The 48,412-nt window shown below is 45.3% G+C and carries 40 protein-coding genes and 1 pseudogene; 12 read left to right on the top strand and 29 right to left on the bottom strand.

Translation table 11 applies throughout. The features are described from left to right. Window positions 1-202: 202 nt before the first annotated feature. The 20 genes from KNP85_RS14670 to KNP85_RS14765 all read right to left on the bottom strand — a co-directional run bounded on the left by KNP85_RS14670 (window position 203) and on the right by KNP85_RS14765 (window position 20,610). The gene (locus tag KNP85_RS14670) at window positions 203-847 is read right to left on the bottom strand and encodes a thioredoxin domain-containing protein (RefSeq protein ID WP_214803781.1); all 645 of its coding nucleotides are present in this window, start codon (window positions 845-847) and stop codon (window positions 203-205) included. A 153-nt stretch (window positions 848-1,000) separates the two neighbouring features. Continuing rightward, entirely contained in the window at window positions 1,001-1,609 is a 609-nt protein-coding gene (locus KNP85_RS14675) for a sugar transferase (protein WP_214803783.1), read from the bottom strand. Window positions 1,610-1,620: 11 nt separating this feature from the next. Next, window positions 1,621-2,679: a dTDP-glucose 4,6-dehydratase gene (gene rfbB / locus KNP85_RS14680; protein WP_214803785.1), complete on the bottom strand. Its 1,059-nt coding sequence runs from the start codon at window positions 2,677-2,679 to the stop codon at window positions 1,621-1,623. Beyond that, window positions 2,585-3,556 (bottom strand): glucose-1-phosphate thymidylyltransferase RfbA, encoded by a 972-nt coding sequence (gene rfbA, locus KNP85_RS14685; protein ID WP_021066351.1) that lies wholly within the window; start codon window positions 3,554-3,556, stop codon window positions 2,585-2,587. The genes rfbB and rfbA overlap by 95 nt, the downstream gene beginning before the upstream one ends. Next, the gene (locus KNP85_RS14690; protein WP_214803787.1) at window positions 3,556-4,731 is read right to left on the bottom strand and encodes a DegT/DnrJ/EryC1/StrS family aminotransferase; all 1,176 of its coding nucleotides are present in this window, start codon (window positions 4,729-4,731) and stop codon (window positions 3,556-3,558) included. The genes rfbA and KNP85_RS14690 overlap by 1 nt, the downstream gene beginning before the upstream one ends. 10 nt (window positions 4,732-4,741) lie before the next feature. Next, window positions 4,742-5,458 carry a WbqC family protein gene (locus KNP85_RS14695; RefSeq protein ID WP_214803788.1) on the bottom strand — a complete coding sequence of 239 codons (717 nt, stop codon included), beginning with the start codon at window positions 5,456-5,458 and terminating at the stop codon, window positions 4,742-4,744. A 12-nt stretch (window positions 5,459-5,470) separates the two neighbouring features. Further along, complete coding sequence (locus KNP85_RS14700; RefSeq protein ID WP_214803791.1) at window positions 5,471-6,601, bottom strand: glycosyltransferase family 4 protein; 1,131 nt, start codon at window positions 6,599-6,601, stop codon at window positions 5,471-5,473. Further along, a complete protein-coding gene (wecB, locus tag KNP85_RS14705) occupies window positions 6,598-7,755 on the bottom strand; it encodes a non-hydrolyzing UDP-N-acetylglucosamine 2-epimerase (protein ID WP_214803793.1) in 1,158 nt (385 codons plus the stop codon). The genes KNP85_RS14700 and wecB overlap by 4 nt, the downstream gene beginning before the upstream one ends. Beyond that, a complete protein-coding gene (locus KNP85_RS14710) occupies window positions 7,682-8,866 on the bottom strand; it encodes a polysaccharide biosynthesis C-terminal domain-containing protein (protein WP_214803795.1) in 1,185 nt (394 codons plus the stop codon). The genes wecB and KNP85_RS14710 overlap by 74 nt, the downstream gene beginning before the upstream one ends. Then, complete coding sequence (locus tag KNP85_RS14715; RefSeq protein ID WP_214803797.1) at window positions 8,863-9,888, bottom strand: polysaccharide biosynthesis protein; 1,026 nt, start codon at window positions 9,886-9,888, stop codon at window positions 8,863-8,865. Before KNP85_RS14715 ends, KNP85_RS14710 begins: the two co-directional genes overlap by 4 nt. 192 nt (window positions 9,889-10,080) lie before the next feature. Beyond that, window positions 10,081-11,622, bottom strand: a complete 1,542-nt coding sequence (locus KNP85_RS14720) for an oligosaccharide flippase family protein (RefSeq protein WP_214803799.1) — start codon at window positions 11,620-11,622, stop codon at window positions 10,081-10,083. Window positions 11,623-11,637: 15 nt separating this feature from the next. Continuing rightward, a complete protein-coding gene (locus tag KNP85_RS14725; protein WP_021066343.1) occupies window positions 11,638-12,702 on the bottom strand; it encodes an EpsG family protein in 1,065 nt (354 codons plus the stop codon). A 20-nt stretch (window positions 12,703-12,722) separates the two neighbouring features. After that, window positions 12,723-13,658, bottom strand: a complete 936-nt coding sequence (locus KNP85_RS14730) for a glycosyltransferase family 2 protein (RefSeq protein WP_214803801.1) — start codon at window positions 13,656-13,658, stop codon at window positions 12,723-12,725. Next, window positions 13,601-14,872: a glycosyltransferase gene (locus KNP85_RS14735; RefSeq protein WP_214803803.1), complete on the bottom strand. Its 1,272-nt coding sequence runs from the start codon at window positions 14,870-14,872 to the stop codon at window positions 13,601-13,603. The genes KNP85_RS14730 and KNP85_RS14735 overlap by 58 nt, the downstream gene beginning before the upstream one ends. Window positions 14,873-14,888: 16 nt before the next feature. Next, window positions 14,889-15,593: a CpsD/CapB family tyrosine-protein kinase gene (locus KNP85_RS14740; protein WP_021066340.1), complete on the bottom strand. Its 705-nt coding sequence runs from the start codon at window positions 15,591-15,593 to the stop codon at window positions 14,889-14,891. Continuing rightward, window positions 15,556-16,332 carry a YveK family protein gene (locus tag KNP85_RS14745; protein WP_214803805.1) on the bottom strand — a complete coding sequence of 259 codons (777 nt, stop codon included), beginning with the start codon at window positions 16,330-16,332 and terminating at the stop codon, window positions 15,556-15,558. Before KNP85_RS14745 ends, KNP85_RS14740 begins: the two co-directional genes overlap by 38 nt. 134 nt (window positions 16,333-16,466) lie before the next feature. Next, window positions 16,467-17,624: a glycosyltransferase family 4 protein gene (locus KNP85_RS14750; RefSeq protein ID WP_214803807.1), complete on the bottom strand. Its 1,158-nt coding sequence runs from the start codon at window positions 17,622-17,624 to the stop codon at window positions 16,467-16,469. A gap of 13 nt (window positions 17,625-17,637) precedes the next feature. Next, window positions 17,638-18,690, bottom strand: coding sequence for a glycosyltransferase family 2 protein (locus KNP85_RS14755; RefSeq protein ID WP_214803809.1), 1,053 nt, complete (start codon window positions 18,688-18,690; stop codon window positions 17,638-17,640). Between the two features lie 172 nt (window positions 18,691-18,862). Further along, window positions 18,863-19,768: an NAD(P)-dependent oxidoreductase gene (locus KNP85_RS14760; protein WP_214803811.1), complete on the bottom strand. Its 906-nt coding sequence runs from the start codon at window positions 19,766-19,768 to the stop codon at window positions 18,863-18,865. Then, window positions 19,765-20,610: an aldolase/citrate lyase family protein gene (locus KNP85_RS14765; RefSeq protein ID WP_214803813.1), complete on the bottom strand. Its 846-nt coding sequence runs from the start codon at window positions 20,608-20,610 to the stop codon at window positions 19,765-19,767. Before KNP85_RS14765 ends, KNP85_RS14760 begins: the two co-directional genes overlap by 4 nt. 283 nt (window positions 20,611-20,893) lie before the next feature. Between KNP85_RS14765 and KNP85_RS14770 the strand changes: the two genes are divergently transcribed. After that, window positions 20,894-21,541, top strand: coding sequence for an acetyltransferase (locus KNP85_RS14770; protein ID WP_214803814.1), 648 nt, complete (start codon window positions 20,894-20,896; stop codon window positions 21,539-21,541). Between the two features lie 38 nt (window positions 21,542-21,579). Here KNP85_RS14770 and KNP85_RS14775 read toward each other — a convergent pair whose 3' ends face one another. After that, the gene (locus tag KNP85_RS14775; RefSeq protein ID WP_214803816.1) at window positions 21,580-22,035 is read right to left on the bottom strand and encodes a hypothetical protein; all 456 of its coding nucleotides are present in this window, start codon (window positions 22,033-22,035) and stop codon (window positions 21,580-21,582) included. 229 nt (window positions 22,036-22,264) lie between these two features. Here KNP85_RS14775 and KNP85_RS14780 point away from each other — a divergent pair, with 229 nt between their 5' ends. The 11 genes and pseudogenes from KNP85_RS14780 to KNP85_RS14830 all read left to right on the top strand — a co-directional run. Further along, a complete protein-coding gene (locus KNP85_RS14780; RefSeq protein ID WP_214803818.1) occupies window positions 22,265-24,403 on the top strand; it encodes an NAD-dependent epimerase/dehydratase family protein in 2,139 nt (712 codons plus the stop codon). Beyond that, complete coding sequence (locus tag KNP85_RS14785; protein ID WP_214710838.1) at window positions 24,393-25,262, top strand: bacterial transcriptional activator domain-containing protein; 870 nt, start codon at window positions 24,393-24,395, stop codon at window positions 25,260-25,262. Before KNP85_RS14780 ends, KNP85_RS14785 begins: the two co-directional genes overlap by 11 nt. Window positions 25,263-25,349: 87 nt before the next feature. Next, window positions 25,350-26,933: a DUF2194 domain-containing protein gene (locus KNP85_RS14790; RefSeq protein ID WP_214803820.1), complete on the top strand. Its 1,584-nt coding sequence runs from the start codon at window positions 25,350-25,352 to the stop codon at window positions 26,931-26,933. Further along, window positions 26,930-28,369 (top strand): GT4 family glycosyltransferase PelF, encoded by a 1,440-nt coding sequence (gene pelF, locus KNP85_RS14795; protein ID WP_214803823.1) that lies wholly within the window; start codon window positions 26,930-26,932, stop codon window positions 28,367-28,369. The genes KNP85_RS14790 and pelF overlap by 4 nt, the downstream gene beginning before the upstream one ends. Continuing rightward, entirely contained in the window at window positions 28,332-29,768 is a 1,437-nt protein-coding gene (pelG, locus tag KNP85_RS14800) for an exopolysaccharide Pel transporter PelG (protein ID WP_214803832.1), read from the top strand. Before pelF ends, pelG begins: the two co-directional genes overlap by 38 nt. 16 nt (window positions 29,769-29,784) lie before the next feature. Beyond that, window positions 29,785-31,515 carry a CotH kinase family protein gene (locus KNP85_RS14805; RefSeq protein ID WP_214803833.1) on the top strand — a complete coding sequence of 577 codons (1,731 nt, stop codon included), beginning with the start codon at window positions 29,785-29,787 and terminating at the stop codon, window positions 31,513-31,515. Next, on the top strand, window positions 31,512-32,210 hold the full coding sequence (locus KNP85_RS14810) for a polyphosphate polymerase domain-containing protein (RefSeq protein ID WP_021066326.1): 699 nt from the start codon (window positions 31,512-31,514) through the stop codon (window positions 32,208-32,210). Before KNP85_RS14805 ends, KNP85_RS14810 begins: the two co-directional genes overlap by 4 nt. Window positions 32,211-32,223: 13 nt before the next feature. Continuing rightward, a complete protein-coding gene (locus KNP85_RS14815; protein WP_128123200.1) occupies window positions 32,224-32,904 on the top strand; it encodes a DUF4956 domain-containing protein in 681 nt (226 codons plus the stop codon). A 278-nt stretch (window positions 32,905-33,182) separates the two neighbouring features. After that, on the top strand, window positions 33,183-35,090 hold the full coding sequence (locus tag KNP85_RS14820; protein WP_214803835.1) for a beta-glucoside-specific PTS transporter subunit IIABC: 1,908 nt from the start codon (window positions 33,183-33,185) through the stop codon (window positions 35,088-35,090). 37 nt (window positions 35,091-35,127) lie between these two features. Then, the gene (locus KNP85_RS14825) at window positions 35,128-36,579 is read left to right on the top strand and encodes a 6-phospho-beta-glucosidase (RefSeq protein ID WP_214803837.1); all 1,452 of its coding nucleotides are present in this window, start codon (window positions 35,128-35,130) and stop codon (window positions 36,577-36,579) included. Between the two features lie 105 nt (window positions 36,580-36,684). Then, window positions 36,685-37,005: pseudogene (locus KNP85_RS14830) on the top strand (beta/alpha barrel domain-containing protein); the annotation flags it as partial. Window positions 37,006-37,377: 372 nt separating this feature from the next. Here the strand turns inward: KNP85_RS14830 and KNP85_RS14835 are convergent. The 8 genes from KNP85_RS14835 to KNP85_RS14870 all read right to left on the bottom strand — a co-directional run bounded on the left by KNP85_RS14835 (window position 37,378) and on the right by KNP85_RS14870 (window position 48,138). After that, window positions 37,378-37,896, bottom strand: a complete 519-nt coding sequence (locus KNP85_RS14835) for a hypothetical protein (protein WP_214803840.1) — start codon at window positions 37,894-37,896, stop codon at window positions 37,378-37,380. Between the two features lie 96 nt (window positions 37,897-37,992). Next, window positions 37,993-39,447, bottom strand: a complete 1,455-nt coding sequence (locus KNP85_RS14840) for a class 1 isoprenoid biosynthesis enzyme (protein ID WP_214803841.1) — start codon at window positions 39,445-39,447, stop codon at window positions 37,993-37,995. Window positions 39,448-39,566: 119 nt separating this feature from the next. Beyond that, on the bottom strand, window positions 39,567-41,144 hold the full coding sequence (locus KNP85_RS14845) for a phospholipase D-like domain-containing protein (RefSeq protein ID WP_214803843.1): 1,578 nt from the start codon (window positions 41,142-41,144) through the stop codon (window positions 39,567-39,569). Next, complete coding sequence (locus KNP85_RS14850; protein ID WP_214803845.1) at window positions 41,135-44,617, bottom strand: AAA domain-containing protein; 3,483 nt, start codon at window positions 44,615-44,617, stop codon at window positions 41,135-41,137. The genes KNP85_RS14845 and KNP85_RS14850 overlap by 10 nt, the downstream gene beginning before the upstream one ends. 23 nt (window positions 44,618-44,640) lie before the next feature. Continuing rightward, complete coding sequence (locus KNP85_RS14855; protein ID WP_214803847.1) at window positions 44,641-46,320, bottom strand: Hsp70 family protein; 1,680 nt, start codon at window positions 46,318-46,320, stop codon at window positions 44,641-44,643. Then, entirely contained in the window at window positions 46,313-47,122 is an 810-nt protein-coding gene (locus tag KNP85_RS14860; RefSeq protein ID WP_214803849.1) for a hypothetical protein, read from the bottom strand. The genes KNP85_RS14855 and KNP85_RS14860 overlap by 8 nt, the downstream gene beginning before the upstream one ends. Window positions 47,123-47,194: 72 nt before the next feature. Further along, the gene (locus KNP85_RS14865) at window positions 47,195-47,707 is read right to left on the bottom strand and encodes a hypothetical protein (RefSeq protein WP_214803851.1); all 513 of its coding nucleotides are present in this window, start codon (window positions 47,705-47,707) and stop codon (window positions 47,195-47,197) included. A gap of 11 nt (window positions 47,708-47,718) precedes the next feature. Continuing rightward, window positions 47,719-48,138 (bottom strand): CFI-box-CTERM domain-containing protein, encoded by a 420-nt coding sequence (locus tag KNP85_RS14870; protein ID WP_214803853.1) that lies wholly within the window; start codon window positions 48,136-48,138, stop codon window positions 47,719-47,721. Window positions 48,139-48,412: the final 274 nt, after the last annotated feature.

Here is a 48,412-nt window from a genome sequence, read left to right on the forward strand (position 1 = left end):
TTCACCCGCTTCTCCGTCAGGGGAAAACAGCGCGTGAGACGCGAGCTCGGCTTCGCGCTCATGGCGGTGAACCTGCGGAAGTTCATCGCCACCGTTGTCGCCCGAAGTACAAAGAAGGGGTCCGGTCACCGAAAATCGGTGACCGGACCCCTCTTTTTGATTGAAATACTTTAGAACTGGCTAGTTATGTCCCAGCCTCATTTTAGTCTTCTGGCAATTCGACTTCGTCGCCCGCTTCGATGGTGCCGTTCATGACGTGTTCCATTTCCTCCAAACTGAACGCGTCCACGAGCTGGATACCGTCGACGTACACCGTCGGCACGTACTTGACGCCGAAGTCGCGCGTGAACAGCCGTGAGTTTTGGATGCCGATATCGACGTGGTTCTCAAGCAGTTCGTCCACATTCAGGTTGAACTCAGAGGCGATTTTTTGGACATGGGTTTCCGTCCCGAAGCCGTCCGACCCCGAGTCGTGTCCGATGGCGCGCTGCACTTCATAGTAGCGGTCCGGGATGAGCCGTTCCACGTTATAATCCACGTTCGCGAGCAGTTGCGACTGTTCGTTCAACAGGACGAGCGGCTGTCCTTTGAACGTCGCCTCGCCCGCGTCAAGCCAGCGCTCCTCGATTTCCGGCAGTACCTCTTCCATCCACTTCTTACACCACGGACAGCTGTAGTCGAAGAGGAACACGATCTCATGCTCGCCTTCCCCGAGCACGACTTTTTCTTCGAGTGGGAGCTCGTAGGCCGTATATGTATGGATTTTCGTCGAGTCGACCGCCTCGCTTTGGCTGCAGGCCGTGAGAATCAAGATGAGTCCAACGAATAAGAACAGAAACCGTTTCATGTATAAACCTCCATTTGTTCGATTATTCACAAATTTAGTTATAGCACGTCTGCTCAACAGACTCGAGTGACGTTCTAGTGAATTTCGTCAAAAGAAATGACACACAAGAAAACGAGCGGACGCATGCCCGCTCGCTTCATTTGACGACACACTTCATCTTTCATTCCCCATAAACGCCTCCATCGTCGCCGCCGTATCCGACGAGATTCCCTCCTTCTTCACGACTTTCCAGACCGTCTGCAGGATGATCTTCCAGTCGTTGAGGAACGTGACGTTGTCAACGTACTTCACGTCGAGCGCGAAGCGGTCGGGCCAGGACAACCGGTTCCGTCCGTTCACTTGGGCGAGTCCCGTCAGTCCGGGACGGACATCGTGACGTCGGCGTTGCTCCTCGTTATAACGCGGTAAATATTCGACGAGCAACGGGCGCGGTCCGACAATCGCAATGTCGCCTTTGACGATATTGAGCAGGCTCGGCAGTTCATCGAGACTGAGTGACCGGAGCGTCTCGCCGAACGGGGTCAAACGTACCTCGTCAGGTAACAACTTTCCATGCTCATCCCGCTTGTCTGTCATCGTTCGAAACTTGAGCATCTCGAAGATAACGCCGTCCTTTCCGGGACGTTTCTGTTTGAACAACACTGGTCCCCCGAGTTTCCACTTGATGAGACCCGCAATCGTCAGAAGAACAGGGCTTAAAACGAGTAACGAAACCGTCGCAAGGATTGCATCTTGTGGGCGTTTCACCAAACGTTCGTACATGATGACCCCTCCTATCTGAACGAAGAATACATCGAGTCGTAATAGGTTTGATACGCACCAGACACGATTCGCTCAATCCATTCAGGATGCCCCACATACCACTGAATCGTTTCCGCGATTCCGTCTTCAAATCGATATCGTGGGGTCCATCCCAATTCATTGGCCATCTTGGTCGCGTCGATCGCATAGCGGCGATCGTGCCCTGGACGATCTTTGACGAATTGAATCAGTTCTTCTGACTGGCCGAAAGCTTTGATGATGATTTGCACGAGCTCCAAGTTCGTCTTTTCATTATGACCGCCGATATTGTAAACTTCTCCGAAGCGTCCATGTTCTCGAACGACATCGATGGCTTCACAATGATCGCTCACATGGAGCCAGTCCCGAATCTGCTGGCCGTCTCCGTAGACCGGCAATGGCAGATTCGTCATACAGTTATGAATCATGAGCGGGATGAGTTTCTCTGGGAACTGATACGGCCCATAGTTGTTGCTGCATCGCGTCGTCTTGACCGGCAACCCATACGTCTCGTAATAGGCTCGAACGAGCAGGTCAGAACTTGCTTTCGAGGCGGAATATGGACTGTTCGGGGCAATGGGAGAGTCTTCAGTGAAATAACCGATCGCTCCGAGTGAACCGTATACTTCGTCGGTCGACACATGGACGAAACAGACGCCCGCTTTATAATCGCGACTATATTTATTGTCAGGTTCACGTTTCCAATGTCGCATCGCCGTGTCGAGCAACACTTGCGTCCCGAGAATGTTTGTCGTCAAAAACAACTCGGGCTCGGTGATACTCCGATCGACATGTGATTCTGCAGCGAAGTGAACGACTTCATCCACGTCATATGCTTGAAACAACTGTTCAATTGCTTGACGGTCACGAATATCAACCTTTTCGAAATGATAAAGCGGATCTGCTTCGAACTCGCGCAAGTTCTCCAAGTTCCCTGCATAGGTGAGCACATCGACGTTAAGAATGCGGTACGTCGGATGTTTTACCCGTAAGTGTTTTATGAAATTTGAACCGATGAACCCGGCTCCGCCAGTCACTAGAATCGTTCGCATCCGTTCTCTCCCCTTCCTCGACGAGTGATAAGAGATATTGTCCATAATCCGTCATCTTGAGCGTCAAACCGATATCTTTCAACTCATCTCTTGTGATGAACCCGCGACGCCAAGCGATTTCCTCGAGACAGGCGATGTAATAGCCTTGCCGTTCTTGTACCGTTTGAACGAACACAGCTGCTTTGATCATGCCTTCTGGTGTGCCGGTATCGAGCCAGGCCATTCCGCGGCCGAACAAAACGACGTTCAACTCGCCGCGTTCCAGATACATATTATTGATTGACGTGATTTCGAGTTCTCCTCGTGCAGAAGGCTCAACACGTTTGGCGAACTCCACGACTTGATTGTCGTAAAAGTAAAGTCCTGGGACCGCATAGTTCGATTTTGGTTCAGCCGGTTTTTCTTCAATCGAGACAACTCGATTTTGTGAATCAAATTCAACGACTCCAAACGCCCGTGGATCTTTTACCGGATAGCCAAAGACGGTCGCTCCTTGTTTTTTCGATTGTGCGTGTTTCAAGAATCGAGTTAAATCCGGTCCGTAGAAAACGTTATCCCCCAAGATGAGACAGACCGAGTCGTCACCGATGAAGTCAGCTCCTAAAATAAACGCATCTGCTAGTCCGACCGGCTTGGTCTGCACTTTATACGAGATGTCGATACCGAGTTGATGCCCGTCCCCGAACAATCGCTCATATCCACCAATGTCTTGCGGAGTCGAAATGAGCAGAATCTCCCGAATACCTGCGAGCATCAACACGGACATTGGATAATAAATCAACGGCTTGTCGTAGATTGGTAACAGTTGTTTCGAGACGGCCTTCGTCATCGGATAGAGGCGCGTTCCATTCCCACCCGCTAATATAATCCCTTTCATCACTTCATCACCCTTTCTTGAATCGTGGCACAAATCCGGGTTACATCTTCTGTAGTAAGGTCTGGGTAAAGTGGAAGTGTCAGTACACGTTCGGCAATCGTGCGGGCAACGGGTGTGCGACGGCTCGCGAAACGATTATGATTCCACGCATAATCCGTTACGAGCGGATAGAAGTACTTTCGAGTGAAGATTCCTTCTTTCGCCAGGGCGTCATGCAGTTCATCCCGTCGATTTTCTTCTGCTGTGAAAATGATGGGATAGTACGAATGGTTCGTCTCGACACCTTCTTGAGGTGTCAGAATCCGAATTCCTGGAATGTTCTTGAGTAATTCGTCATATAGCTCGCGCACTTGCTTCCGCCGCGCGATCGTCTCATCAATACGACGCAAGTTGCATAGCCCCATCGCTGCTTGGAACTCGTTCATCTTGGCGTTCCCGCCCGTCACTTCCACCGTTTCTGGTCCGGTGATGCCAAAGTTTTTCAATTGGTCGAAACGATGTTTCAGTGCCGGATCATTGTATGTCAGAGCCCCGCCTTCGATGGTATGGAATACTTTCGTGGCGTGGAAACTGAACATCGAGACGTCTCCGAACGTTCCGATTCCTCGTCCGTTCACTTTGACGCCGAACGTATGGGCCGCGTCATAAATCACTTTCAAGTTGTGTCGTTTGGCAATCGCTTCGATGGCCTCAACATCACATACATTTCCGTATACATGGACAGGAAGGATGGCTGAAGTTTTGGGTGTAATCAGATGTTCTAGTTTTGTAGCATCGAGCGTAAAGTCATCTGATCGGATATCTCCATAAACGGGTGTTAGCCCTTTACGAATCAGTGCATGACTTGTCGAAGCAAAAGTAAAAGGCGTCGTAATGACCTCACCTGTCAATCCGAGTGCTTCAATCGCCGTCTCGAGCGCCAAGTGCCCGTTCGTGAACAGTGACACGTGTTCTACATCCAAATACTCAATCAGCTCCTGTTCAAGTTGCTGATGTTTGGTGCCGTTGTTCGTCAACCATCCTGACTCCCATATGTCACGAATCTCATCCGTATATTCTTCAAAGGAGGGAAGTACGGATTTGGTGATCGGAATAGCTGTCGGTTTGCGGTCAGGCTTGTTCACTACTGGACGAACCGGGAATGCGGCGGATTGGATATCGATGATGTGTAGCATAAGGCACCTCCTAGGTCACTTGGCGATTCGAGACGAGTGCGTAACGTTCAAGGATGAGCTGGATTTCCTGTTTGGGACAATGCATCATCACGTCGATGATGGACAGATTCGCTTGAAACGGACATGATCCTTGATGGTAAATGATTGGCTCGGTCTCGATGAATGATAAATCGATTCCCGCCTGTTCGAACACCTCGGTATCGTACAAGTCCATTCCGTTGATGGCATTCACGTAATGCGTCGCCCTCAAATGCTCACATATATTGAGGATTCTCGCTTGGCCCTTCAATCCAACCCCAGCGTTCAATTCTGACGAGAGAATGAATGTCGTTGAAATGCCGAGGTACCGAGCGACTTCCTCGATGCTGTATGCCAAATATTTCCCGACGTTTCGCTCGGGATGACGAATCACGCGTTCGAGTAACGGGAAGACGTGTTCAAATTGAGGGGCTTTGTGATAGGCGTGTCGCAACAACTTCAACTGTTGTTCAACGATTTCGTCTGGTTGCGAACGCTCATGGTCGCAAATCAAACGATTCTGGCTCATCTTCTGAATGGGTAAGGTGATCGGATGAGGATTTCCGTCAATCAGAATCCGATTGCGATGAATCCAACCCTTTTTGATGAAATGAACGTCGTCATACACAACGAACGTATCAACCGCATGAATCAATTGGAAGTACCCGATATATGGGAAGAAGTAAGGCTGCATAATGGCCACGTTCATGACATTTCTCCTTTACGAAATAATCTGTTTCGCACGCAACGTGTCATAGTACCCTTTTGCTGTGACATCGTTACGGTGGAACTTGACGAGTTCCCGCGATAACATACCATGTTCGATGAGACGCTCCGGATGTTCGAGGTATTGTTCAATCCCTCGTTCAATCGATTCGACCGTGACGCCACACATATAGCAATTCTTACCGTCTACGGAATGATGGGAGACGTTGTTGATTTGATCGCTGATGACGACCCCCATGCCCGAGGCTCTCGCTTCGATGATAGTCCCATTCCCGTTCGAATACGTTGCCGGCAGTACCAAAATGTCCGCTTGTTCATACACTTTCGGCATCTCATCCCACGCCCGAATCTCATCTAAGAAGTGGACGTTCTTCAAATCGTGTTCTGCGATGTAGGCTTTACACGCCTCGAGCTGTTGCCCCGAATTGTTCAAATAGAGTTCGAGGGAATAGCGTTTTGATAAGTTCCGATACGCTTCTAGCACGAGTAGTGGTTGATAGCGTTCGACGAGTCGATTCGCAAACAATAGTTTGAATGTATCGCCCTGCTGTTTCCGTCTCAATCCATGATCGAAGTACGCATCAATGTCTTGGGCATACGTCGCATGTACGACTTTATTAGGGTCAAACCCGAGTTGGTGTTTGAATTGCTCCACTGCTACCGTCCCCATCCCGAAGTAGAGGTCAGCGTCCTTGAACATCCAGTGCAACAGCTTCGTTTTGTATGGATTATCCTGCGGATTCGTCAGCCGGTCAGACGGATCGTCGTCATTTTGTAGCGGTCGAAGCGGCTCACTCATAATGACGGTTTTGATGCCGAACAGTTTCGCGATTCTCACGATGGCAGCATGTCCCGCCATGAACCCGCCGAGTAGGATGACGTCTGGTTTGAAACGAATCAACTCTGGGATCAAGCCGAGTGAGAGATAGCCAATCTTCGGAAACCACTTCGAACATTTCAACACCTGACATTTATCACCGAGTGGGATTTTCCACCAGTCTGGCCGATTTTGATCTAGATATTCGTAAAACCAAAATTCAGAGTCAAAGTACTCTTCCAAGGCGTAGCACAGCTTCACCTGATAAGGAGAAGCGATGTTTCCGATAAAAACGAGTTTTTGTTTCATCGTTCACCCTCCTTTACAGTTTGGCGTGGATCCGTTGTACCTTTCCATACTTCGCGTCGGACGTAGTCCGTATACGAAATCAAAATCCGCACCACTTTGTCAGAGACGTTTGGCATGCTGTAATCACTGACGATGCGAGGCCGCTCTTGTTGCATGACGACTGATAACCCTTGTAAGATTCGCTCTGTTTCGAGACCAACCATCAGCACGGCCCCTTCTTCCATCGCTTCCGGCCGTTCGTGTGTCTCACGGATATTCAACCCTCGCAACCCAAGAATCGAAGACTCCTCGCTAATCGTCCCACTGTCACTGAGCACCGCCTTGGCGTGCAGTTGAAGGTGATTGTAATCGACAAACCCCAACGGCTTGAGAAGTCGAACCAACGGATGGAACGAGACGTTCAGTTCATGGATTCGCTTCATCGTCCGAGGATGAGTGCTGACGATGACAGGCAGTCCATATTGCGCTGCAATGGCATTTAAACTGTCGACGAGTGCGAGAAAGTGTTGATCAGAGTTAACATTTTCTTCGCGATGCGCCGAAACGATGAAGTAGTTGTCAGGGCTCAATTCGAGTCGATCGAGTACATCGGAGTTTTCAATCGCCTTTCGTTTAGACATCAATACCTCGAACATCGGGCTCCCCGTCTTGATGATTCGTTCTGCCGGAAGCCCTTCGCGGAGAAGATATTCACGAGCGATATCGCTGTACGTTAAATTCACGTCCGCCGTATGATCGACAATCTTCCGATTGATTTCTTCCGGGACGCGTTGATCGAAGCAACGGTTCCCTGCCTCCATATGGAAAATCGGGATTTTCCGTCGTTTGGCTGCGATTGCCGCGAGACAAGAGTTCGTATCTCCGAGAATCAACACCGCGTCCGGACGTTCAAGCTCGAGGACTGGATCGACTTGGATGAGAATGTTGCCGATCGTCTCGATTGGACTGCCCGTTGCCGAATTGAGGAAGTAATCTGGTTTTCGCAAGGAGAAATCTTGGAAAAACACTTCATTCAATTCATAATCATAATTCTGTCCCGTATGCACAAGGACATGCTCGATGGCCTCAGAGTGTTCCAGTTTATGAATAACGGCCGACAGGCGTATGATTTCGGGACGCGTCCCGACGATGGTCATCACTTTGAGTCGTTTCATCTTGCACCTCCATAAAGTATGTGTCCGGGTTGTTCGAATCATAGGCCTCATTCACCCACATGACGGTCACCAAGTCGGTCGTTCCGATGTTTTCAATGTTGTGCGTATAGCCGGTCGGGATATCGAGCACACGCATCATCTCTCCCGTGACGTGATACGTATGGACCTCGCTCTCTCCGACCTTGCGGAAACGAATCAACGCCTCGCCGCTGACCACGAGGAACTTCTCATTTTTCGTGTGGTGCCAGTGGTTCCCTTTCGTGATTCCGGGCTTGGCCACGTTAATGGACACTTGCCCTCGGTCGGGCGTCCGTATGAATTCAGTGAACGATCCGCGTGCATCTTCATTCAATTTCAAGTCATAAGCGAAGCGGTCGACAGGTAAGTAACTGAGGTACGTACTGTACAGCTGCTTGGTAAACGCATCATCGAGTTGCGGGACGGTCAAGCTCCGTCGACTCTCTTTGAACACCTGTAACAGGTCGGCAATCCGGCCGAGCTCGATTGGCGGATGGACCGCAACGTCTTCCTCAAACACAGCATGCGTTTTTACATTGGCATCTAGTAAGTGGACTAACGCATCGAGCACGTCATCGATGTACGCCAGTTGCACGGTCCGTGTCGGGTCATGGATTTCTAACGGTAAGTCGCGAGCGGCCCGATAACAGAACGTCGCGACGACACTGTTATAGTTCGGTCGTCCCCACTTGCCGAATAAATTTGGGAAACGGAACAGATAGATAGTGCGTCCCGTTTTCTCATGTTCCTGTTTTAAGATGTTCTCTGCAGCGAGTTTACTGCGACCGTATGGATTATCTTGCGTCGCTTGAATCGAGGAAGCGAACATGATTGATGCATCATTCTCATAAGACGCCAACGATGCAATCAATCGTTCCGTGAACCCGGTGTTCCCTTCCTCAAAGTCGGTTTCCACTTCAGATCGGTTCACTCCGGCCAAGTGATAGACGAACTCGGCATGTTGGCAATATCGTTGAAATTCGGCTTCTGACGTATTGCGCGTGGATGAGAATACCTCGTAACCTCGTGCGGTTAGCTCAGCGACTAGATTTTTACCGATGAATCCAGTTGCTCCGGTGACAAGAATCTTCATGATACTTTCACCCAGCTCGCGAGTTCTTGTTGAATGTAGGTTAGCGTCAATAACAGCTGTTTCACTTGCTCGACGTTCAACTGTTCCGTGTTGGCCGAGTTGTATTCGCCCTCGACCGTCAAACGCTTGCTACCTTCGTTGAAATATTTATCGTAGTTTAAGTCGCGCGTATCAGCTGGAACGCGGTAGAAACCGCCCATGTCTTCTGCGACGACATTCTCTTCTCGTGTCAACAGCGTCTCGTATGACTTCTCACCGTGCCGTGTGCCGATGACTTTAATTGGATTGTTCGCATGGAACAGTTCAAGTAGCGCCTGGGCCAACACTCCAATTGTAGACGCAGGTGATTTTTGGACCATGATGTCTCCCGCATGTGCATGCTTGAAGGCGAAGACGACGAGTTCGACCGCGTCTTCGAGACTCATTAAGAAACGTGTCATGAACGGGTCTGTCACGGTCAACGGCTCTCCCCGTTTGATTTGATCCACGAATAGCGGGATGACAGAACCCCTTGATGCCATGACGTTTCCGTAGCGCGTACCGCAAATCAATGTCTGGTCCGGTCCAACAGCTTTCGCTTTGGCGACGAACACCTTTTCCATCATCGCTTTGGAAATACCCATCGCATTGATTGGATAGGCCGCCTTATCGGTCGACAGGCAGATGACTTTTTGAACTTGTTGCTCGATGGCTGCGTTCAAGACGTTGTCTGTTCCAAGCACGTTAGTTTTCACTGCCTCTAGAGGGAAAAACTCACAGGAAGGAACTTGTTTCAACGCCGCCGCGTGGAACACATAATCGACACCGTACATCGCGTTGCGCACACTATTCACATCGCGCACATCACCGATATAAAACTTGAGTTTGTCGTCATGATATAGTTTGCGCATGTCGTCCTGTTTCTTCTCATCTCGTGAAAAGATACGGATCTCTTTAATATCAGTTTTCAGGAAACGCTGCATGACGGCGTTTCCGAATGAACCTGTTCCTCCAGTGATCAATAACGTCTTGTCTTTAAACATTGCAAATCCTCTCCTTTGTCATGATGTCGGTTGCTTCTAAAGGTGATGGGAAAGTTGAGTTGGAAACCATTGCAATGATGTTGATACTAACGTGTTACCCGACTCTTTGTGAGAATAGGAAAGAAATGTTTATCATTTTTTTGAAAGATGACATGTCTAATGTTTGTATCTCATGAAAAAAGACACCCTTGCTCAGGATGCCTTCGTTGCATGGCGGACAAATCCACGCAATAATTCTTTTTCGTCATCCCGAAACGTGAAGACCCACAGAAAGATAAAGTAGACGAGACCGAGCACAACAGCTTTAAAGAGGAAGTACATGAGCGAATCGACAGGTAGATATCGTTGGAGCAAGAAGCCGGAAATCCCTAGAAAAATCAAGGCCGGCGCAAGCTTCACATGACATTCGTAGAAGAATCTCCACATGCTCAATTTTAATATGCGAATATACACCATGTTCATGAAAATCACAGTGCCGACCAAGTTACCGACTAAAATGGCGCTTGCAGCACCGATTGCACCATACTGCGGTGACAAGATCAGCGATAGGATCACACTGACCGTCGCGACAATGAGCGACGCGAACGCCCGGTACTTGATTTGATTGAGCGCAATCAATGTCGTATAGGCAATTTCTTGCGTCAACGTAATGATGCCAGGAAGAATGAGTAATAATGCCACTACATAAGAGGGAAAGAAGTCTGGCCCGACCCAAAGTCCGATGAACTCCCGGCCCATCGTCGCAAAGCTGATGATAATCAAGCCGACGATGTATAATTGAATCCGCCCTACGCGGATTAATAGATTATCGAGTTCGGCCTGACGATTAAACGTAGTCATACGCGTGACTTTCGGCAGGAACAGTGACCCGATCGCCGAGGAAATGGTCCAGACATAACCTTCAATCACCATCCCAATCGAGAACAAGGCGATGGAGGCACTGCTCGCCAAAGCTCCGAGGATGGTCGGTGTGATATTTAAAATGAAGCGCTGCGCGATGGCAATCACGGTCGTCCACGAGGAGAACGTGAAGATGTCTCGGTACATCGAACGGCTGTTATGCAAAAAATCAATCGCCGTCTCTGTTTTACGCATGAGATAGATTCCTTTGCCGATAATAATTGACAGACCGACAAGCGCATTAACGAAGACAAGCGCATACAAGCCAAATCCGAATAGGAGCGCACCGACCATCAAGACGACCGTCGATACTTTCTCAATCAAGTTGAACCAGTTGAGGACAACGAATCGTTCATTCGCGATAAAAATCCCGTTGAACGGTTTGGTCGGAAACAAGACGACGATGTAAAAGCCAACCATGATATATAGCACTTGAAGCGTCTCAATCTCACCAGGAGATAAACTCGCATAAATCGTGTCGATCATCATATACACACCAATGAGTACGATCCCAATCAACAGCGCGATGCCTATGAAAAGTTTGAACGCGACCCCGAGAAAGCGAGACGCCCCTTCCGTATCCCCGAGGGCGTGGTATTTTGACAGGAACCGCGACACCGCCGCCTCTAACCCGAAATCCATCGCAAAGATGCTGACGAGCGACAGCGACAACATGTAGAGCCCGTAGTTCGCCTTCCCAATCTCCGCAATCATCCACGGGGTGTAAAACAGACCCGCCAGGATATTGAATCCGATGGCGACGTAAGACATAAGCACGCCAATCTTGATTTGCCGAGAGCTTTTTTGTTCATCAAATTCCACTTTCGTCGTCACCAGATTCCCCTCCTCTTATTTTTGTTGCCAAAAGAACATATAAAGCGGTTCATTGCGGACAAATAAGAGCAGCAGCATCGTGATGGCAACGTAATAGACGAGCAAACGTTCTCGCCGCTCGAATGAACGGAGAAGTTCAGGAATCAGTAGCATGACGAAGATTGAAAAGTACTGGACAATTCGCATCATCGAAGGGTTGATGAACGTTAATGGTAGGAAGCAAAGCGCCAACAGTAACGCATTTAAGTAGTGAGTTACGTTCGGATTGACCGCAATCATTTGTTCACGACGCCAAAGCGAGACAATCGTGATTAAAATCAAAATCATGGAGAAATTGAACGTACCTGCGCCCGTATAGTAGTCATACTCGTCATAACCGCTAATGGTACGGAAGAATTCGAAGAGTGGAACCCTAAAAACGAACAGGAATGGAATCAGCGCACCCATGAACAACAGATAGCGTGATGTAATCGTCTTCGTAGCCAAGAAATAAAACGGAAGGAAGACGAGTGCGGATTGATGAATCGTCGCTGCCAGCAACACGACACCGAGAAATGGCCAAAATCGTCTCGTTTGAATAAAGTAATAGCCGATCAACACGGCAATCGCCGTCGCAATTGTTTGGCGGATACCAGTAATGGCAAAGAACGCGTAAAACAGTGTTGAAAAAATTAGAAAACTGAGTAACGGTTCGCTAGAGTTTCGATAAATCCAAATCCCAAACGGAATCAAGAACAAGAGCGCAACCGTTAACAGGTACCACTGATAATTTTCTGTCGCCAGTTGAATTGTTTTTTGCAATAAGTAATAACCTGGATCTCTTCCGTCAGCGGCGCCAAAGAGAATGCTGACAAAATTGTCACCTAGACGTTCCCACGATATGCCTTTCGTCTCATCAAACATCCATTTGTATTGCATCGTATCGGCACCTACACTGAAATGTCGAAATCCTGATAAAAGTATCCACTGGCACGTCGCAATCGTCACAAACAGCAACTTTCCGTGCTTGATGCCATCATCACGCAGGAGGAGCGCCGCCCATGCAATCAGAAGCAACATATTAATCAAATAGATCCACATATGACCTCCTCCTTTTCCGCTTAACGATAACGAAGGTTCATCATTCCTCGATAGAGCATCAACACGCGATGATAGATGAACGAAGACGTCTGCAATTTCTTTTGTTCGAATTCACTTAAATGACGGTTCCCAGCGAAACGTTTTAATAAATCCTCTCTTACTTCAGGTTCAGTCGAGCGATACACCGCCTTAAATACCGTTTTAATCTGAGGCGTGGTAACACTATTTTGGGCATCAAGTCGTACTAACAGCTGTTCGAAAAAGCGAGCCGTCTCGATTGGCGCGAGGTCAGCTATTTTTTTAGTCTGTTGTTTTTCATGAATGCGTGTCTTCGAGTGTGGAGTCGTTGTCAATTTGAATTGATATCCTGCCAAAGCCATATCAACCCAGCACACCCAGTCCTGAATATATCGATACGTTGTTGGGAATCCTCCCACTTGTTCGAATGCTTGTTTGGGAATAAGTAACGCGCAGCCGCTCAAACAAGCTTTGAGTAAAAGGTAATCAAACATGGCCTCATCCTTGTACAACCCTTTCAACTGTCTTCTTGGACGATGGATGGGAGCCCCTGCTTCATTAATCAGTTTCGTACCACAAGACAATATATAGTTCTGAGCTTGATCACCAAGCTTCTGTAGTTCTTGGACTTGATTGTTCACCTTGTCCGGTTCATAAAGATCATCATGACTTAACCAAGAGAACCATTCACCGCGCATGTTCTCGATACCAAGATTTAGTGCGGTCGATACTCCGCCATTTGATTTTTCATAATATCGAATTTGGTTTCCAAAGCTACGGGCAATAGCCGCTGTCGCCCCGCTGTCTGTCGATCCGTCGTTGACTACAATCACTTCCACACGCTCATACGTTTGAGCGAGGGCACTTTCAATCGTTTCCTTCAAATAGTCCGCTCCATTGTAGACGGGGATGACAATCGAGACGAGTGGGCGTTCCATTGTGGATTCCTCCTTTTTTCGTCGACCAAGCTTTCATACACTCCCAGATAATCCGTCACTCGCTCTTCCATTGAAAAGGAGGTGCGTGCGTGCTCGACACAGGAATCCGTGTAGTGTTCCTTTCCGAGTCTTTTCATTTTTTCGATGGCAGCTATAACGGCCTCTAACCGTTGGGGCTGTATGACTTCACCACATGTAGGTGGAACTAGCTCTGGGTTAGCTGTCGCATCGAGCACAACGACCGGCGTTCCTGAGGCCATCGCTTCCGCGGTCACTTTCCCGAATGATTCTTCGACCGATAAGTTGAGGAACACATCTGCGAGCGCATAGTAGTCAGCCAACTCCTCGATACGATTCGTTGAAGGAATATGAATCACATTCACTGGTAACGTGATGTCGGGAAGGTCTCCGACGAGCAACAATTGTGTTTCCGGCAACGCCTGTGCCACCTGCAAAAAGTCAGACAGTCCTTTCGAGTCGTCCCATGAGCTAGCGACGCCCAGTAGAACGAAACGGTTCTCTAACCCTAGCACCTCACGTAACCCTGATGTGTCCCTGGGGTAGAAAATATCGAGGTCGACCCAGTTGTAAATCCGCCGAATCATCTTTGCATTACCGAGAAATGAAAATCGTGCTTCAATCGTGATCCAATCCGAGACGCCGATGACGGCTAATCGCGAGATGTTTTCGAACCATCGTTTTTTGTCCTGCCACATTTCAGCAGTCCGATCAAGACCCCAACTTGGATTATCAAGCGCAAGTCTAGGGCAGCTCCCGCATCCATCTCGCCAACGCTCACAACCGGTTCGCGTATAATGCGTGCACTTCCCGGTGTAAAACCAACAATCATGTAGCGTCAGTACCGTCGGTGTGTCAGTATGCCTGAGCCAATTAAACAATGTCTCGAGATGGATATAATTGCCGTGGAGGTTGTGCAAATGCACGACGTCAGGCTTGTACGATTCGATATAATCGATGAGTTCTACCGTCGCCCCTTTTGAGAAATAGCCTTGTTTCCCACTCAAGCGAGACAAGAGCGCATGTCGCTTTTGATCGAAGGATGAACCGATGCGGAACCCACTTCCCGTATCTGGACCTGTCGCATAAGCGACGACACTCTCATGCCCATGGGCTACCGCTACAGACGAAATCTCTTTACAAATCCGTCCCGTGCTTTTGTCTTCATGAATGGCATTGATGTGTAAAATCCGCATGATTCTCCCTCCCTTCTTATTCGTACGTATAGGCGTAGTAGGCGTCCTTACCGCCCCGTTCCCGCTTGTTCATAACGATTCCAAGCATGTGAGCACCGGACAAGACAAGCTGTTCTTTCGCCTTTAAGACGAGATCGCGGTTTGAATTGTCACAACCTACGACGAGAATGGTTCCATCGGTCTCACTTGCCAACAGTCGACTGTCCGCAACGTGCATGAGTGGAGGAGCGTCCAAGATAACCAAGTCGTACTTTTCCTTCACCTCATCCAATAGTTGCTTCATCATTGGAGAAGCCAATAACTCAGATGGGTTCGGCGGGATTGGTCCTGCTGCCAGTAAATGAAGTTTTGGCACTTTCGTCATTTGAACCGCACGCTCAAACGATGTCCGTTTAGCGAGGACGGTAGACATACCGGTTTGCCCCGCTAGTTGGAATGTGAAATGCACCGTCGGCTTCCGCATATCACAGTCCATGAGCAACACCCGTTTTCCGAGCTGCGCATAGACGATGGCCAAGTTCGAAGCCGTCGTTGATTTCCCTTCGCCTGGCGACGCCGACGTGACAACAATCGTCTGTAACGTCGCACCAAGTGCCGTGAACTGTAGGTTGGTCCGAATCGTTCGATACTGTTCGGCAATCGGGGATTTAGGATTTGCCAATGTGATGAGGCTACGCCCAGAATCACGATGTTTGTCTTGTCTCTTTGACAGGTGGAACATGTGGGTCATCTCCTTTCGGTTCTTTGGCAACTTCAGCTTTTGCCTTCACCGCTTTGGGATTCATATCCCGTTTTTCAATGACCGGAATTGAACCAATCACCGGCAGAGACAAAATCAGTTCTGCCTCACGCTCATCGTGAATCCGTTTGTCAAACGTATGGCGGATGAGAGCGAGCGCTCCTCCGACCATGAAACCTGCAAGTAGACCAATCGCGGTGTTCATAACGAGGTTAGGAGCAATTGGATCACCGGGTACGACAGCCTCTGATAAAATGCGAACATTGTCGATGTTCATTAAATCAGGAATCTCACTCGCGAATACACGCGTGATGACATTTGCAATTTCAGTCGCCACGACTGGATCCACGTATTGAACGACGATGTTGATGACTTGCGAGTCCTCTTCACTTTCTACCAAAAGAATCTCACTGATGTCTGTCGGTGCTTCAGGCACTCTTTCTTGTACCTCGTTCAAGATAGCTGGACTGCGCATGATGACGCGGTACGTGTTCACGAGCGATAGTGAAGAAGATACTTGGGCACTGTCAATCACGTTCGTACCGGCTTCTTCTTTAGGTACAATCAATACTTGTGTCGAAGCCTCATAAGTCGGTGCAATCACATACTGACTTAAATAATAGGCCGCCCCTCCTCCAATGAGCATCATCAACACGAGAAGTAAAAAGTTTTTCTTTAGAACTCCAAATATTTCTGAGAGTAACATCGTTTGACTTTTCACACGTAAGCCCTCCTTCAGACAAAGTTGCCTATACAATAATCCAATCGAGATAATGAGATTGTTCTATGTCTTTACTTCTTACCCGACGTTCTCTGCAAATCGAAAAGAAATGTCTACCATCTTTTCATGAACTATCACGTCGGCTTATCTTGAAGGAATTGGGAATAGATGCGGCGCATCTCCGTCTTCGAGCGGTCGACGTCGAAAGCCTTGACCGACTCACTGTTGTGGAGCCCCATCTGGTGGGACAAATCAAAATCGAGTTGCATCGTCCGGATTGCTCGAGCGAACCCTGAAGCGTCTTCCGGCGAACACTTATACCCGGTCACCCCGTCAATCGAATAGTCATTGATGCCGTGGACGTTCGACGTGATGAGCGGGAGTCCAGCAGCCATCGCCTCGAGCGCGGCCATGCCGAGCCCTTCGCGTTTCGATGGGAAGACGAAGCAATCCGACGCCTTCATCACTTCGATGACGTCGTCCCGAAAACCGAGTAAAGTGACTTGCCGCTCGAGCCCTAGCTCCCGGATAAGCCGTTCGAGGTGGTCGTTGTTGTCACCCGTCCCGGCAATCAAATAGCGGAGCGTCGGTTCTTTTAGCGAGGCGATGGCACGGATGATCGTCTCGTGATTCTTGTTCTCGTTCAACTCGCCGACCGATAACAAGACAAAGTCGGTGTCACTGTCGATGCCGAGGCTTTTACGCTTCAACGTTCGGTCGATCGTGATCGCCTCGATCCGTTTCGTGTCGACGCCGATGCCGGGGATACGGAACGTATGTGACGTCTTGAACGTCTGTGCCCGTGAGAAGTCCTCCTCATTGATGGTGACGATTGTGTCGGTCAGACGGGCGAGCGTTCGTTCGACTGGATAATACAGCATCCAGTTGAGTGACGGGCTGCCCTTGAAAAAATGGAATCCGTGCGCCGTATACATGCATGGCGTATGCGTCTGGCGGGCGACGAGCCGACCGACGACCCCGCCGATTGGCGAGTGGCAATGGACGAAGTGATAGCGGTTCGCCGTCATGACGGCCTTCAATTGTTGATAGGCACGGACGTGACTGTTCATCCGCTTGATGTCACGCTCGAAATCGATTTGGAACAAACCGACGTTACTATCTTGTAAGTCCTGTTTAATGCGGGCAATTTTCTCAGGCGAATACATGCTGCCCCACTCGAAGTTCGTGGCGACGTCGACCTGATAGCCCATCTCTTGGAGCATCCGAATATTGTCGCGGTTGAAACTCTCAATCATTGAGACGACTGAGGCGACCATAAGCACTCGTTTCATCGTTCTCTCCTCCTCATACACGTTTCCGAAGATAATCGACACCACGCAACATCAAGACGAGCGGCACGGTCTGTTCGTTCTTACAAAGCTGGAAGAACGTCCGCCATTTCACATCGAAATGATGCATGTCCATCTGCGAATAGGCGAGCTTATACTCCTCTTGCCGGAGCACTTGTTTCAGCGACTCGGCCTGGGCGAAGAGTGATTTCGGTGCCGCAAGTTCGTTCAAGCCGATGCCAATCATACTGAGGGCGATTCGATTATAAAGGGCGTGATTGTACTCCTCCCCAAGTTGATGCGTCTCGATATAGCGCATCAAAATATGAAAGAACTGCAGGCGCGAGGAGATGAGGTCTTTGTGATACACACTCGACTCCGATGCAGCATTGGTTTTTCGGTAATGATAGACCGGATAGTCGATGTAAATGAATCGCTGGCAATGCTCCAACGCTTGGATTTGAAAATACAAGTCGACGAACGTCCCGTATGGACCGCCGAACGACAAATGTTTGATGAGGTCCCGATGATAGAGCGTGATGCAATTTGAATTGAGCGCATCCACGGTTTCCGGGCGAGCGAGCTCTTCACCAACGAGTCCGAATAATCGGCGGTGAACATAACGTCTCGTCTGCGCTGCGTCATACGACAAAAAATCCGCCTCAAAGATTCGTTTAGGGAGGGAACGGTCGGTGTATTCACGGACGTACGTGCCCATGACGGCATCGGCACGTCCTGCCTCTGCGTGCTCGACCATTAATCGAATCGCATCTAAGTCGAGCCAGTCGTCACTGTCGATGAACATGATGTACTCACCTGACGCCAATTGTAGGCCACGATTTCGGCAAGAGGAGCATCCTCGATTCGTCTGACTGATGACACGCACCCGTGGATCTTTGTCGTAGCTTAAGGCGATGTCGAGACTATGATCCGTACTGCCATCATCGATACAAATGATTTCGAGGTGTGGATACGTTTGATGGACAAGGCTATCAAGACATTGTCTCAAGTAGGCACTTGTGTTGTGGATGGGCACGACCAAACTGACGAGCGGGGTAAGACTTGGCATGTGGGTCACTCCTTCTAGGTTGTCGTTTCATGATGTGAGTGAAAGGCTATGATTCTATCCTCGTTGTTCCCGTAAGCCCTTTCCCGTAACTCACAAACAGAATGAGTGGTGGATAATCTTTTCGTGAAGTATAAAAAATGAAAAAAGCCGACCCTTGGGTCAGCTTCGCGTGTCAGTTAGGTTGTTCATGTAACAAGTTATGAAAGATATTATCAAACAGCCTCTCATTCACCCGGTCCGACACGTATGAATTGTGCGGGGTGAGCGTCACCCATTCAAAATTATAGAGCGCGTGGTCCGACGGAAGCGGCTCAGTCTCAAAGACGTCCAAGGCGACCCCGAAGAACTTCCCTTCCTCGAGTGCGGCAATGAGCGCCGTCTCATCGATAATCGAGCCGCGCGCGACGTTCAACAGGACGGCGTCTTCTTTCATGGATGCAATCGCCTCCGCATCAATGACATGATACGTATCGTCGGTGAGCGGTAATGCGATGACGATGACGTCACTCTCCGCCAGGACGTCGTGCAACTCATCCATCAACACGTAACGGTCGACAAACGACACTTGTTTCTCGCGATGCCCGACGCCGATGATGGTCATATCGAACGCCCGGAGCCGCGTCGCAATCGCCTCTCCAACGTGACCGAGACCAAGCAAGGCGACGGTCTTCCCGGTCAGTTCGCGCAACCGACGCTCCTTCTCCCAATGCCGATTCGCCTGTTTCTCTCGAAACGCCGCCCCGTGCTTCATGAAGTCGAGCAATTGCCAGACAATCCATTCGGCCATCGGTACGGCGTACGTGTCGCCAGCGTTATAGATGCGGACGTCTCGTTTCTTAAGTTCTTCGAGCGGCAGACGGTCGAGTCCGGCGCTGATGGCTTGGACGAACTGCAGTCGTTTGAAATCCTCACATTGGCGATATTGAAACACATTGTTACAAATCAAGCCCTCGACCTCTGAGACATCGATGTCCGCTACGTCCGCCTCTTCCCGGAGAATCGTCACCGTATAGCCGAGTCGTTCAAGTTTTGCGAGTTGTTCAGGAGTCAACCGCACTCCTGTCGACAGCAAATTCATGACAAAATTCCTTTCCGGTTCTGGATTTCCGCCGTGATGGCATCGACGGTCGAGACGAGGCTCAACCGGTTCAATTCCAACCACTCCGGTGTCGCGTGTTCGAGCTGTTGCTCGTACACCCTAATTTTCCATACCCCTTCTTGGAACATTTGTGCCTGTTTGGCGTCAAGTTTTCCAATCGAACCGACATTACAAAAACTACGCGATAGAATCGCAAGTGACGAACCGAGCCGGACATGCTCGCCAATTACTTTCTCGGACGGGAGTCTCCCTTCCCCGATTCGAGCGATGCCGCCGAATCCATATGGGATTCCCGCCGTCTGTATTTGACGAACGACCGATTCGATTGTACCGTCAGCGAGCGGCTCAAATAAGAAACTTTGTCCGTAACTCAAATGAAGATCATTCAATCCGATATGGATATAGTCGATGCCCGATAATGTGAGCACGTCCGGCATACAGGCAACGGCCTCTTTTGTCTCGCACAACAGACAGACCTTGGCTCGCTTGTCGACAAGTTCGATGAATGTCGCGACTTCGTCGATTGTCTTATAATATGGCAACATGACGACGTCGGCACCACGATTGATCACTTCATTGATTTCATAGCGTGAGCCTTGAAAAATCGGATTGACGCGAACGAGCAGCTCGGCATGCTTCAAGACCGCGCGCAACCGACTCACATCGCGGATTGCGTGGCGTGAAATGACCGTGTCGAGATGACCTTGTCGTTCTTCTTTTCCGTTCAGTTCTAAATCGACGAATACCCAATCGACTCCGTTCTGTTCAGCGAGCAGCGCAATCTCCGGCTGGTTCGTAATGTACATCAATTTTAAAGGCATGGCGAGCACTCCTTCCGTAAGTAGATTACTTTAGGAAAATAGCCCGTCCGAAAAACAACAAAACGGAAATGCGAATAATGCTTTTGCAATCCAAACCTTTCGTATAGTGTTGTTTATTTATCGTCTGCCTCGTTATTTCGGGATGAGACCCTCATGTGGAATATGCTTTGATATCAAACTATTCTCGTAACTTCTTTTTGATTTTGTTTTAAATATGGTGAATCGGAAATAACTAACGTACAGTATAAAATTCGACAGTTTTCGGCAAAAGGGGTGACCAATTATGGAATGGATTGTGATATTTGGTGCAGGCGGTCACGCACAAGTTCTCATCGATATACTTGAACTAATGGGTGTTTATCGGATTGCGGGAATTTACGATGACAGTCCCAGTCTAGTAGGAAAGTTCATTGCTGGGTATCCGGTACTAGGACTGATTGATTCTAAGCTTGTGGCTCAGAAAGGGATTATCGGGGTCGGAGTGAATCACCATCGTGAGAACATTGCCAAAAAAGTTATGAAATACAATCCAGACTTTGAATTCGTCAACGCCGTGCACCCGAGTGCTATTATCGGCAAGAACGTCACCCTCGGCGCAGGAACGGCCGTCATGGCCGGTAGCGTCATCAACCCGAATGCCGTCATCGGTCCTCATAGCATCATCAATACGATGGCGTCGGTCGATCACGACTGTGTGCTCGAACCGTTCGCTTCGGTCGCCCCGGGCGCGCATCTCGGCGGCAACGTATATGTCGGCGCCCGCACGTTCATCGGTATGAGCGCGACAGTCATCCATGGAATTCACATCGGACACGACACGGTCATCGGTGCCGGGGCCACGGTCGTCAAGGACATCCCGAATCACGCCGTCGCCTACGGCTCCCCGGCCAAACCGGTGCGGGGCCGAGTCATGAACGAACGCTACCTGTAAGCAAAAACGAGGCCACCCCGCGCCGGGTGACCTCGTTTTCATTTCAACTCGCGATGCAGCTCGCGGTCGGTGATATAGTCCGGCTCGAGTTTCAAGATAACCCGGTCGAAGGCACGCTGGAGACCAAACATCCCGATGCAGAGCGCTGCGAACAAGATAAAGAAGGACGGACCCGCCGAGCCGGAATCGTACCAGCCGAGAAGCACGTACAGCATGACCAATCCGCATAACGTCAGCCAAAACGGCAACCGAACGAGCCGTTGATACGTCGCACTATGGTTGAACGATGCCCGGATTGACCCAAGTTTCCATTCGCGAATGGCCAACGGAATAACGCCTAGAAATCCGATACCGAGCACGACGAATTCGTATTGGGACACGTACTGGACGAGTATTCCCGTGATGATGGCCGAAGCGGCCCCAATGATGAAGGTCTTCGCATTTCCTTGCCGTGCGTAATCGACAAGGCGACGGACATGTTGTTCACGTCTCATAGTCCTCCTCCTTCTTATTAATCAGGTTATTAAATCTATACGGATAAAAGGTAACGTATGTTTCAAACTAATATTGGAGAAAATATGTAGAATCAGCATTTAAATTCTACATTATTCGACTAATTGTAAGGAGCACATTGTCCTTTCTTCGATTTTAGGTAAATGCAACATCCGTCGATTATAATATTCCTTACGCATTCTTACTTTCAAATCATGAAGGGGCTAGACGATGAACATATTAATTACAGGCGGCTATGGATTTATTGGCAGCACTCTCGCTGAACGATTCTTTAAAGAAGGTCATCACGTACATATACTTGATAATCTCTCATCTGGCACGAAATCAAATATTGATTTCAAACATCGCTTCTTAATCTCGGACATATCCGATCCGAAGTGTGAAGCTTTTTTTAGAACATACTCCTTCGATGTCGTGATCCATTGTGCCGCATCGAATCAACATTCCCATCTATCTCACCCAGTTCAATCGAACGTGAACGGTCTCCTTAATCTATTGACACTTTCAAAAAAATATCAGGTGAAACAATTTATTTATTGTTCGACCTCAGAGGTATATGGAAATCAGAGTGAAGGACTCATTACAGAGACAACAGCCCTTGCTCCAGCCACACCGTTCGCACTTGATCAACTCCATGGCGAAGCGTACTGCGAACAATGGTCTGAATTGTATGGACTTCCAACGCTCATACTCCGATTGGGTCATGTTTATGGACCGAAGCAACATACGAGTTCAGAGAGTTCACTCATCACCACTGTGACCTCTGCCGCTTCAAAAGGGACGAATATTCTCCTAAATGGTAGCCCTGACTGGACATACGACTTCATTTTTGTAGGGGATGTAGCCGATGCCGTATATCGCAGTGTCATGAGTCAATTAACCGGCATATACAATCTATCATCTAGCACTCAAACTTCTCTGCGCCGTTTATCTGAACTTGTCGGTTTGAATGACGTGACATACAGTCATACTGCCAAGACACACGCAGCTCCATTTGAAAATCGCAAATTAAAAACCGACTTAGATTGGGTACCAAAGTATACGATTGAAGAAGGACTGCACGCAACTCGGTTGTACTATGACAAACATGAAGTTGCAACGTCTGTCTCCGACGAGAAGAAATCGACGAAGTTCACCGCGCTCTTCTCGCACCCGTTTGTTCGAATTGCTGAGAATTTAACGTTATTTCTCATCTTTTTTGCTCTCTCACTCATCATGACACCTGTTGTAGATGCACCAGATTATTGGTTTATCTATGTGTTATTAGCTGCCTTACTGTTCGGGAAAACCCAATCCCTCGTAGCCTCGATTTTGGCTGTTGGTGTTCAATTCTATGATCATGCTGCGACCGGTCGAAACATTCTCTCTTTGTTCGTTGATAACTCAATTCTCGCGGTATTTACAATTTACCTATTGATTGGACTAATCGTGAGTTATGTCATGGACCGTCGCAAAATTGAGATTCAGTTTTTAAAAGATGAGTTAGCCGCAACGAGTGAACGTCACCACTTCTTAAATGAGATTTATGAAGAAACACTCGATATCAAAAATCAGTTACATCAACAAATCATTCGTTCGGAAGACAGTATCGGAAGTGTTTATGAAGCGACGCGTGCACTTGACAGCTTAGAGCCGGAAGGACTGTTTGTCGGATCAATTTCTGTACTCGAAAAAACATTGAAGGCTAACCATTTCGCCATCTATTTAGTAAATCAATCTGCTTTTGCACGACTAGCAGCCAAATCAGCCAATCCCGAGTTTCACCCTAAAAATTCACTAGACCTCGAGCAACATTCGCTAGTGAACGAAGTGGTTCAATCTAAAGAAATTGTGTTTAATACAGCGCTCACTCCAGAGGAAGCCATGTTCGGCGCGCCGTTGCTCCGCCAAGGCGAAATATTTGCTGTGATTTTATGTTATCAAGTCCCGTTCCAAAACTTGACGCTGTCCTACCGAAACCTAATCGATGTTATGACGCGCTTGATCAACTCATCGCTCGATCGTTCATTTGGTTATATTGACGCCGTCCAACTTGATCGATACGTCGGAAATACAAACGCTCTGAAACAAGACTATTTCGAACGGATTGTCATGCAAAAAGAACAGGCCAAAGTAGAGTTAAATATCCCTTACACGTTATTACACATTCGCGACTCCCTAACTGATACTGTCCTACACTCGGTAGATGCCACATTACGAACGACAGATTATTTAGGTTATCGTGACGACAATGAACTGTATGCCCTATTATCAAACGCGACGGTAGATGAATCGCAAATCGTTATTGAACGGTTAGCCCAAAAATCAATTCATGCCGAGGTCGTGGAGGACGTATCTTATGTTGAGTAACGCCTTAATCCTCCACTATGTTTTGACAGTGATTACTCTTGTCATCGTCTTCCTCAAACAACGGAAAGATTTTATTCCAATGGCCTTCACGCTGATCGCTTTACCATTTTTCAGCTGGGGAATCATCTACTATTTGCAACGTTCGAAACACGATGCAACAGAACTCCCTGATTGGCTTTTACGAAAAGAGGCCTATGAAGACGTAAGTCTAAGCCTCCCGGATAAATCAAGTGAGACAAATATGATTTCTCTACAAGATGCATTGATTTTAAATACGAATCAAATTAAACGTAAAACACTCATGAACATCTTAAAAAATGATTTCCTCCAACAGGCACCGATGCTTGCAGCTGCTTTGAAGAGTGAAGACAATGAGACGTCTCATTACGCGGCAACCGCACTTCAACAAGCTAAGACGCACCTCTCTAAACAACTGCGTCATCTAGAACGCGAACTCGAAGAACGGCCTGAGGACCCACAAGTTATTAAATCGTATTTACAAATTTTAAAACAGATCATGGATATGGAGTTTCTAGACAGACGGACCCAAATGAAGTATGCCTACACCTATCTCCATGCGCTAGCCAATTTGATTGATGTGGATGACCGTGCCGAAACCATCTATCATGTGGAGCGTATCCAGATGGCACTTTCGCTCGGTGAATATGAGCATGCGCTTCAAGCGAGTGATTTGTTTTTACATCAACATCCTACGAACGAAACGGCCTATTTTGAAGCAATGGCCGTTCATTATGCAATGAAAAATGTAAAGCGAGTCCACGAAATGATTCATCTGCTTCGCTCCTCTGAAGTACGTTTATCGCCGGATGGACTCAATCAACTACGATTTTGGATATAGGTGAAAACAGTGAAACATGCGTTCAAACTTGAAAAAGGATTATATATTATCGGAGTATTTATCGCCGTATTAGGTGTTCTATTTGTTTTGATTCGATCAGACTATGTGCTAAAGCTACCTTTGTTTAACGAGTCATCCGTTAGTGCAATTCGCACCCAATCGATTGACCCTAATAAAGACGGTACAATCGATTCGTTTTTGATTATCAACAGTCAAAAAGAAACGCGCCTTAGTTCATCTCTACAAACACGGCTTGAAGGCATCGGTAAACGTGTGACCGTGTCCTCGATTGAAAAGCTAACGAGTCTACCCGAAGCCACAACCGTCATCATCGCGACAGAGCGGCTCGACTTGTTACGTGACCGAGACATTCTCTTAAATTATGTAGGCAAAGGGGGAACTATCTTTTTTGCGACGAGACCTTCTCCAAGTCCCCGTTTCATGGAGATATACCGTCACGTCGGTTTGATTGAGGTGGGTAACTTTGTCGAGACGACCGGAATTCAATTAACGAATCCGTTTTTCGGTGCCTCTGACTATCAAACGTTCGAGACCGAAGAGCTGATTAATTCGTCCCTATCCGTTCGTCTTGATCCGAACGCGACATTACTCGCACGTTCGAGCCAAGATGTCCCGCTGCTTTGGCAAACCGACTATCAAGCCGGTCGTTTCATTTTCTTCAACGGAACGATGATGGAGGATCCTTTAGAACACGCCTTGTTCTTTGTTGGTCTGTCACACACAGACCCAATGCTACGCCCTATTTTGAATACGAAAATCACAGCGTTACATGGCTTCCCGTTTCATAGCTCGGACGAAAGAAACATCTCATCCTCGATGACAGATCGAGACTATTATCGAAATATCTTTTGGGCAGAACTCCAGCGGGTGGAAGCTAAGTATGACTTGAACTACGTGATGGCTACGGCAAGCCCGTCTTTGAATCCCCAACTAGAGACGTCTGCTTACTCCGAAGATTTGGCACTCTATGGACGCGAGACGTTACGGTCGGGTGGTGAGGTCGCCATTATATCGGCCCCTGAAAAACAGCAAGAAGGTTGGTATAAGGCCAATAGTCAACAACTCCAATATGCGCTTCCAGGTCTCACCGTCAAAACCGTTCTTGCTACTTCACCGCTCGACGAGACGCGGCTCAACAAATCCTTTTCAGATGTGACTGTAGCCCTTGGCGGTACCCAATTCCCTACCATGCAAGAGGACCAATTGCGACTCCCTTCTGCTCCTAGCGACTTCACCAACACAGACTTGACGAAGTGGTATACGTTTAATGAGCTCGTCTCGAGCGGACTCATCTCCACACAAATCATGCCTCAAGCCGTCACGTCAGAAGAAGGTGGCGAACAATTTCTGGCTTCTTTTAAAGACAGTCATGAGATGCAACAACGAGAAGTACCATGGCTCCGCTCCACAAAAGCGTCAGACGTAGCAGACAACCATCACTTCTTTAACGGCTCGATTTATACGAAAAAAACAGATAACACCTACACGTTCACGCTTGACGAAGGATCGGATGAAACATTCTTTTATTTCACGACACCCATCCCGGTAGCGGACTACACCGATTGTCAGCTTGAATCAATCGGTCCAGGTTTATACCTCGTGAAGTCGGAGTCGTTATCGTTCACGATTCAATTGGAGGAAACGATATGAAAATTTGTCTAATTTCAGAAGGGGCCTATCCTCACGTCACAGGTGGTGTCTCGAGCTGGATTCAATCCATCATTACGCAAATGCCTGAACATGACTTCATCGTTTATTCGATTTCCGCTAAAGAATTAAAAGGCGCGAAGCCCAAATATACGCTCCCTCCGAATTTGATTGAATTGCGAGAAATTCATCTCGGGGATTACTTGGATCAAGCCATCGTGACCGGAAAACGTTACAAATTGACTGAAGCCGAACGGTTGGCCTTCCTCTCCCTTATGTCTAACCGTCAGACCGATTGGGATGTCCTATTCAACTTCTTTACGAGTGGCCGAATCGATTCGGTTATGAACTTTTTAGGAAGCAAAGATTTTTATGACATCGTCACCATCCTGTGTGAAAAACGTTTCATGCAAGTTCCGTTCACGGACATGTTTTGGGCGCTACGTTCGATGTTACTTCCGCTCTTCGTCTGCATCGATCAAAAAGTGCCCGTTGCCGACGTCTATCATAGCGTGTCGACGGGATACGCCGGCGTCTTAGGGGCACTTGCGAAGTATCAGTACGGAAAACCATTGCTTATCACAGAACATGGGATTTATACACGTGAACGTGAAGAAGAAATCATTAAGTCCTCATGGATCAAAGGCTACTTCAAGGATGTATGGATTGATTACTTCTACAGTTTATCCAACTGCGCCTATCAATACGCCGACGACGTCAGTACTTTGTTCGAAGGGAATCGTGAAATCCAATTGGAGCTCGGTTGCCCCCCAAACAAGACGTTTCTCATTCCGAACGGTATCGATGTCGCTCGATTTTCGCCCGAACTCCGGGCGACACGACCTGGGATTCATATCGGGGCCATCGTACGTGTTGTCCCAATCAAAGACATCAAGACGATGTTACAGGCGTTCGCGCTTGTTCAGGAGACCTTCCCTGACTCCAATTTTTATATCATCGGTCCCTTGGACGAAGATGAAGATTACTACGACGAGTGCCTCGACTTAATCGACACACTTGATTTACAGAACGTACATTTTACTGGACCTGTCAACGTCACGGACTACTTGACGTTCATGGACATTCTTGTCCTCTCAAGCATTAGCGAAGGACAACCTTTGGTAATTTTAGAGGCGCTTGCGATGGAGATTCCCTTTGTCTCGACCGACGTCGGAGGGTGCCGTGAACTATTAGAAGGACCAGAAGATCACTACGGTCCAGCCGGCGCAACTGTCCCTGTCATGCATTTTCACCTACTGGCGTTAGAGATCATAAAATTAATCGAGCGCCCGGAATCGAGAATGACATATGGACAAAATGGGCGGGAACGCGTCCTCAACCGTTACACGCTCCACATGATGATTGACCGTTATAAATCTTATTACGAGAAAGGAGAACGTCATGGCCGGAATCGGATTTCAACTGAAGCGTCTGTATGACCAATCTAGCTTTTTCGGACAACTCCGCGCCTATGGATATTCCTCGATTACTGCGGTCGGTCCTATGTTTTTATCCATACTGTTAATCACAGCATCACGCGAATGGCTTCTCTTTTTGGACGTCGCCGCAACAGAGATTAACATCTATATGGCAGCGGTCCAATACACATTTATCTTCTCTCAATTGCTGACTGGTGGCTTTTTGTTCACGATTTCTCGGTTCGTAGCCGATCAGACGTTTTTAGAGAAAGAAGAGCACGTCTTGTCGTCTTTATACGGACTCATCAGTCTCGTCGTCTTAATCGGGTTTGTGATGACGGTCGTCTTCTACGCCGGGTCTCCGCTACCTTTCAGTTATAAGCTCGTGACGTATTTATACTTCACCCAGCTCTCTGTCATTTGGATTTTATCGATGTATGTATCCGCTCTGAAAGACTACAAAAAAATCGTCAAGAGCTACTTACTCGGAACGATTGTCGCGGCATTTTTCATTTGGCTGTTGACGGGACCACTCGATTCAGCGACACCGACCTCGGTCTTCATCGGACTAAACATCGGCTTTTTTATCATCTTGATTCGGTTATTCCGAGACATCCACAATTACTTTCAAGTGAACGATCGTAATTACTTTTATTTTCTCGTTTATCTCGAGAAGTACCCGCTCCTGTTTTTAATTGGTGTTGCCTATTATTTTGGTTTATACGGACATAATTTGGCGACTTGGTTTGGAGACCGGGCCATCGTTGTCGGGGAGACCTTCTTAATGGCGCCTTATTATGACACTCCGGTGTTCTACGCCTATTTGAGCGTCTTGCCTTCTCTCGTGTTGTTTATGGTCACGCTCGAGACGACTTTTTATACGACGTATAAAAAATATTACGGTCGGATTTTGAACGGATACCCGTACAAAGATATTCAGAACGCAAAACAAGAGATGTATCGAACACTTGGTTCCGAGCTCTTGTTCATGGCTCAAGTTCAAATGTTAATCACGTTCATCTTCTTATTTTTAGGTGTGCGTCTGCTTCCCTTCCTAGGGATGACGCAAAACCAAATCGATATTTACATTATCGTGGTACTCGGTAGTTGGTTCCTCAGTTTGATCATCACGTTCTTCTTGATTTTGCTTTATTTTGACGAACGTCGCGCTGCCATCAGTTTGACTGGATTTTATGCGGTGGCGAGCTTCACGACTACCCTGTTGTTTGTACTCGGTTTCGATATGTACGGCGTCGGCATGTTCCTCTCCTCCGTCCTCGGGTTTCTATGGGGAGCTCGTCTGCTCATCCGGAGCTTAAATGACATCGACTATACCACGTTCTGTTCACAGCCGATTGTCTACCAAAAAATCACGACGAAAACCGAACGATTCTTGCGACGAATCGGCAGCTTGTCATGAAAGAAGGAGTTAATTAATGAAACGGTTGCCTTATCCGAAAACGACAGTCAGTATCATCTGCTTATTTTTTGTTTTGCTTGGCCTTCAAGCCATTCTAAAGTCTCCATCGACATCGACGTCGACATCAGCCTCATCGACTGTCACATCGCCCGAGGCAAAATTGTCCGAAACGTCGTTCGCTGAAGACAAACGGGTGTATGCCAGCCATGATGGCAACCGGCTTGAGCACGTATACGTCACTGTGTTCGACCAAAAGTCGGTACCGGAAAACGACATCACTCTGTATGATTTAAATGAATCGTATAAACAGTATAGCAACCTCGAGAGCGGTCCGAAGCTGTTCGTCCATTTTGAGTCAGGCGATGCTGAGGGTCCTGATTCCCTCAACTTATTTGATGACGCGACCGTCAATGCCACCATCGAACTACGGGGGCGATCGAGCCGTTTAGAACCACAAAAGTCGTATAAAATCCGACTCCAAGACAGCGCCGGGCTGTGGTACGGCCAAAGTGTACTGAATTTAAATAAACATGCGGACGACCGGACACGGGTTCGCAATCGTTTGGCCTTCGCCTATTACGAACAACTCGATGATATCTCAAGTTTGCGTACCAACTTCGTTCAATTGCATGTCCGCGATATGACGGATCCGAGCCAGGCTGACGAATTTGTCAGTTACGGCCTCTATACGCATGTCGAACAACTGAATGAGGAGGCGCTCTCTGCGCGCGGATTGAACCCAGATGGTCATTTGTACAAAGCAGAAAATTTTGAGTTTCATCGCTACCCGGATGCCTTAAAAGCGAAAGACGATCCGACTTATGACAAAAAAACATTCGAGTCGGTGCTCAAAATTAATGGTTCGGATAATCATGAAGAGTTGTTGACCATGCTCGATGATTTGAATGATTTATCCAAACCGTTCGACGAAGTATTCGACACCTATTTCGATGAGGACAATTACTTAACATGGCTTGGGACGAATATTTTGTTTGGTAACTATGACACGATGTCGACGAACTATTATTTATATAGTCCGCTCAACTCGGAAAAATGGTATTTCATGCCTTGGGACTTCGACAAAGCACTCGGACGAGATACTGAACGGACGGACGTCATGCCAAGTTGGCAACAAGGTGTCCAACGTTACTGGGGAACTGTCCTCCATCGCCGTTATTTAAAAGACCCGGATCACGTCGAGGCACTGAAGACAAAAATGGAGGAATTGACGCGCGTCATCAATGCGGACAATACGAAACGATTGATTGATGGATTCTATCCGGTTGTCGCCCCACTCGTCACGAGTGAACCAGATATTCGCTTCTTAAGCGTCGAAGCAAAAGATTATGCGACGAGTTATCGTACACTCGAAAATATCACTTCGAAATATCATAAAGATTTTATTCGATCTCTCGAAAATCCAATGCCGATTTTCCTTAACCATGCTCGTGAAGGGAAGCAAGATGTCTTCCGATGGGATGCTTCATACGACATCCAAAACGATGAGTTACGATATCACTTTGAATTGAGTAAATCTCCTGATTTTTCGACGCTCGTCACCGAAAAGCAAAACATGACGACGTTTTCTCAGTCGATTCCAAGCCTTGACCCCGGTCGTTACTATTGGCGTGTCACGGTCACAGACGCGGAAGGAAATACACAAATCCCATTTGACTATTACCGTGATAACGACCGTACGATGCATTGGGGAGTCCAACAAATTGTCATACCAGGAGCAAAACCATGAAGCGATTCCGGCACGAACTCAAATACTTTATTAATGAAAAAGATTACGCGACCCTTCGCGACAAAATCAGTCTCGTCCTGACCCAAGACCGGCACTCCGTCAGTCGGGACGGCTACTTGATTCGCAGTCTTTATTTCGACAACGTGTATGATCACGATTTGATTCAAAAGAACAGTGGAATCTTCCGCCGTAAAAAGTTTCGGATTCGAACGTACAACTACTCAGAAGACGTCATCAAGCTCGAGAAAAAAAGTCGGCAAGGTGAATACATTTTAAAATCCTCTGTCCCGATTACGCGTGAAGAATATGAACAAATCTTAGACTGGGACTATGACTTCTTGTTGAAGAAAACAGGGCAGCTATACCAAGAGTTTTACTACTATCTGACGAGCTCCCAAATGCGTCCCCGTGTCATCGTCGACTATGTCCGTGAGGCATACGTCGGGACCCTCGGCAATGTCCGGGTCACGTTCGATAAAGAGCTTAGCTTCGTCACGAACAGTGTCGATTTGTTCGAGAAGCACCCTGTATCGGAAGAAGTACTCGACTATCCAAAGACGATTTTGGAAGTGAAGTACGATGAATTCTTGCCGGAGTATGTACGCCAATTATTGCAGTTAGAGTCACACCAACGATCTGCCATTTCGAAGTATGTTCACTGTCGGATGGCCAGCATTCGTTATCATGGATTATGAAAGAGTGGAATCAATGGATACAACAATAAACTTTAACGATGTCATTAAAAATAGCTTCTTAAACGAATTTACCTTCGGAAATTTATCAATTATCGATGTGATGTTAGGATTGTTGACCGCTTTTATTGCCGGCGGCTTCATCTACCTCATCTATAAAATGACATACCGAGGTGTCCTGTACAGTCCGAGCTTCAATGCCACGTTGCTCGTCATGACGATGATTACGTGCCTCGTCATTATGACCATTTCGACGAACGTCGTCTTATCACTCGGGATGGTCGGTGCACTCAGTATCGTCCGTTTCCGGACAGCCATCAAAGACCCGTTCGACGTCGTCTTTATGTTTTGGGCAATCGCGGCCGGCATCTCGAGTGGCGCCGGACTCTACTTTTTGACGTTGTTCGGCGCGGTTGTCGTCGGAGCTGTCATCTTCATGTTGTCCCGGAAAAAGCATACCGATACGCTTTATCTTCTCGTAATCCATTACTATGAAGATGGGAACGATGAAGTACGACGTGAACTGCAGCAACTCGATTACACGCTCAAATCAAAAATCGTTCGGAAAGATGTCGTCGAATTGACGGCGGAGTTACGCTTGAAAATCGACAATACAGCTTTCATGAACCGACTGAACGATATTGAAGAAGTCCGCGACGTCTCACTCGTCCAATACAACGGAGACTACGCCGTATAATCCAATCCAATGGACTCGCCTCATGGTGAGTCCATTTTTGTCTAAATAAAGAAATCTGAAAATTCCTAAATGTAAGCGTTGACATTTTGTTTTGGCACGTGCTACATTTCAAGTATCAAATAACAACTGAACGGTCTCCTGCGCAGGAATGTTACCTTTAGTGGGCATAACCTGACTCGAGTCAGATGGTAGACGTGATTTCACGTATCTCATCTGACACGGGTCAGGTTTTTTATTTGACGCGAACGTAAAATCCAATGGAAAAGGAAGGTATGGACATGAAATACGAACAGCTCGCACGCGACATTATCCAGCAAGTCGGCGGCAAAGAGAACGTCAACAGCGTCGTCCACTGTATCACCCGTTTGCGCTTCAAATTAAAAGACGAGAGCAAGGCCAACACGGAAGCCCTCAAAAACATGGATGGTGTCGTCACCGTCATGAAGAGCGGCGGCCAATACCAGGTCGTCATCGGTAATCACGTCCCCGACGTGTATAAAGCCGTCGTCGAAGTCGGCGGTTTCCAGAACCAGTCACCGATTGAAGAAGAGAAAGGTCCGAAAGGATCATTATTCAGCCGGTTCATCGATATCATCTCTAGCATTTTCACTCCTGTCCTCGGCGTCTTGGCCGCGACCGGGATGATCAAAGGGTTCAACGCCCTCTTCGTCGCTCTCGGTTGGCTCGACGCCACATCCGGCACGTATCAGCTGTTGAACGCCATCGGCGACTCGTTGTTCTACTTCTTCCCAATCTTCCTCGGCTATACGGCCATTAAGAAGTTCGGTGGCAGTCCGTTTATCGGGATGGCCATCGGGGCGGCGCTCGTCTATCCGACGCTGTCGACACTCACGGCCGGTGACCCGCTTTACACCGTTTTCGCCGGCACCATGTTCGAGTCACCGATCCATATCACGTTCCTCGGTGTGCCGGTCATCTTGATGACATACTCGACATCGGTTATTCCAATCATCATCGCGGCGTTCTTCGCAGCGAAGCTTGAGAACTTCTTGAAGACGGTCATTCCGGACGTCGTCAAAATGTTCATCGTTCCATTATTGACGTTGCTCATCATCGTTCCGCTCACGTTCATCTTAATCGGACCAATCGCGACATGGGCCGGTATGTTGCTTGGTAGCGCCACGGTCGCCGTCTACAACTTGAGCCCGCTCATCGCCGGGATCTTCCTTGGCGGTCTCTGGCAGGTGTTCGTCATCTTCGGCCTACATTGGGGACTCGTCCCGGTCGCCATCAACAACTTGACGTCACTCGGGGCAGACCCGGTACTCGCACTCGTCTTCGCAGCCTCATTCGCGCAAATCGGTGCCGTACTCGCAGTCTTCCTTCGCATTAAAAATCAAAAGATCAAAACACTCTCGATCCCGGCCTTCATCTCAGGAATCTTCGGGGTCACCGAGCCGGCCATTTACGGGGTCACGCTCCCACTCAAGAAACCGTTCATCATGAGCTGTATCGGTGGTGCCGTCGGTGGTGGGATCATGGGCATCATGGGTACACAAGTGTATATCATCGGTGGACTCGGCGTCTTCGGATACCCGTCAAACATCTCACCGGAAGGCATCACGACCGGCTTCTATGGTTCACTCATCGGGACGGCCGTCGCCTTCGTCGTCGGTTTCGTCTTGACGTACTTGTTCGGTGGCGTCAATAAAGCGGTCGCCGCAACACCACAACCAGAAGTCACACCAGTCTCACAAGAAGTATCAGCGACGAAAGTCGGCCAAGAGCAAATCCTCAGTCCACTTGCCGGCAACGTCGTCAACTTGAAAGATATCTCGGACGTCGCCTTCTCATCGGGCTCACTCGGCCAAGGTGTCGCCATCGAACCGACGGAAGGCAAGCTCGTCGCCCCGGTATCTGGGACGGTGTCCGCCCTCTTCCCAACGCATCACGCCATCGGTATCACGACCGAGACCGGGGCTGAGGTGCTCATCCATATCGGTATGGACACGGTTCAACTCGAAGGCAAACACTTTAAAGCACACGTCACGCAAGGCGAATTCGTCGAGAAAGGACAGCTGTTGATCGAGTTCGACCTCGACGCAATCAAACGCTCTGGCCGTGCCCTCACGACACCGGTCATCGTCACGAACCGGAAAGTGATTTCACCGAGCCGGGCCACAAACGTTCGCTCAGGCGAAGCCTTGTTTGTCATCAACGAATAAATGTGGGAGGGCCCGTCCCTCCCCTATCTGAGAAAGGATGGATTTAATGAGTTTTCCAAACGGATTTTTATGGGGCGGCGCCATCGCCGCGAACCAAGCTGAAGGTGCGTACTCAGAAGGTGGAAAAGGCTTGACGACGGTCGACTTGTTGCCGACCGGCAAGAAGCGCTTCGACGTCATGTTCGGTGACTTGCCGTCACTCGAGCCGGTGCCGGGCGAGTTTTATCCTTCACACGAAGCAATCGACTTCTATCACCGTTATAAAGAAGATATCGCGCTGTTCGCCGAGATGGGATTCAAGGCGCTCCGCCTGTCGATCTCATGGGCCCGTATCTTCCCGAACGGCGACGACGCCGAGCCGAACGAGGCCGGGCTCCAGTTTTATGACGACGTCTTCGACGAACTGTTGAAGCACGGCATCGAGCCGGTCGTCACGATCGCCCACTTCGACGTACCGGTCAGCCTGATCCAAAACTACGGAAGTTGGCGCAATCGCCGTGTCGTCGACTTCTTCGAGACGTACGCGACGACGCTGTTCACCCGCTATAATGGTAAAGTGAAATATTGGATGACGTTCAATGAGATCAATATGCTGTTACACTTGCCGTTCATCGGCGCCGGTCTCGTCTTTGCGGACGGCGAGGACAAGCAGCAAGTGAAATATCAGGCGGCGCATCACCAGCTCGTTGCGAGCGCGAAAGCGGTCAAGGCGGCGCACGCCATCAACCCCGACATGCAAGTCGGCTGCATGCTCGCGGCCGGTCAGACGTATGCCTACTCGTGCAACCCGGACGACGTCTTGGACGCGATGGACAAGGACCGTGAATCGTTCTTTTTCATCGATGTCCAGTCGCGCGGCGAGTACCCGGGCTATGCCAAACGTTTCCTCGACGAAAACGGCATCACGCTCCAAATGGAAGACGGCGACCTCGAGTTGTTGAAACAGCATACGGTCGACTATATCGGCTTCAGCTATTATGCGAGCCGGACGACGAGCACGGACCCGGAAATCAACGCATCGACCGAAGGCAACATCTTCAGCTCGCTCGAGAACCCTTTCCTCGAGAAGTCGGAATGGGGCTGGACAATCGATCCGACCGGCTTCCGCATCACGGCGAACCAGCTGTACGACCGCTACCAGAAGCCGTTGTTCGTCGTCGAGAATGGACTCGGTGCCGTCGACGCGCCAGACGCGAACGGCTACGTCGAAGACGATTATCGCATCAACTATATGGCGAAACATATCGAACAGATGCATGAGGCCATCAAGGACGGCGTCGAGATTCTCGGCTATACGAGCTGGGGCCCGATCGACTTGGTCAGCGCCTCGACCGGCGAGATGAAGAAACGTTACGGCTTCATCTACGTCGACAAAGACAATGAAGGTAACGGGTCTCTCACCCGTTCGAAGAAGAAGAGCTTTGATTGGTACAAGCAAGTTATCACGACGAACGGCGAAAATGTGACGCCTACTGTCAAAACCACATAAGCATGCGAATCGAACCGGTCCCGTTGACTGGTTCGTTTTTTTGTTAAAAAGATTTTTACCGTAAACGCTTGTCCACGCCATCCGCTCGATTTATCCGAACCAACTGTTATGGCTGACTGTGCGACGCTTGAGGATTGTATCGAGGCGGATCGACTCGGCTTCGACTACATTTCGACGACGCTGCACGGCTATACGGCCGAGACGAACGGCTCGCTCCTCTTCCACGACGACTTTAAGTTCTTGAAGGACGTGCTCGATCACGTCACACAACCGGTCGTCGCCGAAGTAAATATTCTAACGCCTGAGATGGCGAAACGTTGCATGGACCTCGGTACACACGCCGTCGTCGGTGGCGCCATCACACGGCCACAACAGATTACGGCACGGTTTGAAGAGGCGATGTCTTCTTCTGCTACACCAAAATAAGCAAAAACGTGCTTCGCTCCAATTCGATGGAGTGAAGCACGTTTTTGCTTATTTTTATAAGAAGAACACACCAAACGAGATGACGGGGGTCTAGAAGTTCAAAGAGCGGGTCTAATAACTTGAAATGGAGAACGGTACCACCGAGAGTTTCTTCGTAGTTATCAAGTCCTTGCCCTGCGTTTCAAAGAAGAGTTCGATGACATGAATCACTTCAAACGAGAGCTCGTGCGTTCTATCGAACACTACGACTAACGTCAAATCAAGAGACGACTAAAAGACTGAACCCGGTAGAATATCGGACCCAGGTCCTCTATACGCCATTTCACAAAAGGTAATCCTTTCGTGTGAATTTAAGGGATTTCTATTGTTACATTAACTTATAGAGCTATTAAACATTTTTACTGCTGTTCCATTTACTTCTCGTCTACCGCAATTTTTTTTATCGATGAACTCAAACACATCCCCTTCTCGCCCAGTAAAAAAGTAAGCCATTTGTCTACACAACAGTATTACGGCCCTTGTTAGACAAGTTTCCCAATAAGGATTATAAGAACTTAAGCTTGGATTATTAGCAAGATTAAGTTCTTGGGAAGGATTGATAGTACGAGACCTTGATATGGCATTTAAGGTACCGGGATCGCTGAACTCAACTCTCATAAGATTTATAGCTGCATCTCTTGCGGTCTGGTTGCAACTGTAAAGATAATTGTCTATTTCTTCGCCCATTCCGAAACTATCAACAATTTGCATAGCACCGTCTAACCAATCTTGGTATGCCATTAATCCGTAAGCTAATTCCAAATTATCAAATGGTTTATTCGGTCTATATGATTGCATAAACATTCCAGCCCTTTGTATCTCAAGAATAATCTGTTGCTCAACATTATTCAAAATATCATCCCCTATTTTGTTATTGAATATCTCTTATCCAGATATGGATGATTCGATAATTTATAATTCTGGCTTAGACTGGCTTTGTCCTTCTTTTCATTTTTTAAGATTCACAAAATGTGTCTTTAGTGTTAGTAGCATATCTTTAAATTCCGAAAAAGTAGCTAATGTATCAATTTCAACTTTATATTTTTCCGAAATTTTTTCGAGATCTATACCTGTATGTACATTCACGCTATTTAAAAAATCATCTTTGAAATAATTAAGGTTAATCAAATAGAATTTTAGAAAATCTAAGCGAACTGCAAATAGTTCCATACGTCTAAAAAAGACAGGCCGTTTCAGGGAAGGAATCAAAGTTGTCATCTGCTCAAAATTCTGTTGGACTCCTACTAGTCCATACAATGCCTCTTCTAAATCGCCGTCTTCTTTTATCCGTTTAGACCAAATAGTATTAATGTTTTCTTGTAAATCAATTTCTATGTCATGTAAATCATCCATCAATTGAAAAATTGCTCCCATGCCAAAGAAGTGTCGAAATGCCATTTTGTCTAATTCCCCTAAAGCCACATATCCATAAAAAGCAAAAGCATAGCCACCTTTATTTAAAGAAATTTTAATAATATCTTCCTCTGCCAAGTTTCTACTCTGTTGATCTAACGAATTAATTTGCCATTCGTGAAGCTTTAACAAAATTTCGACTAATTCAGGATGAGATGATACAGGGTATTTTGAATAAATAATATCGATTAAGCGGAACACTGCGTTTACATCTTCAAACTCACTTGAAATCTCTTCTCCCTTTATTTTTTTCTCCATTTGAATAATCATTTCTTCAGTGACTTGATTTCGATCAATAAAATCATCCTGAGCCGGATGGATAGCAGAAGCGGCAAACATGACTTCTCGTAAATCTTCAGGTAATAATAATTTCCCTGTAGTAATGACACCATGTATATATAAATTGAAATAGTTAAATAGACATCGCTGTTCGCCGTCTTCAACATAGGAAATATCATACTTATCGCTATACCGTATCAAGTCTTCAATACATTCATAGATGATATACCATATCGCAACAGCATAATGCTCCACTTTGGGCTTCCAAAATGAACGATGTGATTTATCGATATAACGATTAATCATCCTTAAAATTTCTTCTATTTCTATGGTGTCTGAATGAGAAATATTGCTGATCTGTTCATCCAATGCTTTAATGGCTTCTTCATTTTTTTCTAATTCTGGAATAGCAAAATAATCGAATAGGCTTACCTCTTTCGTCTCAATTGCTTCAAAGTATGCATTAGAAAAAGATTGCGTGATAAATGCCGCTTCTTCTGCAAGCGTTAAGTGCGCAGCTGTAACTTCCCCGTTGTCGTTATACATAGAAATCGCAAATTCTGCCAACCGATCAATCGAACTACTACTTAAATTAATATCATTTTGTTCCAGGTGTTTATCAATTTGAATCTCTTCATTTAAGTGTCTGCGTAATTTGAATTGCTCAAGCATAGAAATTTTTTTATTAAAATCACGTTGCACCCACTTCATATATAACTTCTTAAACAAGTATTTCCTTAATTTTTTCATTAGTCACTCCTGTTAAATATTCACTTATAGCTTTATTTACAATCGAAGCGGACGTCTGGAGACATCCGCTTCACAATCATTTAAAAATCAAATCGTAGCTTAATTGTCTCTTGAATAAGAGTTTCATCTTGACAGTATGTGCTACCTTCATTTCTAAAATACTTGTCTTCGCCCCCTGAATAAGATAAGAAATTGAAGCTACCATTAATGTAGTGAACGTCATCACAGATAAGTAATTTTTCATGGGTTTGACCAAACTTTAGTCCAAACAAATCATCATAAGGTTCAGCAATACGAATCAGTTCGTTCGCAATTTTTTGTGTGTTTTTATCACGATAATCTTGATTCTCACTTGTGAAATCAGCAATCCCGCAAATAATACGAATTTTTACACCACGCTTAAGTAAGTTCTCTAAATCGCGCTTAAATTCGCTATTGATAACATAGTTATTCATCCACGGACTAATGATGTATAAGGATTTTTCTGCATTCTTTAAGTACTCGAGAAATTGTTCACGAATTTTGTAATTCATAATGTACCGTATTGAAATATCTTTTGGTGCTAAATGTTCAATGTTTTCTAATGACTGTCGGTATTCTTCAATTTGGGCCAGTTGGAGGGACGTGTCTTTATTCACTTCCTCTAAAGGCTCTACATGCTCAATCTCCTCAATCATCTCTATACTTTGACCTGTATTTACTTCGTCTATATTCTGTTGACTGATTCGTTCCACCCAAGTCTCATCGTTAACAACTGTCGCCAATCGTGTACTAAGCATTTCATTGGCATAATTTTTTAATGCTGTTAAAATCCCATCGATTGAAACCTGTTCCGGTCCATCAACAAGTAAATCAGCAAAATATCCATCCTCTGCTAATTCCATAATGGATTCTGTGACTTGTTGGTCAACAAAGTCTTTGCCACATGGATCATGAGCAATTAACTTAAATTCATTTGCGTCATTCTGAAAAACAAGTACACGGTATTCGTGGTAATAGATTTCTCGGTCTGCTAGTAATTCAAAATGTTCAATATTCACAATACTTTTAGACGTAATCTGTTCTTGTTCTGCTTGATCTGTTTCATCGATTTTTTCAATCGTTTGACGAGCAAGCAACTGAAAATGCAAGTCTGATTCATACTTTGGAAAAACAGTCGGAGTAATAATCAACTGGTCTTTCTCTTTCGAGATTTCCTTAATTTTTTTAAACCGGTGTTCATGAGAAGTCGAGAAAAAATCTAATTTGTACTTATCTCCTAGACCGTCATAGTACCAGTCGGTCATCATTGTTTTCGGTTCAAACCGTGTTCTTTTTTCAATAAGAGTTTTTCCAAGTTCAGTAAACCTGTAAAATATTTGACTGTCCTCAACCCGTTCCTCTAGATAGTCACTATCTAATAAGGGGGCAATCACCATATCAAATACTTCTTCATCCAATGCTAAAACAAACATGATTTTTGATTTAGTTGCAATACCGCGCTCAATGCATTTACAAACAAAATCTTCTGTCATCGTTAATTCAGTTTCATACAAATAGTTCATCTGTAGAGTCACTTTAAAAAACGGAATCCAGACACTATAGGAGCCTTTTAAGCGATAGTCATCCATAAACTCTTCGTAACGTTCATGGATCTGTTCTATTTTCATTAATTCCATACAGTTTCACCATCTTTCAAAAAATCATTCGCATGTAAAACCGTATTCCGTTGTTCTGAATCGTTAATCATGCTATTGATTTTGAAAACTTTTGATTTATTACTACGAATAAAATCAACATTACCCACATAAATAGATAATTCTTGCGCCCGTGATAATGCTACGTTCATGCGCGAATCCTGACGAATGTGACCTACAATCCCTTGTTTATTGTTACGTACAAGGCTATTAATGATAATATTCTTTTCTCGCCCTTGGAAGGCATCCACTGTATTGATTTCAATATCAAGCATCGGATATTGTTCAGTATCAATAACTTCTAAGAGTTTATTCATTTGAGCCTTATAAGGACTAATAATCCCTAGAGATTTTCGAACTTGTAGCTTGTTATTCAACCATTCCAATACAGCAATGATCGTTTGAATCTCACCCTCGTTGTAGAACGACGTGCTTTCTTTCTTTTCGAAAAACTGAGGTGAGTTTGGCGTATCTATCCAATAAAATGCTTTAGATAGATGAGTTTCTAACGTATGTTTTTTGAAATGCACGTTCTCACCATCTAATAATTTCCCGTCGTAATAATATTTTGAGACAACATGAGAAATATCTGGATTCATACGGAATTGCTTATTTAAAAATGTTTTAAGTTGATCGTGTGCATCCTCGTACAATAAGCCAAATAAAGACTTTTTATAAACTGAGTTAATTTCAGTGGTATTGACCACATTATCTCGTTCTAATTTCTCTAAAATATCACGTTCTAACGTTGGACTAATTTGCTTATGGTCTCCAACAAGTACAATTTTTTTACCGCGAATCAAAGGAATCAACAATTCCATACTTGAAGCACGTGCAGCCTCGTCTAAAATAACGTAATCGAACTCTGTATCTAGGAAATGGTTATTGGTCGTTGAGGCGATACCTAAGCAAGTTGCACTAATTAAATTTGAGGTGTTAATATAAATATCCTCAAAGCTTTGCTGATAATATGCTAATTTTTGCTTCCATTCCTCTTGAATATCTAGCGTCGATTCATACAATTTTAACTCTTCTACATTCTTCTCATATGTAGAAATAAACGCATGTGTTCGAGATAATTCTTGTTCAATTTCTAGCTGATCAAATTGAATACCGTAATAAGCCATATAAACTTTCAATAGATTATTTTGCGCATAACTAACTAATGACTCATTAAATCTCGATACATACCTCTGATTCTTGTGCTTTTCTATTTTCAGTGCGTCAAGCATTTGCTGTAGTTCTACCAACTCCTTTTGAACAGAAGCGGCTTTATTAAAGTCATCCAACTTAGTTAATAGTTGTGTATGTTGAATCACTGATGAAAATTCTTCTTTAAAACTATCAATTCGACCCCACAAATCTACGAATTTTTCTTTAGTTATCGTAGAAGTATTAAAATACTTCTCCCAAATATGACGATTTCGAATGATTGTTTGCTCAATTACTCCTTTAATTTCAAGTGCTAAATTGCGTAAGTTTAAAGCTTTAACATTTAAGTTCGAAATTTTTTCGTCAAGCTTTGTTAGTTGATATTTTTTCTCATGCCAATCTACTTTTAAGTCTTCAATCGTCAACTTGAAGTTGTTTACGTCATGCATAAGATAAGTTTGCATTTGCTCCGATAATTCAGGGCGTTGTGCTTCTAACCCTTCGATTCGTAAATTCGTATACTTCATGTCGTTTACAATTTGTTCCATCAGTATAATAGAATTCGCTCGATCTTCTTTTAATTGTTTTACTTCAGCAATAATTATTTGAATTTCATTCACTAAACCTTTGTAAATACGTACATTGTAAGTATCTTCATCTGATAGGTGTATTTCATCCATTATGTCAGCACTCATAATATTTTCTGTTAAAGTGTTCGTACTATTTTGCTGAATTTTATTCAATTGTTCTAAGACACCTGCATGCCCTTCAATTGCTGCATGCTGAATCTGTGCAACACTCTTCTTGTCGTCTAGTTTGTTTTGTAAGTGATTCTCTTCATTAATTGTCTTGCCCAGTATATCTTCATAAGTGATAAGGTTTTTCTTAATATTAATCATCGGTTTAATCTCTTTTTTTACATAACGATGAGCTTCTAGCAAAGTTGTACTGTTCTTCATCATTTCCTTTACAACCTTGAAATGATTAGGACGTTCCTTCAACGTAGTTGTCATTTTATTCTGTAAATCTTCGACTCGATGTTCGAGTGAATATTGAATACTATCAAGCTCAAATTTTTCTTTCGGACCAATTCGAATAGCGCGCACATTTTCTTTTTGACCAATACGCTGTAAAACATTATCGACTGCTAAATTTGTTTGAGACGACAATAGAATTTTTTTATTATCATTTACTAGATATTGAATAATTTCGCTAATTACGGTTGTTTTGCCAGTGCCTGGAGGACCTTGAATAAGATAAATATCACTACAAGTTAGAGCACCTAAGACAGCTTCTTTTTGCTTGTCTTTGAACTCATGGAACCCATCAGAGAGCAATTCAAATTTAACCTGTTCATTCACAACGGGATTTTTAATCGAACCAATTTCAGGAATAAAGTTTTTTAGTTGCTTATTTACACTTTCTCCTCTAAATAAGGTTTTTAAAGCTTCACTTTCACGTCTAAGTTTAGATTTTGATCCGACATCATCAACCCATAAATAACCTGTTTTTAATCGTTTATCTTCCATTAATTTTTGGATGGTCAAGGAGTTAGAGTGAATAATAAGTATACGATTACCTTTATGGTATTTTCTTACACGACCTAGATTGAAGCCTCGTAATGTCTTTAAATGACCATTGTCTAATTGATAACGTCTCTGCCATACGTCTTCAGACGCAATTACAATGTTCTCATCTACTCTATAATCAGAGTTACCTTCGTTTAGTTGAACTTTAATTAACTCTTTATCAAAATCAATCGTAAAACGATTAAATTGTGCGATAGACGCTGTTTTTCTTTCAAACAAAGCTTCTTCTTGATATTTTTTTACAATATCGTGATTTTCCCAGTACGCGATATATTTTGCAAACGCAACACCATCGTCAATTGAAAAAGAATCTTCACTATTCTTTCTCAGTTCGTCCTCAATAAACCTCATAGAAGATTCATTTTGACTGTGATTGTTCTTTTGTAAACGACGCGTATCATTTGGCATCACGAACGTCCAATCCCCAGTTAAGATTTTCCCCCGTTCTAAAATAAAGTGATACTGAAAATCTTTTACTGTTTTAACTGAAACGACTTTCAAACTATCTTTTTCGTTTGCCCCAACACAAACAAGTGCTAAATGTTTAGACCAAATTTTTATATAACTACCTTCTTCAAAATACAGGAGACCACGATTATTCGGACAAAATTCTTTCTTCATAATAGATGGAATATCAGTTAGCGGTTTATTCATTTCATCGTATATCGTCTTTAAATCATCTACAATTCGGGGTAGTAATATAATATTTTTCATCCCTCATACCTCACTTTGATCGACTAGTCTAAAAGGCCCGCCATAATATCATCTAATTCATCTTTATTCTCATATTTAATTGCTTCGATGATACGATTTTTATCTTGGTGTGCATTATGTTTTTTCAAAGATTCTACCATCGCGATTGCCTCTTCGACTTTATCATCCTGAATAAAGTGTGATTCAACCTTATTTTTTGTAGCGCGAGATGCTTCAACGCTATAGCCATATTTGTGTGTATGAGTCACCTCAACACCCGTGCTTAATACCTTTGCGCGAATTGATAAAATACCATCTGTATTGTATTTGAAAGTAATTCGAATTTTCTCTTTTCCAGCGTCACGTTCAGGAATGTTGCGCACCACAAAATCGCATACTTTTTCGTTCTCACTAGCATAGTTCGATTCGCCTTGATAAATTTCAAGCTCCATCGTGTTTTGTCTATTTAAAGCAGTTGAGTACTCTTCACTAAATTCCTCACCATAAGGGAAGTTTTTCGTGATTAATGGATCAAATAAATCATTACTGACACCATCGCCATATTTTAAGCCTAAAGTAAATGGACATACGTCACGGGTGATACTGACGTTTTTCTTTAGCAGTGACGTTCCTGATAGATTTGCCGCTTCAATACCTGCACCAATAGCTACACATTCATCAGGATTAATGTTTCCAAAGGTTGCAGGAATACCAAGTTTCGACTTGATTTGTTTTGTTACGAATGGGATTCGGCTGCTACCGCCGACTAGTAGTACCTTGTCGATATGTCTGAGTGTTACACCACTCTCCCTCGCTACGTTTAGGACGATTTGAATCGTCTTGTCAATTTCTTTACTAATTAACGATTCAAATTCACCTCTTTTCATTTTTCTAAAATAACCGATTGTTCCACCGTCCGGCTTTTGGAGCGCCGGGATGCTTATAGACGCTTCCTCTTTGTCAGTCAAATCAATTTTCAAGGCTTCAACAGCCGAAAAAATTTGAAGTGCCCCAAAATCTAAGTTTGTTTTTTGCCCGTTAAATGAGAAACCTCGCATTTGTTTTAATTCCTGATTAACAACATTGAATAACAACTTATCAATATCGCTACCACCTAACTCTCGATTACCGCCTGTAGCTAATATTTTTACCTTTTGGCCATTATAGTTACTTGTAATTTCAGCAATCGAAACATCAAAGGTACCCCCGCCATAGTCATAACAAAGGACCGTCTCTTTTTGAATAGAATTTTCAGCTGCGTACGTAAGCAAAGCTGCTGTAGGTTCATTAATAATTTTTCGAACGGTAAATCCTGCTGCCTCACCGGCTTGAATTATTTCTTTCCTTTGAGAATCTGAAAATTGAGCAGGTACTGTGATAACAACATCGGTAATTTCTTCGTTAAAATAAAGTTGTAGGTTCCGCTTAATTTTCCGTAAAATGATAGCTGCAATTTCATACGGCGACATTAAACGACCATCAAATTTTATTCTTTTAGGTTTACCAATGTATTTTTTTATTTCTTTTATTCCGTCTCCTTTAGAGAAAGCTCCTAAGTTTTCTTTTGCTTCTTTTCCAATAATCAGTTGACCATCAAACTTACAAACAATCGAAGGTAAGATACGTTCGATATCTTCACTTTGAATTGTCCGAACTTTTCCGTTTTGTGCAAAAGCAACTAACGAGTTAGTTGTTCCAAAGTCAATACCTACAATTTTAGTCATCTAATTCTTCCTCCCAACGGTATACAACAACTGAAGCTTTACGATGTAATTCACCTTTCCAAGTAATTCCTTTTTGTATAATTGTTTTTATTGAAAATTCTTTTGTTATATCACTTGTCTCGCAAACATCTACGGTGATACATTTTTCTAACTCTAAACGGTCTCCTGCTTCTAGCTTTAAGTAAGAAATCTGCATTGCTTTTAAAACTTCATCGAACTGAATATCGACTTCTTCAATCTTAAATTCATTTAATGACAACCCATACGCTTCCAACAAATCGATTATAATAGTCGCCTGTTCAATGACTTGCTTATACATCTTGGCAAAGTCATCTTTCTTCATTATCAAAGTTTCAATCATTCGGGATTTAATAATTTGATTTTTTATGTCCCAAGTTTTTTCATGATTAGGGTACTTCATCATCTCAATTTGATCTTCTAGTGAAAATTCGTTCAACTGATCTACCAACTGTGAACCTAGATAAATCCATTCGTCTGATTCATTTAACGAAGATGTTGTGCGCTTAGTATTAAACAAAAATGCTGCCTTAGTATCTTCCGTCAAACTTATATCTTTATTTACAGCTGAGATAACTTTTGTCAAATATATATTAAATAAACGATACTGAATCCAATCGTTTAAATGGGAGAGCTCCTCTATCGTGAAAGAAGGCGATTGTTTAATGGCGGTAGAGTATGCCTGCTTTACGTCTTTCATGGACGGACTAAGAGGCTTAATTGACTTTTCATTAAGTTGAAGGTATCCAAGGGGCCGGTCGTCTTCCCACAAATCTTTTCGCATTTTCGCTTTCCTCCCGAGTCTCACAAATAGTTTTATTAGCCACATCATTATTCACCCTTATTCTTCTATAAGTTATTGTTTAAAAAATTGATGTAACGTATTCAAGAAATATTCTGATTCATTACGTTTGAAAACCTTGATTAAAAATGATGTCTTCTCATATGGGAAAATCTTCAATAGGTTTTGTGCATCATCCAACATAAATTGAATTTGTTTAGAAAAAAAGAGTAGTTCCTCAATAGAAACTACTCGACCTGGAACAAATTCTTCTAAAAGTTCCTCATATCGTTTAGAATTCTCGTATAAATTAAGTATGAAATTAAAGGTTTCCTTTGGATATCCTTTCGGTACAAATTTATCGGCCAATGAAGTCGATAAAAGTTCTGTTATATATCGTTTTTTTTTCACGTTCTCATTTAATGAGTCCATCTCGATTTGCCAACGTTTTGCCGACTCCGGCCAACCTTTCTCTTGTTTCCAAAAAGTATGTTCTAGACTGTTAATAGTTTCTTGTATACAAAGCAACTGTAAGTAGTGAAGTTCAGTTTGCAGTATTTCTTTTTTAAATTGTTTTTGTAATTCCACAAGTCACGACCTTATTTAATTAAATGAATAATGCATTTGACCATATAACGTACTGGCGCTTTAAAAACTGGATATTTATTAATAAAGCTTGCGACTATCGGCCCAAACTTGTAATAACCCGTAATAAATTTACGACCGCCACTTGTATATCGAAGCGACCGATCACGCCAATCACGAAGAACCTGAATTTCGTGCTGTAAAGGCGTGCCAAATGCGGCTGTAGCTACAAAACAATCCGAATTATTTGAGCTATTCGAATTGTTCGAGTTACGAGTTCCATGTTGATTTGTACCCGAACCACTATTACCTGTTCCACCTGGTATAACTTTTGAACGTCCGTGTTGATTCGTACCCGAACTACTCTTTCCTGTTCCACCTGGTATGACTTTCGGACGTGCTTGGCCTGTACTTCCACCTATTACTTTAGACATAAAATTCTCCTTAAATATGATATTATTTTCCTTATAAAATTATAGCATCTATTACCTCTATATTCATTTCGATTTTTTGAAAGTTAAATATATACAATTTATGTTTAATTTAATTTTTGGCTAAAAAGCATTAACTTCTACTATAAATGTGTAATGCAAAATAGGAGTGCAGAAGTGTGCAACGGAAACGTACACAACTCTGCACTCCTATTTTAGAAAAGAAAAAGGACTTGCCAGCAACCATAATCTCACCCTAACGTTTAAGTTGCGACAC

Source organism: Exiguobacterium sp. s194 (assembly GCF_018618275.1).
GTDB lineage: Bacteria > Bacillota > Bacilli > Exiguobacteriales > Exiguobacteriaceae > Exiguobacterium > Exiguobacterium chiriqhucha.

Coding starts and splice junctions, on each gene's coding strand:
- KNP85_RS14670 (WP_214803781.1), bottom strand. CDS start 847: ATGAAACGGTTTCTGTTCTTATTCGTTGGACTCATCTTGATTCTCACG.
- KNP85_RS14675 (WP_214803783.1), bottom strand. CDS start 1,609: ATGTACGAACGTTTGGTGAAACGCCCACAAGATGCAATCCTTGCGACG.
- rfbB (WP_214803785.1), bottom strand. CDS start 2,679: ATGCGAACGATTCTAGTGACTGGCGGAGCCGGGTTCATCGGTTCAAAT.
- rfbA (WP_021066351.1), bottom strand. CDS start 3,556: ATGAAAGGGATTATATTAGCGGGTGGGAATGGAACGCGCCTCTATCCG.
- KNP85_RS14690 (WP_214803787.1), bottom strand. CDS start 4,731: ATGCTACACATCATCGATATCCAATCCGCCGCATTCCCGGTTCGTCCA.
- KNP85_RS14695 (WP_214803788.1), bottom strand. CDS start 5,458: ATGAACGTGGCCATTATGCAGCCTTACTTCTTCCCATATATCGGGTAC.
- KNP85_RS14700 (WP_214803791.1), bottom strand. CDS start 6,601: ATGAAACAAAAACTCGTTTTTATCGGAAACATCGCTTCTCCTTATCAG.
- wecB (WP_214803793.1), bottom strand. CDS start 7,755: ATGAAACGACTCAAAGTGATGACCATCGTCGGGACGCGTCCCGAAATC.
- KNP85_RS14710 (WP_214803795.1), bottom strand. CDS start 8,866: ATGAAGATTCTTGTCACCGGAGCAACTGGATTCATCGGTAAAAATCTA.
- KNP85_RS14715 (WP_214803797.1), bottom strand. CDS start 9,888: ATGTTTAAAGACAAGACGTTATTGATCACTGGAGGAACAGGTTCATTC.
- KNP85_RS14725 (WP_021066343.1), bottom strand. CDS start 12,702: ATGTGGATCTATTTGATTAATATGTTGCTTCTGATTGCATGGGCGGCG.
- KNP85_RS14730 (WP_214803801.1), bottom strand. CDS start 13,658: ATGGAACGCCCACTCGTCTCGATTGTCATCCCCGTCTACAATGGAGCG.
- KNP85_RS14735 (WP_214803803.1), bottom strand. CDS start 14,872: ATGCGGATTTTACACATCAATGCCATTCATGAAGACAAAAGCACGGGA.
- KNP85_RS14740 (WP_021066340.1), bottom strand. CDS start 15,593: ATGTTCCACCTGTCAAAGAGACAAGACAAACATCGTGATTCTGGGCGT.
- KNP85_RS14750 (WP_214803807.1), bottom strand. CDS start 17,624: ATGAAACGAGTGCTTATGGTCGCCTCAGTCGTCTCAATGATTGAGAGT.
- KNP85_RS14755 (WP_214803809.1), bottom strand. CDS start 18,690: ATGCCAAGTCTTACCCCGCTCGTCAGTTTGGTCGTGCCCATCCACAAC.
- KNP85_RS14760 (WP_214803811.1), bottom strand. CDS start 19,768: ATGAATTTGCTGTCGACAGGAGTGCGGTTGACTCCTGAACAACTCGCA.
- KNP85_RS14765 (WP_214803813.1), bottom strand. CDS start 20,610: ATGCCTTTAAAATTGATGTACATTACGAACCAGCCGGAGATTGCGCTG.
- KNP85_RS14770 (WP_214803814.1), top strand. CDS start 20,894: ATGGAATGGATTGTGATATTTGGTGCAGGCGGTCACGCACAAGTTCTC.
- KNP85_RS14775 (WP_214803816.1), bottom strand. CDS start 22,035: ATGAGACGTGAACAACATGTCCGTCGCCTTGTCGATTACGCACGGCAA.
- KNP85_RS14780 (WP_214803818.1), top strand. CDS start 22,265: ATGAACATATTAATTACAGGCGGCTATGGATTTATTGGCAGCACTCTC.
- KNP85_RS14785 (WP_214710838.1), top strand. CDS start 24,393: ATGTTGAGTAACGCCTTAATCCTCCACTATGTTTTGACAGTGATTACT.
- pelF (WP_214803823.1), top strand. CDS start 26,930: ATGAAAATTTGTCTAATTTCAGAAGGGGCCTATCCTCACGTCACAGGT.
- pelG (WP_214803832.1), top strand. CDS start 28,332: ATGGCCGGAATCGGATTTCAACTGAAGCGTCTGTATGACCAATCTAGC.
- KNP85_RS14805 (WP_214803833.1), top strand. CDS start 29,785: ATGAAACGGTTGCCTTATCCGAAAACGACAGTCAGTATCATCTGCTTA.
- KNP85_RS14810 (WP_021066326.1), top strand. CDS start 31,512: ATGAAGCGATTCCGGCACGAACTCAAATACTTTATTAATGAAAAAGAT.
- KNP85_RS14815 (WP_128123200.1), top strand. CDS start 32,224: ATGGATACAACAATAAACTTTAACGATGTCATTAAAAATAGCTTCTTA.
- KNP85_RS14820 (WP_214803835.1), top strand. CDS start 33,183: ATGAAATACGAACAGCTCGCACGCGACATTATCCAGCAAGTCGGCGGC.
- KNP85_RS14825 (WP_214803837.1), top strand. CDS start 35,128: ATGGATTTAATGAGTTTTCCAAACGGATTTTTATGGGGCGGCGCCATC.
- KNP85_RS14840 (WP_214803841.1), bottom strand. CDS start 39,447: ATGAAGTGGGTGCAACGTGATTTTAATAAAAAAATTTCTATGCTTGAG.
- KNP85_RS14845 (WP_214803843.1), bottom strand. CDS start 41,144: ATGGAATTAATGAAAATAGAACAGATCCATGAACGTTACGAAGAGTTT.
- KNP85_RS14850 (WP_214803845.1), bottom strand. CDS start 44,617: ATGAAAAATATTATATTACTACCCCGAATTGTAGATGATTTAAAGACG.
- KNP85_RS14855 (WP_214803847.1), bottom strand. CDS start 46,320: ATGACTAAAATTGTAGGTATTGACTTTGGAACAACTAACTCGTTAGTT.
- KNP85_RS14860 (WP_214803849.1), bottom strand. CDS start 47,122: ATGCGAAAAGATTTGTGGGAAGACGACCGGCCCCTTGGATACCTTCAA.
- KNP85_RS14870 (WP_214803853.1), bottom strand. CDS start 48,138: ATGTCTAAAGTAATAGGTGGAAGTACAGGCCAAGCACGTCCGAAAGTC.